The organism is Kitasatospora sp. NPDC088742, from assembly GCF_055584905.1.
On record NZ_JBVJLD010000052.1, the window covers coordinates 15,323 to 66,343 of the forward strand.

Consider the following 51,021-nt stretch of genomic DNA (forward strand, 5'->3'; position numbering starts at 1 on the left):
CCGGCACCGGGGGTCTCCCCCCGTCCATCGCTCCGGGGCATAATTCCTACCCATTCTATTTGTTTTAAACCCCCCCGGCCCCGGCCCCCCCGTGCGGGGCGCCCGGGGCCGGGGATTGACGAGGGGTCAGACCCCGTCGAGGGCCTCGGCCCAGACCTCGGTTCAGGCCTCGACCGGCTCCGGCTCGGCGGGCTGCGCCTTGACGGAGTCCAGCAGCAACTGCGCCACGTCGACCACCTTCAGGTGCTCCTTCGCGGCGCCCTCGTTCTTCTTGCCGTTGACCGAGTCGGAGAGCATCACCAGGCAGAACGGGCAGGCGGTGGAGACGATGTCCGGGTTGAGGGACAGCGCCTCGTCCACGCGCTCGGTGTTGATGCGCTTGCCGATCCGCTCCTCCATCCACATCCGGGCACCACCGGCGCCGCAGCAGAAGCCGCGCTCCTTGTGCCGGTGCATCTCCTGCTGGCGCAGCCCCGGGACCTTGTCCATGATCTCGCGCGGCGGGGTGTAGACCTTGTTGTGCCGGCCCAGGTAGCAGGGGTCGTGATAGGTGATCAGACCCTCGACCGGGTTGACCGGGAGGAGCCTGCCCTCGTCGATCAGGTGCTGCAGCAGCTGGGTGTGGTGGATCACCTCGAAGTGACCGCCGAGCTGCGGGTACTCGTTGGCGATGGTGTTGAAGCAGTGCGGGCAGGTGGCCACGATCCGCTTGGTCGGGGCGTCCTCGAGCGCGGCGTTCAGGGTCTCGACGTTCTGCGCGCCGAGCATCTGGAACAGGAACTCGTTGCCCAGGCGGCGCGGGGAGTCGCCGGAGCAGGTCTCCTCCTTGCCGAGGATCGCGAACTTCACGCCCGCGGTGTGCAGCAGCTCGGCGAAGGCCTTGGTGGTCTTCTTCGCCCGGTCCTCCAGGGCGCCGGCGCAGCCGACCCAGTAGAGGTACTCGACCTCGGCCGGGTCGATGTCCTCACCGATCACCGGCACCTCGATGCCGGTCTCCTTCTTGAGCTCCTTGACCCAGTCCAGGCGCGCCTTGGTGGCCATGCCCCACGGGTTGCCCTTGTTCTCCAGGTTCTTGAGCATCGTCCCGGCCTCGGTCGGGAAGGAGCTCTCGATCATCACCTGGTAGCGGCGCATGTCGACGATGTGGTCGATGTGCTCGATGTCCACCGGGCACTGCTCGACGCAGGCGCCGCAGGTGGTGCAGGACCACAGCACGTCGGGGTCGATGACCCCGTTCTCCTCGGCGGTGCCGATCAGCGGGCGCTCGGCCTCGGCCAGCGCGGCGGCCGGCACGTCCTTCAGCTGCTCGGCGGTGGCCAGCTCGTTGCCCTCGGCGTCCTTGCCCCCGCCGGCCAGCAGGTACGGCGCCTTGGCGAAGGCGTGCTCCCGCAGGCTCATGATCAGCAGCTTCGGCGAGAGCGGCTTGCCGGTGTTCCAGGCCGGGCACTGCGACTGGCAGCGGCCGCACTCGGTGCAGGTGGAGAAGTCGAGGATGCCCTTCCAGGCGAAGTGCTCGACCTGGGAGACGCCGAAGTTCGCGTCCTCGGCCGGGTCCTCGAAGTCGATCGGCTGACCGCCGCTGGTCATCGGACGGAGCGCGCCGAGGGCGACGCCGCCGTCCTCCTCGCGCTTGAAGTAGATGTTGAAGAAGGCCAGGAAGCGGTGCCAGGCCACGCCCATCGAGGGGTTGACGCCGATGGTGGTGGCCCAGGCGAACGAGATGCAGATCTTCAGCATCGCGAACAGGTAGACCAGGTTCTCCAGGGTGCCGGTGGCGACGCCGCGGAAGGCCGCGACGATCGGGTACGAGACCAGGTACGCCGGATCGAAGGAGGCGACGCCTTCGAGGGCGCCCTCCAGACCGCGCAGCATCATGATGCACAGGCCGATGCCGAGGATCGTGTACTCGACGTAGAAGGCCTGCCAGGCGATCGAGCCGGCGAACCGGGACTTGCGGCCGGCCCGGGAGGGCAGGCTGAGCAGCCGGATCACCATCAGGGTGAGGATGCCCAGCGTGGTCAGGGTGCCGATCAGCTCGACGAAGACGTTCCACACCAGCCAGTGGCCGATGACCGGCAGGACGAACTCGGCGTCGAAGAGCTGCCCGAAGGCGTTCACCAGGGTGAGCACCAGCGAGAAGAAGCCGACCGCGACGAACCAGTGGGCGATGCCGACGACACCCCACTGGTTCATCCTGGTGTGGCCGAAGAACTCCTTGGCCACGGTGGCGACGCGCTGGGCGGGTTGCCCGAAGCGGGTGCTGTCGGCGGCGCCGGTGCGCACCACCTTGTAGATGTACAACGCCGCCCGGGCGGCGAGCGCGGTGCCGATCACGAAGGTGACCAGCGAGATGACGATCGCTGCTAGCTGCATCGGCTCTCCGTCTCCAGCGGCTGGAATGTGTGCAGGTTCCCCCTGAGTGTACTCATCAGTAACTTTCAGGGCCGACGGCCCGGAGACTACCGCGCGTTAACACCTGTTCAGAAGACGCACAGGGTATGGCGGCTGTCACTAAGGGCGGACTCACCCGCTCGGCGCAGGGGTCGACATAAGCGCGCAGTAAAGTTGAGCGGCTCGGACTCATGGCAGTTGACTCTCCTCGGCCTGCCGTGCATCCTTGAGCCTGTAAAGCTCAACTTCTCCCTCGGAGGTATTCACGATGGCACGCGCGGTCGGCATCGACCTCGGCACGACGAACTCGGTCGTCAGCGTTCTCGAAGGCGGTGAGCCCACCGTCATCACCAACGCCGAGGGCGCCCGGACCACGCCGTCCGTCGTCGCCTTCGCCAAGAACGGCGAGATCCTGGTCGGCGAGGTGGCGAAGCGTCAGGCGGTCACCAACGTCGACCGCACCATCCGCTCGGTCAAGCGCCACATGGGCACCGGGTGGAAGATCAACCTGGACGGCAAGGACTTCAACCCCCAGCAGATCTCCGCCTTCATCCTGCAGAAGCTGAAGCGGGACGCCGAGTCGTACCTGGGCGAGACGGTCACCGACGCCGTCATCACCGTCCCGGCCTACTTCTCCGACTCCGAGCGCCAGGCCACCAAGGAGGCCGGTGAGATCGCGGGCCTCAACGTCCTGCGCATCGTCAACGAGCCGACCGCGGCCGCCCTGGCCTACGGCCTGGACAAGGACGACCAGACCATCCTGGTCTTCGACCTCGGCGGTGGCACCTTCGACGTCTCCCTGCTGGAGATCGGCGACGGCGTCGTCGAGGTGAAGGCCACCAACGGTGACAACCACCTCGGTGGTGACGACTGGGACCAGAAGGTCGTGGACCACCTGGTCAAGGTCTTCCAGGCCGGCCACGGCGTCGACCTCTCCAAGGACAAGATGGCGCTCCAGCGCCTGCGCGAGGCGGCCGAGAAGGCCAAGATCGAGCTCTCCTCGTCCTCCGAGACCTCGATCAACCTGCCCTACATCACCGCCTCGGCCGAGGGCCCGCTGCACCTGGACGAGAAGCTCACCCGGGCCCAGTTCCAGCAGCTGACCGCGGACCTGCTGGAGCGCTGCAAGACCCCGTTCCAGAACGTCATCAAGGACGCCGGCATCGCGCTGTCCGAGATCGACCACGTGGTCCTGGTCGGCGGCTCCACCCGCATGCCCGCCGTCGCGGAGCTCGTCAAGGAGCTGACCGGCGGTCAGGACGCCAACAAGGGCGTGAACCCGGACGAGGTCGTCGCCATCGGCGCCGCGCTGCAGGCCGGTGTCCTGAAGGGCGAGGTCAAGGACGTCCTGCTGCTCGACGTCACCCCGCTGTCCCTCGGCATCGAGACCAAGGGCGGCATCATGACCAAGCTGATCGAGCGCAACACCACGATCCCGACCAAGCGCTCCGAGATCTTCACCACGGCCGAGGACAACCAGCCGTCGGTCCAGATCCAGGTCTACCAGGGCGAGCGCGAGATCGCGGCGTACAACAAGAAGCTCGGCATGTTCGAGCTGACCGGCCTGCCGCCGGCCCCGCGCGGCCTGCCCCAGATCGAGGTCACCTTCGACATCGACGCCAACGGCATCATGCACGTCGGTGCCAAGGACCTGGGCACCGGCAAGGAGCAGCGGATGACCGTCACCGGTGGCTCCGCGCTGCCGAAGGACGACATCGAGCGGATGATGCGCGAGGCCGAGCAGTACGCGGAGGAGGACACCAAGCGCCGCGAGGCCGTGGAGACGCGGAACCAGGGCGAGCAGCTGGTCTACTCCACCGAGAAGTTCATCGCCGACAACACCGACAAGCTCCCGGCCGACGTCAAGACCGAGGTCGAGACCGCCATCGGCGAGCTCAAGGAGACGCTGAAGGGCGAGGACATCGCGGCCATCCGCGAGGCGACCGAGAAGGTCTCCACCACCGCCCAGAAGCTCGGCGCCGCGCTGTACGCGCAGAACGACGCCGCGGGTGCCGCCCCGGCCGGTGACGCCGCCGCCGGTGCCAAGGACGACGACGTCGTCGACGCCGAGATCGTGGACGACGAGAAGCCCAAGGGCGGTGCGTCGGCATGACGGAGAAGCCGCAGGGCGGCGAGCCCGGCGACGACTCCGCCGAGGAAGCCGTGCTGAAGGCCGCCGAGGAGGCCGTCGCGGGCGGCGACGAGCTGGCCGCCGCCAAGCGGGAGGCGGCCGAGCGCACCGGAGACCTCCAGCGTCTCCAGGCGGAGTACCAGAACTACCGCAAGCGGGTCGAGCGGGACCGTCTGACGGTCCGTGAGATCGCGGTCTCCAACATCCTGGAGGCCCTGATCCCGGTGCTGGACGACATCGGCCGGGCCCGCGAGCACGGCGAGGTCACCGGCGGGTTCAAGTCCGTCTCCGACAACCTGGAGACGGTCGTGGCCAAGCTCGGGCTGCAGCAGTTCGGCAAGGAGGGCGAGCCCTTCGACCCGACCCTGCACGAGGCGCTGATGCACAGCTACTCCTCGGACGTCACCGAGGACACCTGCGTGCAGATCCTCCAGCCCGGCTACCGGATCGGCGAGCGGATCATCCGCCCGGCGATGGTGGCCGTGGCGGAGCCCCAGCCGGGCACCCAGACCACCGCCGCCGCGGATGCCGACTCGTCGGACTCCGACAAGGCCGACGGTGCCTCGGAGAGCTGACACTGCACGCACTGCGGAGTCGTCCGTCGTCCTGGACGACGGGCGGCTCCGCAGTGCCGTGTCCCCTACCGATCACGTACGGAACAGCCCCGGGAGGTGGCGGCAGCCATGAGCGCGAAGGACTACGTGGAGAAGGACTACTACAAGGTCCTCGGCGTGCCCAAGGACGCCACCACCGCAGAGATCAAGAAGACGTACCGCAAGCTCGCCCGCGAGTTCCACCCGGACGCCAACAAGGGTGACGCCAAGGCCGAGGAGAAGTTCAAGGACATCTCCGAGGCGTACGACGTCCTCTCCGACGACAAGCGCCGCAAGGAGTACGACGAGGCCCGCAGCCTCTTCGGCAACGGCGGCTTCCGGGCCGGCGGCCCGCAGGGCGGCGGCTTCGACTTCGGCGACCTGTTCGGCAACGCGGGTGCCGCCGGTGGTGGCGGCGGGGTCGGCGACATCTTCGGCGGCCTGTTCAACCGCGGCCCCCGGCAGCCCCAGCCGCGCCGCGGCGCGGACGTCGAGACCGAGGTGACGCTGGCCTTCGAGGAGGCCGTGGACGGCGCCACCGTCCCGCTCCGGATGACCAGCCAGGCCGCCTGCCGGACCTGCTCCGGCACCGGCGCCAAGGCCGGCACCACCCCCCGGGTCTGCCCGACCTGCGTCGGCGCGGGCACCGTCAGCCGGGGCCAGGGCGCCTTCGCGCTCTCCGAGCCCTGCCGGGACTGCAAGGGCCGCGGCATGCTGGTCGACGACCCCTGCGACGTCTGCCACGGCAGCGGGCGGGCCTCCTCGGCCCGCACCATGCAGGTGCGCATCCCCGCCGGGGTCCAGGACTCGCAGCGGATCAGGCTCAAGGGCAAGGGCGCCCAGGGCGAGCGCGGCGGCCAGCCAGGTGACCTCTACGTCACCGTGCACGTGGACACCCACCCGGTGTTCGGCCGCAAGGCGGACAACCTGACCGTCGTCGTGCCGGTCACCTTCCCCGAAGCCGCGTTGGGCGGCACCATCGAGGTGCCCACCCTGAACGGCCCCTCGGTGAAGCTGAAGCTCCCGGCCGGGAGCGCCAACGGCCTCACCCTGCGAGCCCGCGGCAAGGGCGCCACCCGCAAGGACGGCACCCGCGGCGACCTGCTGGTCACCGTGGAGGTCGTGGTCCCCAAGCACCTGGACGACGAGGCCCTCGCCGCCCTGGAGCAGTACCGCGAGGCCACCGCCTCGGACGACCCGCGAGCCGCCCTGTTCAAGGCGGCAGAGGGAGCGTGATGACCAGATGAGCCCGACTCCCCCCATCGGCCCCGGCCTCGGCGAGGGCCTGCCCGGCGGCGGCGCCCGCCCCCGGGCTCATTACGTCCTGACCGAGGAGACCCCGGTCTACGTGATCTCGGTCGCCGCCGAGCTCTCCGGCCTCCACCCGCAGACCCTCCGCCAGTACGACCGCCTCGGCCTGGTCTGCCCCGACCGCACCGCCGGCCGCGGCCGCCGCTACTCGGCCCGGGACATCCAGCAGCTCCGCGAGGTCCAGCGGCTCTCCCAGGACGAGGGCATCAACCTGGCCGGCATCAAGCGGATCATCGAGCTGGAGAACCAGGTAGCCGCCCTCCAGGCCAAGGTCACCGAGATGGTCGACGCCCTGGAGGGCGCCGCCGCCGCCCTCCAGCAGCGGGAGGCCGCCGTCCACGCCTCCTACCGCCGCGACCTGGTCCCGTACCAGCAGGTCACGCAGTCCAGCGCCCTGGTGGTGTGGCGGCCGAAGCGGTAGCACCGCCCCACGGAGCCGTTGGTACCCCCTCGATCGAGGGGGTACCAACGGCTCCGTCCTGATGGAATAGTGCTCGGTGCCGGTCGCGGGTTCCACCCGGTGGAACGACAACTCCGAAGCGCCCGGCACAGATTAAGATCAAGGGCGGGTAGCGGGTTCCTCTTAATCAGGTACATGCTCGGTCAACGACAAGGAGTCGAAGATGGGCGGACGGGACGAACCCGGACTTTTGCCGGGTACGCCGACCATGCTGTCGGCCGAGGCCCGAAAGCTCTACCTGTCGATCCTGCAGAGTCACGGCCGGCTGGTCCGCGCGGAGCACTCCCCCACGCACGAGGAGTTCATACGCGAGCTGATCGGGATCGGCCTTCTGGTCCCCGACAGCGACGACCGCGACGTTTTGATTGCCGTCGACCCGAAGCAACTCTCCGTCAGCCTGGCCGGGGCCTGGCAGCGGCAGGCCCTCGAACTGATGCTGCGCGCCACCGCGATTCCCAACGACCTCCAGGATCTCGCCGAGGCTTTCCACACTCCGGAACAGGCCGGCGGGACAATCGAGTACGTACGCGGAAAGGCGCTGATTAACCAGCGGCTGCAACATTTGGTCAACGCCGCAGCCGACGAAATCCTCGCCGCCCAGCCCGGTGGCCCCCGCCCTCCCGAGGCGCTGGCCAGCAGCCTCGCCACCGACCTGGAGGATCTCCGGCGGGGCGTCACGGTGCGCACCATCTACCACCCCAGCACCCGCTACCACCCCCCGACCCGCGACTACGTCGCGACGGTGACGGAGGCGGGCGGTCGGTTCAAAACGCTGGACGAGCCCTACACCCGGCTGATCATCGTGGACCACCGGGTGGCCGTGATCCCGGTGGCCGACGATTTGAACCTCGCCGCATTCATCCACGACCAGGCGGTCGTCAACTATCTCGTGGACGAAGTCTTCGAGCGGAATTGGCACCGCGCCCTCGACTTCGACGGCGGCCGGTCCGTGCCGCAGCAAGTCGTCTCCAGCCTCCGGCAGACCATCATCGACCTGCTTCTCAAAGGGACGAACCACCGGGTCATCGCCCGCCGCCTCGGAATCAGCGAGCGGACCCTCGCCCGGCACATCGCGGAACTGCGCGAGGAGCACAACGTCGAGTCGCTGTTCCAGCTCGGTTACGTACTCGGCAGGGCGATCTCGGAACCACCGGGCAACGTCTCCGACTGAAATCGCCGGCCCGGGCCCGCACGCGTTCGCAGGTGACAGAGCCCCCCGTCGCCGATGCCCCATCCCTACGAGGAAGGGCCGGCGCCGCTCTGTCCCGGTCTGACGATCACGTGGTCCGCCCGGACGGATGCCCGCCTCAGGTCCAGTTGTGCTCTTCGAGCGCGGCGGCTGCCACAACCTGCGTGGGCGCTAGGTTGGCATGCCCATCTCCGCTAATCTCTCCGGTGGCACCCCCCGCAATCCCGACCACCACCGCAACTCCGAACAGCACCGGTACCAGGGCGACTCGGAGGAACCGGCGTACGCGCGTCATGGGCCACCTACTTTCAAGATCCGGCATCAGCGAACTGATGAGCGATCAGTCTGACAATCGGTCCGATGATGCCCTATCTCCCGTCATGCTGTCACTAAGCAGCCTCTGATCACGGGGGTGTCATCTCTCTGCCAGGCGTCCACATGCCACCTCGTTCCTGTGGACGTCCTGACCCTGCCCGTTGGACGATCAGTCACGCCTTGGCAGCACGGCGACACCACCCCGGCATTGATGTTTTCTTGTCAACTAGCAGAAGTCAGGATTCATCAGAATTTCGGTGTACACGCCGAGTCCAGCGGAAACCACCACCACATGGTTCGGGCCCCATGAGTCCGGACCGACCTCCCCCGGAGTCGACATGACCGAGCCCTACCTGCGCAACCGCGCCGCCCAGACCCCCGAGGGTCGGCGCGCCCGGGTGTTCCTGGCCGCGCCGCTCATGCGGCTGACCGGCCCGGCGGACAGCGTGGTGACGCTGGCCAGCCGCACCCGGCTGACCACCCTGCGCTCGACCCTGCTGAAGAGCGGCGCCGCCGTCTACAGCGCGCACCACAGCGACGCCTGGACGGTGAACGGGCGCGCCCCCGAGCCCCGTGTCCCGTCCGACTTCCGCGCGCTGCAGACCGCCGACCTGGTCTTCGCCTACGTCGGTGCCCCGCTCTCGGCCGGCGTCGCGCTGGAGCTCGGCTGGGCCTCCTCGCTGCGCAAGCCGATCGTGCTGCTGGTGGACGAGGCGATCACCCACAACCCGCTGATAGCCACCATCGAGCAGGTCGCCCCCGTGCTGCCGCTGGTCTTCGACGACACCTGGTCGCAGGAGGCCCTGCACCACACCGTGGAGACCGCCCTCGACTGGGCCGGCATGGCGCTCTCGCTCCGCGAGGGCTTCTGGACCGCCCCGACCGAGGCCTTCCCGACGCCCCGTCAGGAGACCTCCGGCTACGGCTACTGGAGCGACTGGGGCGGCGTCGCCACCGGCTGACCCCGTCCGCTTCCGGACGCGCGGGGTCGGTCACTCACCTGACGTCCCCTCCGCCCCGCGCATCTGCCGGCCCACCCGGAACGGCGGGTCCGCGCCGTAGGCCCCGAGGTCAGCCCTCGCCGTCCCGGCCGCCCCGCATCTGCCAGCCGAGCTGGAACAGCGTCTCCGCGTCGTAGAGCTCCCGCAGCCGCGCGATGTGCCCGGCCACCGTCCGCTCGCTCAGGCCGAGCCGGGAGGCCACCGCCTTGTGGGTGAGCCCCTGGGCGAGCAGCCGGCCGACCTGCTCGTGCACCGGCGACTTCCCGCTCACCTGGGCGAGTTCACTCCAGGGCACGCGCTCGGCCCGCTCCCAGTCCCGCTCCCAGATGCCGAGCAGGACGTTGACCACGGCCGGGTCCTCGACGAAGGCCGCCGCGGTGTTGTCGGCCCTGGCCGGGACCACCGCCACCTGACGGTCGAACACCAGCATCCGGGTGAAAGGCTCGTCCAGGACGCGGGTCTGCTGGCCCCACGAACTGACCAGGGCCGCGTACTCGACGGTGGGACCGTCCGCCCGGGCCCCCGGCTGGTACAGCGTCGACTTGCGGCCGCCGGCCTCCAGGTACTCGCGGTCCCGGCCCAGCGCCTGGGCCAGGAACTCCGCCGGGCGGGCACCGCCGGGCTGGGCGGCCAGCACCTCCTCGCGGCGCTCCGCCTCGATCTGGACGATCCGCGAGCGGATCTCCTCCATGTCGCTGACGATCCGCACCACGCCCGAGCGGTCCGAGCGGCGCGGCGCGGCGTCGTACGCCCGGGCCAGCTCCTCCAGCGGGGTCGGCACCTTCTCCGCCCGGCTCAGCAACTCCTGTCCGGCCGACCGCAGTTCGGCCGCCTGCCGGTCGGCCACCGAGCGCGGGTTGACCGCCGTCAGGGTGCCGTCCTCGGTGTGGTGCACCAGCAGGCCGCTCGCCAGCAGGCGCAGCACCGCCGGGGCGTCCTCGGGAGTCACGTCCCGGAACCAGACCCGGCCGCCCTCGGCCAGCACGGCCGCGTAGACGGTCCGTTCGGCCTGTCCGAGCGGCTGACTGTCACTCATGCCCGCACCGGCGCCGCAGCCGCCAGCCGAGCTGGAAGAGCGTGCTCGCCCCGTGCCGTTCGCGCAGCCGGGAGATGTGGCCGGCCACCGTCCGTTCGCTCAGGCCGAGCCGGGAGGCGACCGCCTTCTGGGTGAGGCCAGCCGCCAGCAGGCGGCTGATCCGGTCCTGGGTGAGGTCGGCCGGGGACTCAGCGGCCCGGCAGGACCAGTCGACCTGGTCGGCCCTGGCCCAGTCGCGTTCGTGGACGGAGGCCAGCAGGGAGACCGTCACCGGGTCGGAGATGAAGGCCGCTCGGGAGAGGTCCTCGGCGGCCGACACCACCGCGACTCGGCGGTCGATGATCAGCATGCGGCGGAACGGCTCGTCCAGCAGCCGGAGTTCGGCCCCCTCGGCAGTGAGGATGGCTGCGTACTCGACGGTGGCGGGCTCGCCGAGCGCCAGGGGCTGGTAGAGGGTGCGGACCCGGACGCCGCGTCGGCGCAGCGCGGTGTCCTGGCGGACCACCATTCGCAGGCCCTCGGGCGGGCGCGGGCCGGGCTGGGCGGTGAGGAGTTCGTGCTCGCACTCGGAGAGCAGTTCGGCGAGCCGCTGGCGGATGCCCACCAGGCCGTCCACCAGGACCGCCTGGTCGCTCTCGCCGCCCTGCCGGGGCACCGAGTCGTAGGCCCGGGTCAGACCGTCCAGAGCGACCGGCAGTTCGCCGACCCGCTGGAGCAACTGGGCGGCGGCGGAGCAGAGTTCGGCACTGATCCGCTCGCTCACCAGCCGCGGGCTCTGGACCACGTAGCGGGCGCCCGGCCCGTCGGCCCGCACCAGGCCGGTCTCCAACAGCCGTGCCAGCGCCGGGCCCTGGGGCACGACGGAGACCGGCAGCCAGCCACCCTCGGCGAGTACCGCCAGGTAGAGCTCCCGGGCCTCCTCGTCTAGCAGCCCGACCTCGTCGGCCGGCGTCACCGTGGCCATGACCGTGCTCCTCCTCGCCCGTTCCCGTACCGCTCCGGCCATGATCCCAGCGCGGTCCGGCCCGACGCGCCTCCCGGAGCACTCGACTCCGGGAGACCCGCCGACATCGCACCAGGCCGGACGACTTCCGGCGGGACGGAGCAGCATCGTCCCGCAGCGCTTCACGAGGGCCGTTCACCACAAGCGGCACCCCGGCTGCGGCCCGCCCGTTCGAGACCGGTACGTGGGGCACCGGTACACCCCCGGGGGCGGGCCAAGTCGTCACCGCCGGGCTGTGTCGGCCCGGTCGGCCTTGGCATGTACCACCCTCACAGCTGCCGGTACACCGGGCAAGACCTGCACGCATGCAGTTTCCCGCAAGTGCAGGAACCGGCAGGCCGGCGGCTCGGGTCAGGCCGGCCCGGAGCCGTCCCGCATCCGCCAGCCGAGTTGGAAGAGGGTCTCGGCCCCGTGCAGTTCGCGCAGCCGGGCCAGGTGGCCCGCCACCGTGCGCTCGCTCAGGCCGAGGCGCAGGGCGATGGTGCGCTGGGTGAGGCCGGCCGCCAGCAGGCGGCCGATCTGCTCCTCCACTGGACGCTCCGGCTCGGCCCCCGGGTCACCGGCCCACGCCACCTTCTCGGCGCGCTGCCAGTCCCGCTCGAAGCCGCCGACCAGGAAGGCCACCACCGCCGGGTCCTCGATGAAGGCGGCACTACTCTGGTCGGCGGCCGCCGAGACCACCGCCACGGTGCGGTCGAACACCGTGACCCGCTTGAACGGCTCCCCCAACACCCGTACCGCGATGCCGAGTTCGGTGAGCGAACGGGCATAGGCGACGGTGGCCGGGTCGGTCCGGGCGGCCGGCTCGTAGAGCACCCGGGCGACACCGCCCCGGGCGGCGAACGTCCGGGCCCGGGCGGTGGAGTCGGCCAGCTGCCGCGGTGCCAGCGGGGCACCGGACTGCGCGGTCAGGATCTCCGTCGCCGAGGCCTCCAACTGCCGTGCCTGATCGAGCGCCTGCTGTACCTCGTGGACGTGCCGGACCACCCCGGAGCGGACCGAACGGCGCGGTGCGGCATCGAAGGCGGCGGTGAACTCCTCGAGCTCCTCGCCGAGTTGCTCGGCCTCCAGCAGCTTCCGGGTACCGGCCGACCGCAGCCCGGCACTGATCCGGGCACTCACCGTCCGCGGGTCCACCGCCGTCCAGCCCGTCCCGTCGGCGCTGCCCACCAGCAGTCCGCCGGTCAGCAGCCGCCGCAGCGCGCCCTGGTCCGCCTCGCCGAAGGCGGTCAGCGGCACCCGCCCACCCCGGGCCAGCACCTCCAGGTAGAGCTCGCGCTCGGCCTTGTCGGGCAGCTGCGGCCCGCCGAGCGGCCCCGTGTGCGGCCCCGCATGCGGCCCCGTGAGCGGACCGGACTCCCCCGCCGGGTCCGGGAGTTCAGTCATCACGCTCTCCCCGCATCCGCCAGCCGAGCTGGAACAGCGTCTGCGCGCCGTACTGCTCGCGGAGGCGGGAGATGTGCCCGGCCACAGTGCGCTCGCTCAGGCCGAGGCGGGTGGCGACGGCCTTCTGGGTGAGGCCGGTGGCCAGCAGGCGGCCGACCCGGCGGGCGGCGGCCCGGGTGGGCGGGGCGGCGCCGAGGCCGACCCAGTCGAAGGTCTCGGCGCGGGCCCAGTCCCGCTCGTAGACCGCGGTCAGGAAGGCGACCGCCGCCGGGTCGGTGATGAAGACGGCGCGGCTGTAGTCGTCCTCGGCGGGGACCACGGCCACCTTGTGGTCGATGATCAGCATCCGCTGGTACGGCTCGTCCAGCAGCCGGACCTGGCCGCCCTCGGCGGCCACCGCGGTGGCGTACTCGACCGCGGCCGGTTCGTTGACCGTCATCGGCTGGTAGAGGGTGCGCAGCCGGGCGCCCCGGCGCAGCAGGGCGAGGTCCTGGACGCGGGCGACCGCCAGGCCTTCGGGGCTGCGCGGGCCCGGCTGGGCGGTCAGCACCTCCTGGGTGCTCTCGGAGACCAGCTCGGCGATCCGGTGGCGGATCCGGTCCTGGCCGACCACGACGGCCGGCTGGGCCGGTTCGGCGGCGGCGCGCGGGACGGCGTCGTAGGCGCGGGTGAGGCCGCCGAGGCTGTCCGGGAGCCGTTCGGCCTGGAGCAGGAGTCTGGTGGCACCGGCCCGCAGTTCGCTGCTCATCCGCTCGCCGACCGAGCGGGGGCTGACCGCGACGTAGGCCCGGTCGATGACGTTCGGGATCACCAGGCCGGTGCGCAGCAGCTGGTCCAGCGCTCCCCGACCGGCCTCGGGCACGTCGGCGAAGGGAACCCGTCCGCCCTCGGCCAGGATGTTCAGGTAGAGCCTGCGGGCCGCCTCGTCCGGGAACTCGGCCCCGGCCGTCTCCGCAGCCATCCGGTACCTCCTCGCCGATCGCCGCAGGCCGTCATGGCCATGATCTCAGCGGCGTCGGCCGACGCGTCCCCCGGGATGCCACGTCCCGGGGAACCCGTCGATCTCGCGCCAGGGCCCGACGACCCCGGCGAGGCGGAGCAGCAGCGCCTCGCCGGCACCGGTTCCGGGGCCATCACCACACATGGCGTCCCGGCCGGGGACCCACCTCGTCACATCGGCGCGCGAACGCACCGGATGTCCCCCGTGGTGGGACCGGTCGACTCTCCCGGGCTGCGGTTGCCCGGACGACCTTGGCGTGTCCCCAACCTTCACAGCAGGGGGGGCCGCGAACAAGGGGCGCCCGGCTGCAGGTTCCCGCAAGTGCAGGAACCTGCAGTCGGAGCCCCGCCCGGCGCCCTCCGACGGTCCGTCAGGTGGACTGGACCGGCCCGAGCAGCCGGCCGTCCCGCAGCCCCGCCACGGTCCGCACCGCGGCCACCGCCCAGGCCGAGACGAGCAGCAGGTAGAGCGCCGCCGCGAGGGCGGTGAAGCCGTCGAAACCGGTGTGCCGGGCCAGGCCCGCGGCGCCGGTGACCAGGGTGCCGACCGGGAAGGTGAAGGCCCACCAGGTCATCGCGAAGGGCATCTCGGCCCGCAGCGCCCGCAGGTTGGCGGCCAGCGCCACGGCCAGCCAGAGCATCGCGAAGCCGATCGCGGAGACCCCGTAGAGGACCGCGAAGCCGGTCGCGAAGGAGGACAGCTCGGGGGCCACGCCCTTTGCCGCGTCGGCCAGCTGGTTGACCGCGGTGGCGGACTGGCCGAGCGGGCCGAGCACCAGGAAGAGCGAGGGGGTCAGCACCAGCGCGGGCAGCTTGCTGTGCACCAGCCCGGCGAACACCACCGGCAGCAGCACCAGGGTGGCCAGCAGGCTGGCCCCGAACAGCGCGTAGCAGCCGTACAGCATGGCGGGGCGCAGCCCCTCCGGCAGGTGCGGCACCAGCACCGGGCCGAGCGCGGCGGAGACCATCGGCGCCACCACCGGCAGCAGCCAGGTGGGGTTGGCCTCCAGCGGCGAGAGCCGGTGCCGGGTGATCATCAGGTAGGGGATGCCGAAGGCCACCACCACCGCGTACACGGTGCCCAGCGACCAGAGCACCAGGTCGGCGGCGAGGGCGGCCTGACTGCCGATCAGCCGGGAGCCGAGCACCTCGGTGCCGTAGCCGACCGCCAGCAGCGCCATCGGGGGGCAGCCGTAGAAGACGGCCGTGGCCGGGTTGTCCAGCAGCTGCTCGCGGGCCGCCTCGCGGTGCTTGGTGAAGTGCACCAGTCGCCCCGCCACCAGCACCACCAGGGCCACCGCGGCGAGCGCCCAGACCGCCTCGCCGAAGCCGAGCAGGCCGGGCACGGTCAGCGGCAGCGCGGCCGCCCCGTTGGCGACGATGGCCGTGCCCATCACGGCGGCGTACCAGTTGGGGCCGAGCCGGGAGAGGTCGAGGCCGTAGGCGGCGAGGGTGCGGGGTGCGGTGATCGTGGCCATGACTCCACGGTGCGCCCCGGGCGCCGCGGCCGGTAGCGCGGCCGGACCGATGGCGGCATAGCCTGCCCTTATGGCCCTCTCTCCCCGTGTCCCCGAACTCGGCGCCCTGGAACTCCTGCTCGCGGTGGCGAGACTCGGCAGCGTCGGACGGGCCGCCGCCGAACTGGGGGTCAGTCAGCCCGCCGCCAGCGCCCGGATCAAGGGCATGGAGCAGCAGATCGGCGTCCCGCTGCTGGACCGCTCGCCGCGCGGCTCCCGGCCCACCGAGGCCGGCCGGCTGGTGGTCGAGTGGGCCCGCAACGTGGTGGAGGCCGCCGAGGCCCTGGACGCCGGGATCGACGCCCTGCGCGGCCGCCGCGACACCCGGCTCACCGTGGTCGCCAGCCTCACCGTCGCCGAGTACCTGATGCCCGGCTGGCTGCTCGCCCTCCACCGGATCAGCCCCGACACCGCCGTCACCCTGCGCACCGCCAACTCCGCCGACGTCGCCGCCCACGTCCTCGGCGGCGACGCCGACCTCGGCTTCGTCGAGGGCCCGACCACCCCGCCCGGCCTGCACGGCGCGGTGGTCGCCGCCGACCGGCTGGTGGTCGTGGTCGCCCCCTCCCACCCCTGGGCCCGCCGCCGCAGCCCGCTCACGGGCACCGAACTGGCCACCACCCCGCTGGTCCTGCGCGAACCCGGCTCGGGCACCCGGGAGGTCCTGGAACTGGCCCTCGCCCCCTACGGCGGCACCGTCGCGCCCCGACTGGAGCTGGCCTCCTCCACCGCTCTCAAGGCCGCCGCGATGACCGGCGCCGGGCCGGTCTGCCTGAGCGAACTCGCCGTCACCGAGGAACTCGCCACCGGCCGCCTGGTCGCCGTCCCGGTCGACGGCGTCGACCTCCACCGCCCCCTCCGCGCCGTCTGGCCCGCCGGCCACCGCCCCGCCGGACCGGCCCGGGAACTCCTGGGGCTCACCCGCAAGAGGTGACGCAACCTTCGGCAGGGCAGCGCCCCAGGAGCGCGAGCAACTGCGCGAATTCGGAAGGCGGACCAGCGCTGGATCGGGGCAGGCGAGCCAGTTGCACGTGCTGCCGTTCCCTGAGCCCCTGGCTCAATCAAGGTTGAGCGCGCTAGACTCAACTTGTCGAACACCACCCCAGTCAAAGAGGAGACCGCACGTAGTGGACGCCAGCAGGTTCACCAGCAAGACCCAGGACGCCCTGTCCGCCGCGATCCGCCAGGCCAGCGCCGCAGGCAACCCGGACGTCAAGCCGGTGCACATCCTGCTCGCGCTGCTGGAGCAGCCGGACGGCATCGCCCGCCCCCTGCTCGAAGCGGTCGGCGCGGACGTCACCGCCGTCACCACCGCCGCCAGGCGGCAGGCCACCGCGCTCCCCAGCGCCCAGGGCTCCACCGTGGCCGCCCCGCAGCTGGCCCGCGACACCCTCGCGGTGCTCGCCGAGGCGGGCAGGCGCGCCGAGGACCTGGACGACCAGTACCTCTCCACCGAGCACCTGCTGGTCGGCCTGGCCGCCGAGGGCGGGCCGGTGGCCGAGCTGCTGAAGGACCACGGCGCCACCGCGAAGGCGCTGCTGGCCGCGTTCAAGGACGTCCGCGGGTCGTCCAAGGTCACCTCCGCCGACCCGGAGGGCACCTACAAGGCGCTGGAGAAGTACGGCACCGACCTCACCCAGGCGGCCCGGGACGGCAAGCTGGACCCGGTGATCGGCCGGGACCAGGAGATCCGCCGGGTGATCCAGGTGCTCTCCCGCCGGACCAAGAACAACCCGGTGCTGATCGGTGACCCGGGCGTCGGCAAGACCGCCGTGGTCGAGGGCCTGGCCCAGCGGATCGTGGCGGGCGACGTGCCCGAGTCGCTGCGCGGCAAGCGGCTGGTCTCCCTCGACCTGAGCGCGATGGTGGCCGGGGCCAAGTACCGGGGCGAGTTCGAGGAGCGGCTGAAGGCCGTCCTGAACGACATCAAGGCCAGCGACGGACAGGTCGTCACCTTCATCGACGAGCTGCACACCATGGTCGGCGCGGGCGCCGGCGGCGACTCCGCGATGGACGCGGGGAACATGCTCAAGCCGATGCTGGCCCGCGGCGAGCTGCGGATGGTCGGCGCCACCACGCTGGACGAGTACCGCGAGCGGATCGAGAAGGACCCGGCGCTGGAGCGCCGCTTCCAGCAGGTGCTGGTCGGCGAGCCGAGCGTCGAGGACACCATCGCCATCCTGCGCGGCCTGAAGGGCCGGTACGAGGCGCACCACAAGGTGCAGATCGCCGACTCGGCCCTGGTGGCCGCCGCCACCCTGTCCAACCGCTACATCACCGCCCGGTTCCTGCCGGACAAGGCCATCGACCTGGTGGACGAGGCCGCCTCCCGGCTCCGGATGGAGATCGACTCCTCCCCGGTCGAGATCGACCAGCTGCAGCGCTCCGTCGACCGGTTGCGGATGGAGGAGCTGGCGCTGGAGAAGGAGTCCGACCCGGCCTCGGTGGACCGGCTGGAGCGGCTGCGCCGCGATCTGGCCGACAAGCAGGAGCAGTTGAGCGCGCTCACCGCCCGGTGGGAGCAGGAGAAGAAGTCGCTCAACCGGGTCGGCGAGCTCAAGGAGCGCCTGGACGACCTGCACGGAGCGCTCGAACGCGCCCAGCGGGACGGCGACTTCGAGCGCGCCTCCAAGCTGATGTACGCCGAGGTGCCGGCCGCCGAGCGCGAGCTGGCCGAGGCCCAGCAGTACGCCCGGGACGAGGACGCCTCCGACTCGATGGTCAAGGAGGAGGTCGGCCCGGATGACGTGGCCGACGTGGTGGCCTCCTGGACGGGCATCCCGGCCGGCCGCCTGCTGGAGGGCGAGAGCGCCAAACTCCTGCGCATGGAGGAGGAGTTGGGCCGTCGCCTGATCGGCCAGACGGAGGCCGTGGCGGCCGTCTCGGACGCCGTCCGGCGGACCCGCTCCGGCATCGCCGACCCGGACCGCCCGACCGGCTCGTTCCTCTTCCTCGGCCCGACCGGCGTCGGCAAGACCGAACTCGCCAAGGCCCTCGCTGACTTCCTCTTCGACGACGAGCGCGCCATGGTCCGGATCGACATGAGCGAGTACGGCGAGAAGCACTCCGTCTCCCGCCTGGTCGGCGCCCCGCCCGGGTACGTCGGCTACGAGGAGGGCGGCCAGCTCACCGAGGCGGTCCGCCGCCGCCCGTACAGCGTGGTGCTGCTGGACGAGGTGGAGAAGGCCCACCCCGAGGTCTTCGACGTCCTGCTCCAGGTCCTCGACGACGGCCGGCTGACGGACGGTCAGGGCCGGACGGTGGACTTCCGCAACGCCATCCTGATCCTCACCTCCAACCTGGGCTCCCAGTACCTGGTCGACCCGGCCACCCCGGAGGACCGGAAGAAGCAGCTGGTGCTGGACACCGTCCGCTCCGCCTTCAAGCCCGAGTTCCTCAACCGGCTCGACGACATCGTGGTCTTCGACCCGCTGGGCACCGCCGAGCTCAGCCGGATCGTCGACCTCCAGATCGCCGCGCTCGGCTCCCGGCTGCGCGACCGCCGGCTCACCCTGGAGGTCACCCCGGCCGCCCGCGACTGGCTGGCGATCACCGGCTACGACCCCGCCTACGGGGCCCGGCCGCTGCGCCGCCTGGTGCAGTCCGCGATCGGCGACCAGCTGGCCCGCGCCATCCTCTCCGGCCAGGTGCACGACGGCGACACCGTGGTGGTCGAGCAGGACGAGGCCGGCGACCGCCTGACGGTCCGGGCCGAAGCACCCGGGACCGGCCTGCGGAAGTGACGGCGGAAGTGGCCCCGGAGCTGGCCCCGGAGCTGATCCGGAGCTGATCCGGGGCGCCGCCGGAGCACGTTCGCCCAGGGAGTAGTGGAGTTCGCCGCCCGGGCCGGGTAGGCCCTGTGTCCGGGGCCTCGAATGAGGCAGGATGGGTCCCGGAAGGGCGGCCCCTCACTGTTCGCCACCTCCTCGTGCACTGAGAAAAGGACCCCCGATGAGCATCGACCCGTCGTCCATCCCCTCCTTCGGCGCCCCGCAGGGTGGCGGCCAGCCGACCCCGCAGGGCCCGCCGCCGGTCGTCGTGCCCGACCAGGCCCTGGTCGGCCAGCTGCTCGACCAGATGCAGCTCAAGCACGTGGTGGACGAGGAGGGCGACCTCACCGCTCCTTGGGAGGGCTTCCGGGTCTACTACATGTTCCGCGGCGAGCAGAAGGAGCTCTTCGCGGTCCGTGCCTTCTACGACCGCGCCTACCCGCTCGAGGACAAGGGCGAGATCCTCGACCTCATCGACGAGTGGAACCGCGAGACCCTCTGGCCCAAGGTCTACACGCACACCCACGAGGACGGCGTGGTCCGCCTGATCGGCGAGTCCCAGATGATCGTCGGCACCGGCGTGAACCTGGAGTACTTCGTCACCACCACCGCCAACTGGACCCAGGCCGCGGTCGGCTTCGAGCAGTGGATCGTCGAGCGCCTCGGCCTCCAGAAGGAGATCGAGGAGGGCGAGGGCGGCGACGCCGCCGCCCCCTCCGACGAGAACTGACGACACGTCCGCGAGGCCCGCTTCCCCTGGGAGGCGGGCCTTTCGCGTGCCCCCGGGGCTCCGCCCGGCCCTCCTTCCCTCACCTCGCCCACCCCCGGGGCGTCCCCTTGCCCTCTACCTCCCCCACGGCGAGGATGGCCCCGATTTCCACGAGCCGTGAGGAGCACCTGATGGGTACGAGGCCGCTGCTGAACCGCAGTCTGGCGGGCATGGGAACGACGATCTTCGCGGAGATGTCCGCCCTCGCCGTCTCCACCGGTTCGATCAACCTCGGGCAGGGCTTCCCCGACACCGACGGCCCCGCCGAGATCGCCCGGGCCGCGGCCGACGCCGTGCTCACCGGCAAGGGCAACCAGTACCCGCCCGGCCCCGGCATCCCCGAGCTGCGCCAGGCGATCGCCGAGCACCAGCAGCGCCGCTACGGCCTGTCCTACGACCCCGACCGCGAAGTGCTGGTCACGGCCGGCGCCACCGAGGCCATCGCCGCCTCGCTGCTCGCCCTGCTGGAGCCGGGGGACGAGGTGATCGCGATGGAGCCGTTCTACGACTCGTACGCCGCCTGCATCGCGATGGCGGGTGCCACCCGGGTCCCGCTCACCCTCCGCGCGCCGCACTTCCGCCCGGACCTGGACGAGCTCCGCGCCAAGGTGACCCCGCGCACCCGCCTGCTGCTGATCAACACCCCGCACAACCCGACCGGCACCGTCCTGACCCCCGAGGAGCTCCGCTCCATCGCCGAACTGGCCGTCGAGCACGACCTCCTGGTGGTCACCGACGAGGTGTACGAGCACCTGGTGTTCGGCCCTGCCGCCCACCACCCGATCGCCGCACTGCCCGGCATGCGCGAGCGCACCGTCTCGATCTCCTCGGCCGGCAAGACCTTCTCCTTCACCGGCTGGAAGGTCGGCTGGGTGACCGGCTCCCCCGAGCTGGTGGCGGCCGTGCGGACCGCCAAGCAGTACCTGACTTTCGTCAGCGCCGGCCCGTTCCAGTACGCGGTGGCCGACGCCCTCCGCCTCCCCGACACCTACTTCGACGGCTTCCGGGCCGACCTGCTCCGCAAGCGCGACCTGCTGGCGGACGGCCTGGCCGCCGCCGGCTTCGAGGTCTACCGCCCGCAGGGCACCTACTTCATCACCACCGACATCACCCCGCTCGGCGAGACCGACGGCCTGGAATTCTGCCGCAAGCTCCCCGAACGCTGCGGCGTGGTGGCGATCCCGAACGTGGTGTTCTACGACGACACCGAAGCCGGCCGGAGCCAGGTGCGGTGGGCCTTCTGCAAGAAGGACGAAGTCCTGGAGGAGGCCGTCACCCGCCTCCGCAGGCTCTGACGGCTCCTCACCGTGCGCCCCGGCGCACGGTGGTGGTGAACGGCGCGCGCTCCGGTGGTAGGGGCGCGCGCCGTTCATTGTCGTGCACCGGGTTGATCACACCAGGGTAGAGGGTGTAGCCAGAACGGTGAATGCCGGGCAAAGCTGGGTAAATCCCTGACGGACCCGGAGAATTCGTGCTTCTCTGCTGCTGAATCTCCAGCCGGAATCCTTCCTTCCACGGTCGGCCGCGCCACGGACCGCACAGCTTCGAACAACCCCGACGCCAACGCCGGGCCGGAGGCTGACGGCGGGCGCGCACGGAGCTGAAACGCGGAGCCCAGCATGCTCACCACACTGCAGACCTCCTACACGGATACCCGAGCCGGTGACCTGGCCTGGTGCCTGGGCGGCAGCCCGCTCCCCGCGCTCGCCGTGCGGGACCTGAGACTCGACCGCATCGGCAGCACGCCGCCCGGCCGGCTCGCCGGCGGCACCCTGCAACTCAGGCTGCTCGGGGCCTCCCATCAGGTGATCCTGGCGGCCGGCCCGGGCGAGTGCCTGGAGACGGTGGCCTGCCTGCCGGGCCGTCAGACCCCGCTGCCCGCCCGGGTGGCCAAGCAGGTCGGCGGGTGGGAGTACGAGTTCGCGGCCCGGATCGAGGAGCTCTCCCCGCACGTCTTCGCGGCCCGGGCGCAGGAGCTGCTCGCCCTGGTGGAGGGCCACCCGTACGCGCTGGCCGGGGTCTTCCCGGGGGATCCGAGCGCCTTCACCGCACTGGTCGCGCACGGGGACGACCAGCGGGTGCTCTGGCGGACCTGGCACGCCTACCCGCAGGAGGGCCGGCTGGTCTGCACCCGGTCCTCGTTGACGGTCTTCGCAAGCGCGTCCGACCCGGACCGCCCCGAAGGTAGCCCATGGTGATGAAACGTCAATTCACTGCACCGTCAAGTCCGTCGAATGGGTGCAGCGGCCGGCCGCCCACCTCGCCTAGCGTTTGTTCGTGATCAACCATCCACCGGGCCCGCCCCTCCGTCCGCGCCCCGCACCCGACGACCCGGCCGGCCTGGCCGTGATCGGGGCGAGCGCGGTCCGGGCCCGGGACGCCGCCCACCCGGCACCGCTGCGCGGCCGGGCCCGGGCGGCCCGGCTGCTGGTGCTGCTCGCGGCCTTCGTCTGCGCCGCCTGCGGCCTGGTGTACGAGCTGGAGCTGGTCGCCCTCGGCGGCCAGCTGCTCGGCGACGCCACCACCCAGACCTCGGTGGTGCTCTCCGTGATGGTCTTCGCGATGGGCGTCGGCTCGCTGCTCGCCAAACGGCTCACCCGCCGCCCGGCCGCCTCCTTCGCCCTGGTCGAGTGCGCGCTCGCCCTCACCGGCGGCACCTCCGTCCTGCTCCTCTACTGGGCCTGGGCCCGGCTGGACCACCACGGGGCCACCCTCGCCGGGGTGGTCACCGCCACCTTCCTGATCGGCGTGCTGATCGGCGCCGAGATCCCGCTGCTGATGACCCTGATCCAGCGCATCCGCCGGGAGGACGCCGGCCGCGCCGCCGCCGACCTGTTCGCCGCCGACTACGTCGGCGCCCTGGTCGGCGGGCTGGCCTTCCCCTTCCTGCTGCTGCCCCAGTTCGGCCAGAGCACCGGCGCCCTGCTCACCGGCGCGGTCAACGCCGTCGCCGGGGCGGCCGTGGTGCTCCGGCTGTTCCGTGACGAGGTGTCACCCCGCACCCGGGTCCTGCTCTGGACCGGCTGCGGCCTGGTCCTGCTCGCCCTCGCCGTCGCCGCCGCCTGCACCGACGCCATCGAACGCGCCGCCCGCCAGGCCCTCTACGGCGCCCAGGTCCGGCTCGCCCTGCACAGCCGGCTCCAGGAGATCGTCCTCACCGGCGACACCGGCCCGGCAACCGCCTCCGCCCGGGTGCCCCCGCAGCGCGCCCCGCTGGCGCTCTACCTCGACGGACGGCTCGCCGTCTGCGGCCCCGACGAGTACCGGGAGCACGAGGCCCTCGCCCACCCCGCCCTCGGCGGCGGCCCCGCCGGGCGGGTCCTGCTGCTCGGCGGCGGCGACGGGCTCGCGCTGCGCGAGGTGCTCCGGCACCCGACGGTCCGGGCCGTGGTGGTGGTCGAACCCGACCCCGCCCTGGCCGACCTCGCCCGCCGCGACCCGGCCCTCGCCGCCCTCGGCGAGCACTCGCTGGCCGACCCCCGGGTCCGGCTGGTGACGGGCGATCCGCTGCGGTGGCTGCGCGAGGCCGACGGGTCGTACGACGTGGTCCTCAGCGAGCTGCGCGGGCGGCCGTACGACACCCAGGAGTTCTACGGGCTGGCCGCGCGCCTGCTCGCCCCCGGCGGGCGGCTGGCCGTCCGGGCCGAGCAGCTCTGGCCGGCCGAGGCCACCCTCCGCGCGGCCGGACTGCGGACCGCCCCCTACCCCGCCGCCGACGGCCCCCGCCACTGCCCGCGCGGCCCCGGCACCCCCGCCACCTTCGTCCTCGCCGCCCGCACCCCGCCCGCCCTCACCCTCACCACCCCCACCCGCTCGCTCACCCCCGACCGCCTCCGCACCGCCGCCGCCACCCTCGCCGCAACCCGCCCCGACCCCCTCCCGGCACCCCGGACGCTGCTGGGCTGAGAGTGGTTACGCCGCTGGGGGCGCGAGGCTCTGCCGATCTGCGGCTCCGCCGCGGGGCGCGAAGCGGAAGGCGGCCCAGCGTGAGATCGGGGCAGCTGAGCCAGTTGCACGTGCTGCCGTGTCCGGGAGCCCCAACCACTTGCCGGGCACGGCCTCTGCTCGACGGCCACCCCGGGTGGGTAGGCTCGGCGGCATGGAGCATGAGGTTGTCGTCCAGCTGCCCGCCGCCACCGTCCAGGAGGCCCTGCGGGACCAGGAGCTGGTGTCCCGCTGCGTTCCCGGGCTGACCACCGACGAGGAGCCCGGCGGCGTGGCGCGGCTGCGTCTGCGGATCGGCGGCTCGACCATCACCTACCGCGGCGAGCTCTCGCTGATCGAGGGCCGCGAGGGCGTGCTGACCGTCCTGGCGGAGGGTCAGGAGGCGCGCGGCAGCGGCGAGGTGACCGCCACCGTCCGCCTCTCCGTGCAGCCCGACGCCGACGACGAGGCGTCCTGCACCCTCCGTTTCACCGGCGACCTGTCCGCGACCGGCCGCCTCACCGAGTTCGACGCCGCCACCCTGGGCTCCACCGGCCGCCGGCTGCTGGACCGCTTCGCGGCCGACCTCGCGGCCGAGCTGAGCGGGGCCGAGCCCCCGGAGGCCACCGTGGTCTACCTGGAGGACCACGCGTCCGGCTTCGGCAACGACCTGGACGACGACCTCTCCGACCTGATCGCGTTCTCCGACGACCTTCCCGCGGACCCGGCCGACCCCGTGCTCCCCGTGCTCCCCGTGCTCCCCGTGCTCCCCGAACCGTCCGAGCCGGCCGGGCAGCCGGAGCCGCGGCCCGCGCCGGAGCCCGCCTTCGAGTACCTGACCGACCCGGCCGCCGCCTCCGGCCCGGTCCGCCGCAGCATCGTCGGCCGTTCGGCCGAGGAGGTGGACCACGCCCCGCCGCGCGGCCGCTACGCTCCGGCCCTGCCGGCCCGCAGCGCGCGGGCCCGGGCGGCCAGCCGCTGGGGCGGCCCGGAGGCGGTGGCCGCGAACGACCGGAGCCCGCTGCCCTGGGTGATCGGCGGCGGCGCGGTGCTGCTCGGCGGCGCGGTGGTCCTGGTCCGTGCCCTCCGCAAGCGCTGACCCGCACGGGCGCTGAGCTCCCGGCCCGCGGTGCGCCCGTAGACTGAGTGCCCATGAGCAACGACCGCGACGCCCTGCTGGCGCAGATCAAGGACAAGGCCGTCGTGCACGGCAAGGTCACCCTCTCCTCCGGCAAGGAGGCCGACTACTACGTCGACCTCCGCCGGATCACCCTGGACGCCGAGGCCGCCCCGCTGGTCGGCACGGTCATGCTGGACGCCTCCGCGCACCTGGAGTACGACGCCGTCGGCGGCCTGACCCTGGGCGCCGACCCGGTGGCCGCCGCCATGCTGCACGCCGCCGCCGCGCGCGGCCGCAAGCTGGACGCCTTCGTGGTCCGCAAGGCGGGCAAGGCGCACGGCCTGCAGCGCCGGATCGAGGGCCCGGACGTCAAGGGCCGCCGGGTGCTGGCGGTCGAGGACACCTCCACCACCGGCGGCTCGGTGCTGACCGCCGTCGAGGCGCTCCGCGAGGCGGGCGCCGAGGTGGTCGGCGTCGCGGTGATCGTCGAGCGCGGCGCGGCCCCGGCCATCGCCGAGGCGGGCCTGGAGTACGTCACCGCCTACGACCTGGACGACCTGGGCCTCTGAGGTCTCTGAGGCCTCTGATCGGGCGGCCGAACGACGGTGGCCCGCCGCTCCACGTGTTTCACGTGAAACGGCGGGCCACTCGCATGTGACGGGGGATCAGGGGCTCAGCCCTTGCGGTGCCGCCCGTTGCCGCCGGCCTCGACCGGGGTCTGCTCGGCCGCGCCGCCGGCCTTCCGCTTCTTGCGCTCGCGCCAGATCTCGATGAAGACCGGGGAGAGCGAGACCAGGATGATCAGCAGCATCGCCGGGATCAGGTACTTGTCGATCACGGGCGCCAGCTGGTCACCGGTGAAGTAGCCGATCAGCAGCATGGACTCGGTCCACAGCAGACCGCCGATCGCGTTCCAGACGAAGAAGGTCTTGGCCGGCATCTCCAGCACGCCCGCGACCGGGTTGAGGAAGGTCCGCACGATCGGGATGAAGCGGGCCAGCACCACGGCCTTGGCCGGGCCGAACTTGTCGAAGTACTCCTCGGCCTTCACCACGAACTCGCGGCGGAAGATCTTCGAGTCGGGCTTGTCGAACATCTTGGGGCCGACCTTGACCCCGAACAGGTGGCCCAGCTGCGCCCCGGCGATGGCGCAGAGCGGAGCGCCGATCAGCAGGGCCGCGATCGACATCTGCGCCCCCTCCCCGAGCACCTTCTCGGCGGCGCTGGAGGCGGCCACTCCGGCCAGGATGAGCAGCGAGTCACCCGGGAAGAAGAACCCGACCAGCAGGCCGGTCTCGGCGAAGATGATCGCCAGGATGCCGATCACACCGACCGATGCGACGAGCGATTTGGCGTCGAGCAGATTGACGGCCATCTGGTTGTAGTCCACGGGCGCAGGATAGCGCCCCGCCCTTACGGGGAGCTGAAGGTCCCTGCCGCCACCGGGCCCTCCGGCCCCTCTCCCGACACCTTCCGTCCCAACCAGCGGGCCGCTGGGTGTTCCCGGGGGCCGAGTCTGGGAAGATGGCACAGGTGTCCGGCCCGCGGTCACACCCACCCTCAGTGCACACCGCGGCGGACTCCGCCGAACCGGGGTACCGGAGCCGCACCGCAGAGCCGCGACGGCAGCCGGCACCGCGCGTCGTACCGAAGGCGTACCGAGCGTCGGACAGGTCGTCCGTACGCCGAGCACCGACAGGAGCGAATTCGCATGCCCATCGCAACTCCCGAGGTCTACAACGAGATGCTCGACCGGGCCAAGGCGGGCAAGTTCGCCTACCCGGCCATCAACGTCACCTCGTCGCAGACCCTGCACGCCGCCCTGCGCGGCTTCGCCGAGGCCGAGAGCGACGGCATCGTCCAGATCTCGACCGGTGGCGCGGAGTTCCTCGGCGGCCAGCACAGCAAGGACATGGTCACCGGCGCGGTCGCGCTGGCCGAGTTCGCCCACATCGTGGCGGCCAAGTACGACATCACCGTCGCGCTGCACACCGACCACTGCCCCAAGGACAAGCTGGACGCCTACGTCCGCCCGCTGATCGCGGTCTCCGCCGAGCGCGTGGCCCAGGGCCGCAACCCGCTGTTCCAGTCCCACATGTGGGACGGCTCGGCCGAGACCCTGGCCGACAACCTGGCCATCGGCCAGGAGCTGCTGGCCCAGGCCGCCGCCGCGAAGATCATCCTCGAGGTCGAGATCACCCCGACCGGTGGCGAGGAGGACGGCGTCACCCACGAGATCAACGACGAGCTCTACACCACGGTGAACGACGCCGTCCGCACCGCCGAGGCGCTCGGCCTGGGCGAGAAGGGCCGCTACCTGCTGGCCGCCTCGTTCGGCAACGTGCACGGCGTCTACAAGCCGGGCAACGTCGTGCTCAAGCCGGAGCTGCTCCGCGACCTGCAGGACGAGATCGGCAAGCAGTACGGCAAGCAGGACCCGTTCGACTTCGTCTTCCACGGCGGCTCGGGCTCCACCGCCGAGGAGATCGCCACCGCGCTGGAGAACGGCGTCGTGAAGATGAACCTCGACACCGACACCCAGTACGCCTTCACCCGCCCGGTGGTGGCGCACATGTTCAGCAACTACGACGGTGTGCTGAAGGTCGACGGCGAGGTCGGCAAGAAGAACACCTACGACCCGCGCACCTGGGGCAAGCTGGCCGAGGCCGGCATGGCCGCCCGCGTGCTGGAGGCCGCGCAGCAGCTGCGCTCGGCCGGCAAGCGCATCAAGTAAGGCCCAGCCACGCGACGGAGCCCCGGCCCACCAAGGGCCGGGGCTCCTCCGCGTCCTGCGACGGCTCCTACTGCTTCAGCTCGGCGTAGGCCTCGGCGCTGCTGTCCTTGAGGAACTGCCAGCAGCGCTCGGCCTCCTCGGTCTCCTTGATCGAATCGGCGGCCCGGGCCAGCGCCGCCAGGCAGCGCAGGAAGCCCCGGTTGCCCCGGTGCTCCCACGGCACCGGGCCGTGACCCTTCCAGCCCGCCCGCCGCAGCGAGTCCAGCCCGCGGTGGTAGCCGGTCCGGGCGTAGGCGTAGGACTCGACCACCCGGCCGGCGTCGAACGCGTCGTCGGCCAGCATCGCCCAGGCCAGCGAGAAGGTCGGGAACGCGGCGGCCACCTGGGTCGGCGAGGCCGACTCCTCTCCCAGCATCCGGTAGGGCTGCTCGTCCTCGGTCAGCCTGGTCGGTTCGGGGCCCCCGAGGAGGTTCTGGTGAATACTCATGCCTGCCAGTCTGCCCGTTCGGCGGTACGGCTGTCGCCTCCCTCCCGGCATCCCCACGAGTTCTGTCCGAGGCGCTGCCGCCCGACTCCCGGTCGGCAGTCCGGGCTCGGGGAACCGCTCCCGCGCCGGGTATCGTCCTGAACGACAGTGCGACGAGTCCTGCCCGCGACCAGAGAGCATCCGTAGTGCGAGCCAACCCCAGGAGCACCCCGGCCCCCCGCGCACGGCGCGCGGGTGCCCCCGAGCCGAGCCGACGGCGGGCCGCCGCCGCGCGGCGCCGGCAGCAGGCGGCCCGCAGACGGCTGGTGCTGCTGGTGGGACTGACCGGGGCGCTGTCCGTGCTCGGGGTCACCGCGTTCAACCTCTACGGCTCCGACGGCGAGCCGGCCGCCCCCGCCACCACCCAGGCCCGGGCCGTCCCGGCGGGCGAGAGCCCCGCCCCGGCCCAGCCGCCCGCCCCCGCGCCCTCCCCGCCGCCCAGCCCCACCCCGGCCCCGGTGGTCGAGAAGGGCAAGGGCACCTTCAGCACGGTACGGGCCAACGGCCCCGTGGTCGGCAAGGGCGCCACCCTGCGCAAGTACAAGGTGGAGGTCGAGGACGGCATCGGCATCGACGCCGCCACCGCCACCGACCAGGTGCAGAAGATCCTCGCCGACAAGCGCGGCTGGACCGCCGACGGCAAGCACTCCTTCCAACTGGTCGCCTCCGGCCCGTCCGACTTCGCGGTGCGGATCGCCTCCCCCGGCACCGTGGACGCGGTCTGCGCCAAGGCCGGCCTCGACACCGGCGGCGAGGTGAACTGCAACGTCGGCGAGGCCGTGATGGTCAACACCAAGCGCTGGACGGTCGGCTCCCCGCAGTTCAGCGGCCCGATCGGGGAGTACCGCGCCCTGATCGTCAACCACGAGGTCGGCCACTTCATCGGCCACGGCCACGAGGGCTGCGGCGGCGCCGGCAAGCCCGCCCCGGCGATGATGCAGCAGATCTACGGCCTGGAGGGCTGCGTCTCCAACGCCTGGCCGTACGGGGCCGACGGCAAGTACATCTCCGGCCCGCCCCGCAAGTGACCTGACGCCGCCTCAGCCCCGTACCGCTCCGCCTCAGCCCAGCACGGGGAGGTACGCCGAGAGGTCGCTGCGCTCGCCGCTGGCGCGGACCTCGGCGGTGTCGACGGCGGTGGTCCAGCCGGTCCGGCCGGTGGCGAGGCGGATCCAGGTGAGCGGGTCGGTCTCGACCACGTTGGGCGGGGTGCCGCGGGTGTGGCGGGGGCCCTCGACGGCCTGGACGACGGCGTACGGGGGGATCCGCAGCTCGACCGTGCCGCCGGGGACCCGGTGGGCGAAGGCGTCGGCCAGCAGGCGGGTGACGGCGGCCAGGGCCTGGCGGTCGTGCGGGAAGGCGGGCAGCTCCAGGGCGGCGGCCAGGTCGTCGGCGTGCACCACGGTCTCGACCAGCCGGGTGACCAGGAAGTCGGCCAGCAGGATCGGACCGAAGCGGATCACGAAGCGCCGGGCCGGGTCGGCCGCCTCGGGCCGTTCCAGGGTGGCGAGCAGCAGGTCGCAGGCGGCGTCGAACTCCTTGGCCACCTCGGCCGGGGAGCCGGCGAAGGCGCCCTCGGCGTGCTCGATCACGGCGGCCGAGATGGCCTCGGCGGCGGTCCTGGTCAGGCCCGGCCACTCGATCAGCGGGATCGCCGCCCCGGCGGGCACCGGCTCGTCCAGGTGGCGGGGCAGCCAGTCCAGGCAGAAGCCCAGATGGGCCACGAGCTGACGGACGTTCCACTCCCCCAGCCTGGTCGGCCGGGCCAGCAGCTGCTCGGCGTCCTGACGGGCACACAGCTCGCGGACGGCGGCCCGCAGCGCCTCGGTCTGCCCGGCCAGTGCGGCGCGCACCTTGACGGGGTCGTAACTACGGGCCTTCTTCGCGGAGTTCGCCATTCCGGGAGCCTACAGCGAAGGGGCGGCCCGACCGGGCCGCCCCTTCACCAGCTGAGACGCCGTCAGGCGAGCAGCGCCTCGATCACGCCGGTGTGCGCGTCCTTGAGCTCGCTCAGCGAGACCGAGAACTGGCCCTGGACGTCGAGCGAGTCGCCGTCCACCACGCCGATCCGGGTGGCGGGCAGGCCACGGGCGCCGCACATGTCGTTGAAGCGGAGCTCCTCGCTGCGCGGCACGGCCACGACGGCGCGGCCGGCCGACTCGGAGAACAGGAACACGAACGGGTCCATGCCCTCGGGGACCACGACGCGTGCGCCGTTGCCGCCCTTGAGGCAGCTCTCCACCAGGGCCTGGCCGAGGCCGCCGTCGGAGAGGTCGTGGGCCGCGTCGACCATGCCGTCCCGGGAGGCGGCGATCAGGATGTCGCCGAGCAGGCGCTCGCGCTCCAGGTCCAGCTTGGGCGGCAGGCCGCCGAGGTGGCCGTGCACGACCTCGGTCCACGCCGAGCCGCCGAGCTCGTCCTCGGTGTCGCCGAGCAGGTAGAGCAGCTGGCCCTGCTCGCCGAAGCCGAGCGGCGTGCGGCGGGTGACGTCGTCGATGACGCCGAGCACCGCGACCACGGGGGTCGGGTGGATGGCGACCTCGCCGGTCTGGTTGTACAGCGAGACGTTGCCGCCGGTGACCGGGGTGCCGAGCACCAGGCAGGCGTCGGCCAGGCCGCGGGTCGCCTCGGCGAACTGCCACATCACGTCCGGGTCCTCGGGGGAGCCGAAGTTGAGGCAGTCGGAGACGGCGAGCGGCTTGGCACCGCCGGCCGCGACGTTGCGGTACGCCTCGGCCAGGGCCAACTGGGCGCCGGTGTACGGGTCCAGCTTGGCGAACCGGCCGTTGCCGTCGGTGGCCACCGAGACGCCGAGGTTGGTCTCGTCGTCGATCCGGATCATGCCGGAGTCCTCACCGTGCGAGAGCACGGTGTTGCCGAGCACGTAGCGGTCGTACTGGTCGGTGATCCAGGACTTGGAGGCCTGGTTCGGCGAGCTCGCGACGGCCAGCAGGGCCGCCTTGAGCTCCTCGCCGTTGGCCGGACGGGCCAGCCGCTCGGCGGTCGGCGCGTCGGCCTGCAGCGCGTCCTGCCAACTCGGCCGCGCGAACGGCCGGTTGTAGGTCGGGCCGTCGTGCGCGACGGAGCGCGGCGGCACGTCGACGACCTGCTCGCCGTGCCAGAAGATCTCCAGGCGCTCGCCCTCGGTCACCTCACCGATGACGGTGGCGATGACGTCCCACTTCTCGCAGATCTCCAGGAAGCGGTCGACCTTGTCGGGCTCGACGATGGCGCACATGCGCTCCTGCGACTCGCTCATGAGGATCTCCTCCGGCGAGAGCGTGTTGTCGCGCAGCGGCACGGTGTCCAGCTCGATCCGCATGCCGCCGGAGCCGGCCGAGGCCAACTCCGAGGTGGCGCAGGAGAGTCCGGCGCCGCCGAGGTCCTGGATGCCGAGCACCAGCTTCTCGGAGAAGATCTCCAGGGTGCACTCGATGAGGAGCTTCTCCTGGAACGGGTCACCGACCTGGACGGCGGGCCGCTTGGTGGGCTTGCTGTCGTCGAAGGTCTCCGAGGCGAGCACCGAGACGCCGCCGATGCCGTCGCCACCGGTGCGGGCTCCGTACAGGATGACCTTGTTACCGGTGCCGCTGGCCTGCGCGAGGTGGATGTCCTCGTGCTTCATGACGCCCACGCAGAGCGCGTTGACGAGCGGGTTGCCCTGGTAGCAGGAGTCGAAGACGACCTCGCCGCCGATGTTCGGCAGGCCCAGGCAGTTGCCGTAGCCGCCGATGCCCGCGACGATCCCGGGCAGCACGCGCCGGGTGTCCGGGTGGTCGGCCGCACCGAAGCGCAGCGGGTCCATCACGGCGACCGGGCGGGCGCCCATCGCCAGGATGTCGCGGACGATGCCGCCGATGCCGGTGGCCGCGCCCTGGTAGGGCTCGATGTACGAGGGGTGGTTGTGCGACTCGACCTTGAAGGTCACCGCGTAGCCCTGGCCCACGTCGACCACACCGGCGTTCTCGCCGATGCCGACCAGCATCGCGTCGCTGTCCGGCTTCTTGTCGCCGAACTGCTTGAGGTGCACCTTGGAGCTCTTGTAGGAGCAGTGCTCGGACCACATGACCGAGTACATCGCCAGCTCGGCGCCGGTGGGACGGCGGCCGAGGATCTCGCGGATCTTGGCGTACTCGTCTTCCTTGAGCCCGAGTTCGGCCCAGGGCTGCGCGGAGTCCGGGGTCTGCTCGGCGTTCTTGACGGTGTCGAGAGACATCAGGCGTTCACCAGCTGCTTCAGTACGGAGGTGAAGAAGCCGAGGCCCTCGGTGGTCGGGCCCGTGAGCGGCTCCACGGCGTGCTCGGGGTGCGGCATCAGACCGACGACATTGCCTGCCGCGTTGGTGATGCCGGCGATGTCGCGGTACGAACCGTTCGGGTTCAGGTCCAAGTACCGTGCCACGATGCGGCCTTCGCCCTCCAGCTGGTCCAGTACGCGCTCCTCGGCGACGAACCGGCCCTCACCGTTCTTGAGCGGCACGACGATTTCCTGGCCCACGGAGTAATCCTTGGTCCAGGCCGTCTCGGCGTTCTCGATCCGGAGCTTCTGGTCGCGGCAGATGAAGTGCAGCGAGTCGTTCCGGGTGAGCGCGCCGGGCAGCAGGTGCGATTCGCAGAGCACCTGGAAGCCGTTGCAGATACCGAGGACCGGCATTCCCAGCTTGGCCTGCTCGATGATGGTGTCCATCACCGGGGAGAAGCGGGAGATGGCCCCGCAGCGCAGATAGTCACCGTAGGAGAATCCGCCGGGCAGGACGACGGCGTCGACCTGGTGGAGATCCTTGTCACGGTGCCAGAGGGCGACCGGCTCGGCGCCGGCCAAGCGGACCGCGCGCTGCGCGTCGCGGTCGTCGAGCGAGCCGGGGAAAGTGACGACGCCAACGCGGGTGGTCACAGCGAGCCCCCGACGGAGGAGGGGCGGTCAGAAAGCGACGTCTCCTCCTCGATCCGGACGGTGAAGTCCTCGATCACGGTGTTCGCGAGGAAGGTCTCGGCGGCTTCGCGGATCCTGGCGAGCGCGGCCTCGTCGACCGGACCCTCCACCTCCAGTTCGAAACGCTTGCCCTGGCGGACATCGGCGATCCCGGCGAATCCGAGGCGGGGCAGTGCGCGCTGCACCGCCTGGCCCTGGGGGTCGAGGATCTCGGGCTTGAGCATGACGTCGACTACGACGCGAGCCACTGGCACTCCCGTTGGTGTGGTGCGTGAGGCGGGGGGACCTCCAGACTACCGGGGCATTCGGGCGCCTTTGCGGGCCGGTCGGGGCGACGCGCGTAGACTTACGCCCCTTACGCCACAAGGGTTCCACGGCACTCAGCCGCCACCACCCTGTCCCTTTTCAGCCGTTATCGCGTCCCCTTGCGGACCGCCCGAATACCGGCACTACGGGACAGAACGGCCAGCGCGATCCCCCGCTATCCCGGTCCGACGAAGTCTCGTGAATATCCGGAAAAAGAATGCGCATCCCTTCGATTTCTCTCCCCTTTGGGTGCAGAATAGGGCCCACCGGTGACGGCGGGCGCTGCACATCAGCGCGGGTTCCTGCCTGCCCGGACGCGCTCGCGAATTGCCCGAGAGGATTGACACCCATGGCTCAGCGTGTAGTCGTCACGCTCTCCGACGACCTTGACGGCGGTGCCGCCGCGGAGACCGTCCACTTCGGTGTCGACGGGAAGTCGTACGAGATCGACCTGTCGCAGGACAACGCGGAGAAGCTCCGCGAGGCGCTCGCCCCGTTCGTCGCGGCCGGCCGTCGCCAGAGCCGCGCCGGAAAGTCCTTCCGCCGCACCGCTCTCACCCCGGACCCGGCCGCCGTCCGCGCCTGGGCGCAGTCCCGCGGAATGGAGCTTCCGGCCCGCGGCCGCATCCCCAAGCACGTCTACGAGCAGTTCGCCGAGGCCAACTGACCTGGCCCGCAGGCCTTGTTGTCCCACCCGGACCGCCACCGCGGAAAGGGTGGGGCGACCACTCCTTGCGATGGGGTAGAGTTCTTCCTGTCGCCGCAACCGGAGTGATCCGGAGGGGCAACTGGTGGTCCTGACGGACACCATGCGGACGTAGCTCAGTTGGTAGAGCATCACCTTGCCAAGGTGAGGGTCGCGAGTTCGAATCTCGTCGTCCGCTCGTAGTAAGCAGCAGTACCGTAGTACAACCGAAGATCGTGCGGACGTAGCTCAGTTGGTAGAGCATCACCTTGCCAAGGTGAGGGTCGCGAGTTCGAATCTCGTCGTCCGCTCAGTGTGAAGGGGCCCCTCGGAAGAGGGGCCCCTTCGTCGTTCCCGCGCCAACTTCCCCCCGGGCGATGACATTTGTCATCGCCGACCCGTGCGAACGCGGCACCGACCGGTGATGCCGCGCACTGCCCGCGGGCCCCGGCCGACTGGAGGCTCGAGGGCATGGACAACAGCCACCGCGAGCCGCCCGCCATCGAGGCCACCGGCCTGCACCGCCACTACGGACCCGCCGGGGCCGCCGGCTTCGACGCCGTCCGGGGCCTGGACCTGACCGTCCGCCGGGGCGAGGTGTTCGCGCTGCTCGGGACCAACGGCGCGGGCAAGACCTCCACCATGGAGCTGCTCGAAGGACTGGCCGCCCCGACGGAGGGTCAGGTCCGGGTGCTGGGCCACGACCCGTACCGGGAACGGGCGGTGGTGCGGCCGCGGATCGGCATCATGCTCCAGGAGGGCGGCTTCCCGTCCGAGCTCACGGTGGCCGAGACCGGCCGGGCCTGGGCCGGGATGACCAGCGGGGCCCGGCCGGTGGACGAGGTGCTGGAGCTGGTCGGGCTGGTCCACCGGCGCACCGTGCGGGTCAAGCAGCTCTCCGGCGGCGAGCGCCGTCGGCTCGACCTCGCGCTGGCCCTGCTCGGCCGCCCCGAGGTGCTCTTCCTGGACGAGCCCAGCACCGGCCTGGACCCGGAGGCCCGGGCCGGCGTCTGGCGGCTGGTCCGCGAACTGCGGGCGCTGGGCACCACGGTGCTGCTCACCACGCACTACCTGGAGGAGGCCGAGGAGTTGGCCGACCGGCTGGCCGTCATGCACGCCGGACGGATCGTCACCCGGGGCACCGTGGCCGAGGTGATCGCCGGACGGCCGTCCCGGATCTCCTTCGAACTGCCGGAGCGCGAGGGCCGGTTCGAGGGGCTGACGCTGCCTCAGCTGGCCGCCGCCGAGCTGCGGACCGAGGGCCGCCGGATCACCGTGCAGACCCCGGACCTCCAGGCCACCCTGACCGAACTGCTCGGCTGGGCCGCCCGGCACGAGGTCCCGCTGGCCGGGCTGGACGCCCGCAGCGCCTCGCTGGAGGAGGCCTTCCTGGCCATCGCCTCCGGCGCCACCGCCGCCGACTCCCCCGCCCCGGCCGCCGGGACCGCCCGGACCACCGAGACCGTCACCACCGGAGCCACCCGATGAGCGCCGTCACCGCCGCCACCGCGCGCACCACCGCCGCCACCCGGATGCTGGCCCTCGGCCGGGCCGAGACCACCCTGCTGCTGCGCAACCGCACCGCGCTGTTCACCGCGCTGGCGCTGCCGCCGCTGATGACCCTCGCGCTCAGCGAGCCGATGAAGGAGCAGGGCGACCACTTCCCCGGCGTCCCCGCCGCGGCCCTGGTGGTCACCGGGCTGCTCGGGATCGTCCCGCTGTTCGTCGTCTACTACAACCTGACCTCGGCCTACGTGGCCCGGCGCGGCGAGCTGGTGCTCAAGCGGATGCGCACCGGTGAGGCCCGGGACGCGGAGATCCTCGGCGGCACCGCGCTGCCCTCGGTGCTGCTCGCGCTGACGCTCAGTCTGGTGCTGTGCGCGGCCGGTGCGGTGATGCTGGACCTGTCCGCGCCAGCCGATCCGGTGCGGGTGGTGCTCGGGGTGCTGCTCGGCCTGGTGCTGCTGGTGCCGCTGGCGGCGCTGTCGAGCGTGATCACCAAGACCGTGGAGAGCGCCGGGCTGACCACCCTGCCGCTGCTGCTGCTCAGCCAGTTCGGCTCCGGCATGATCATCCCACTGGACTCGATGCCCGGCCCGATGGCCACCGTCTGCCGGCTGCTGCCCACCACCCCGGCCTTCCAGCTGGTCCGGGACGGCTGGACCGGCACCACCGGCTGGGGCGAGGCCCTGCCCCAGCTCGCCCTCGCGCTGGCCTGGACAGCGGCCACCGGCTGGGCCGCGCTGCGCTGGTTCCGCTGGGAGCCCCGGCGCTGACGCCTGATAGGAATTCCGTACCGAACGCACCGGAGGAGGGACCGTGGAGCTGCGCCGACCGCTGCGCCGCTGGCGCGCGCTGGGGAAGCCGCAGCGCACCGAGCTGTACGTCCGCTGGTCCTGCTACTTCGCGCTCTCGGCCCAGCCGTTCGCGGTGCTCGGCGCACTGGGCAGCGGGGCCGAGGGGATGCCGGTGCTGACGCTCCGTCTGCTGCTGGTGGCGATGCTCGCCGGGACGGTCCTCTCCGTCCTACTGTTCCGCACCGGGCTGGCCCACTACCTGGGCCGCCGGGGCCTGCCGACCGGCCTGCTGACCGTCGCCACCGCGCTGACCGCGGTCATGGTCTGGCTGCTCGCCCTCACCGCCGGTCCGGCGCCGGACGCGGCGGCCGGGCTCGGCCCGGTGCTGGTGATGTTCTGGTACGCGCCGGTGTCGGTGACCCTGCCCGTCCGCCGGGGCGCCGCGCTCTGCGGGGCGATGCTGCTGAGCGTGCTGGCCGCGCTGCTGGCCTCCGGGGCGCCGCTCGGCACCGGGCTCGGCGTCTGCACGGTGGTGCTGCTCGGCTGCGTGTTCTTCGGCATGACCTGCCGCTCCTCGGCCTGGCTGGCCGGGGTGGTCTGGGAGTTGGACGCGGCCCGGGAGACCCAGGCCCGGCTGGCGGTGGCCGAGGAGCGGCTGCGGTTCTCCCGGGACCTGCACGACGTGCTCGGCCGCAACCTCACCACCATCGCGCTGAAGAGCGAGCTGGCCTCCCGACTCGCCCGCCGGGGGCGGCCGGAGGCGGCCGACCAGATGACCGAGGTGCAGCGGATCGCCCAGGAGTCCCAGCGCGAGGTGCGCGAGGTGGTCCGGGCCTACCGGAGCGCCGACCTGCACGCCGAGCTGACCGGGGCCCGCTCGGTGCTCCGGGCCGCCGACGTGGACTGCGAGGTGGACCTGGCCGGGGCGGACCAACTCCCGGTCACCGCCCAGTCGGTGCTCGGCTGGGTGGTCCGCGAGGGGACCACCAACGTGCTCCGGCACAGCGAGGCCACCCGCTGCCGGATCCGGCTGCGGGCCGGCGGCGGCCAGGCCCTGCTGGAGATGACCAACGACGGGGTGCCCGAGCACCCCGCCACCGCCCCCGGCACCGGCCTCACCGGGCTGCGCGAGCGGCTCGCCGTGTACGGCGGGCAGCTGGCCACCCCGCCGGCCGAACCGGGCTGGTTCCGCCTCACCGTGGACCTGCCGCTGACCGCACCCGCCCTCTCGCTGGAGACCACCGGATGACCGCGCCCGTACGACTCCTGCCCGTACGACTCCTGCTGGCCGACGACGAGCACCTGATCCGCGGCGCGCTGGCCGCCCTGCTGGCGCTGGAGGAGGACCTCACCGTGGTGGCCGAGGCCGCCTCCGGCCCGGAGGCGCTGGCGATGGCCAAGGCGCACCGGCCGGACGTCGCGGTGCTGGACCTGCAGATGCCCGGGATGGACGGGATCGAGGTGGCCACCGAGCTGCGCCGGGTGCTGCCGGAGTGCCGGACGATGATCGTCACCGGCCACGGCCGGCCCGGCTACCTGAAGCGGGCCCTGGAGGTCGGGGTGCGCGGCTTCCTGCCGAAGACCGTCTCGGCGGCCGACCTGGCCGGGATCATCCGCACCGTGGTGGCGGGCGGCCGCTACGTGGACCCGGAGCTGGCGGCGGACGCCATCGCGGCCGGGGAGAGCCCGCTCACCCCGCGCGAGACGGACGTGCTGGAGCTGGCCGCGCACGGCACCTCGGTCGCCGAGATCGCCGAGCGGGCCTCCCTGTCGGCCGGCACGGTGCGCAACTACCTCTCCTCGGCGGCCGGGAAGCTGGGCGCCGAGAACCGGCACGCGGCGGTCCGGATCGCCCGCGAGCACGGCTGGATCTGAGGAGCCGTCAGGAACGGCCGGGGCCCTCGGTGGGGCCCCGGCCGTCGTCGCGTCACTGCCAGGTGTTGCCGGTCAGGCGCTCGTACGCCTCGACGTACTTGGCCCGGGTGGTGGCCACGATCTCGGCGGGCAGCGCCGGCGGCGGCTGCTCGCTCTTCCGGTCCCAGCCGGAGGCCGGGGAGTCCAGCCAGTCCCGGATGAACTGCTTGTCGAAGGAGGGCTGGGCGCGGCCCGGCTGCCAGAGGTCGGCCGGCCAGTAGCGGGAGGAGTCCGGGGTGAGCACCTCGTCGCCGATCACCAGCTCGCCGTCCAGCAGGCCGAACTCGAACTTGGTGTCGGCCAGGATCAGACCGCGCTCGCGGGCGATGTCCCGGGCCCGGGAGTAGACGGCCAGGGTGGTCTGACGGAGCGTCGCCGCCAGGTCCGCGCCGATCCGGCGGGCGGTCTCCTCGTAGGAGACGTTCTCGTCGTGCTCGCCGACCTCGGCCTTGAGGGCGGGCGTGTAGATCGGGGCGGGCAGCTCGGAGCCGTCCTCCAGGCCCGCCGGCAGGGCGATGCCGCAGACCGTGCGGTCCTGGCGGTACTCGACCAGGCCGGAGCCGGTCAGGTAGCCGCGGGCCACGCACTCCACCGGGGCCATCTCCAGCGCCTTGCAGATCAGCGTGCGGCCCTTCCAGTCGGCGGGGGCGCCGGCCGGGAGCTCGGTGGAGATCACGTGGTTGGGCACGATGTCGGCGATCCGCTCGAACCACCAGAGCGAGAGCTGGGTGAGGACCCGGCCCTTGTCCGGGATCTCGTTGGGCAGCACCCAGTCGAAGGCGGAGGTCCGGTCGCTGGCCACCATCACCAGGTCGCCGTTGGCGGCCCGGTAGAGGTCGCGCACCTTGCCGGTGTGCAGGTGTTCCAGACCAGGTACCTGGACCGGCTCGGGCTTGGTGACAAATCCGCTCAAGGTCGTCTCAGTCCTCGGGTGGAAGGGGTGCGGGGGCTCCGAGTCTTTCACGTACGCCGGTGCCCCCGGGCTCCGGCTACTGCGGACCGGCCTTGCAGAGCCGGTCCAGCAGGTTGGCGGTGGCCCGCTGGATCCGCTCGTCGGTGTGGCCCGGGCGGTCCAGCGCGGGCGACCAGGCGAAGGTGCCGGAGGCGAAGACGTAGGCGCCGCTGGGCGCCCGGTAGAGCGAGCTCTCCTGGTACCGGACCTTGCCCTCGGCGTCCCGGTACGGCGAGTGCGCCAGCAGCACCCGCTCGGTGTGCTCGGGCAGCGCCACCCTCGGGAAGTAACGGTCCGCCTCACCCGCCACCAGGCCCGGCAGTTCCTCCCCCTCGCGCAGGCCGGTGCCCTCCCAGAGCCAGTGGCCGGTGTGCCGGGCCACCAGCGGGACGGGCGTCGGCACCCGGCCCGCGTACTGGACGCCGAGCAGCCGCTGCTCCGGCTCGCCGGCGTCCCGCCAGAGCGCGCTGCGGGCGCCCGGCACCCCGGCGGCCGGGTGGTCGGCCGGGACGCGCTGGCGCTTGCGGCAGTTGAGCAGCCGGTGCGGTTCGCCGGACGGGCCCGGCGTCAGCTCGACCCGCCAGTACAGCGAGTTCGCGGAGAGGAAGACCAGCGAGGTGCCGCCGTCCCTGGCCCCCTCGACGGCGCGGCGCATCGGCTCGGACCAGTACTCGTCGTGGCCGGGGAAGACCATCGCCTTGTACCTGGCCGGGTCGACGTGCCCGGCGTGCAGGTCGGTGGCGGTGGCGTAGGCCAGGTCGTAGCCGTAGCGCTCGGCCCAGCGGATGAAGTCGTAGGCGTGGCCGACGTGCAGCGGCAGCCCGGCGCCGGCGTGCGGGCGGTCGAAGGAGACCGTGACGGCGGCGTCCGCCTCGCCGAGCAGGCCGCCGGTCTCGTCCCAGGCGTGGTAGAGGCTGGCGCCGTGCAGGCCGTCCTCGGGGAAAAGGTTGTAGGCCTGCCAGGTGACGTCCGGGAGCACCAGCAGCAGGTCGGCCGCCTGCTCGAAGTCCCGTACGGTGAACGGGATGTGACTGCGGTGCAGGTTGTCGGCGGTGGTCAGCACCGCGACGTAGGCGCCCGGTCTCCAGTGCAGCGGGACCTGCAGCCGCCAGGACTGCCACCAGTGGTGGCAGGAGACGGTGCGGCCGACCACCAGCGGGGCTGGCTGGGCCAGGCCGGAGATCAGCGGACTGGCCGTCATGTGGTGGGCGCCGTCACCTCCGTAGTGGCCGATCCGGTAGACGTCCACGGTGAAGCCGCGGGGCGGGTTCACCGTGACCCGCAGGTCCACCGAGCCTCCGGGGCGGACCACCCCGGCCGAGGCGAAGCCCTTGATCTGCTGCACCACGTCGTCGGCGTTGGCCGGGGTGCCGACCGGGGGCTTGGGGCGCGGGGCGGCCTGCGGCCGCTGGCCCGGGGCGTCCAGGCTGACGTACCAGGGCACCGCACCCTCGATGCCGGCCACGTAGTGGTCCGGACTGCGCAGCCAGGGCAGCGGGCCCTGGCCGAACGGGTCCGAGACCCCGTGCTTGAGCGTCCCCGACTCCCAGCGGCGGTTGAGTTCCGTCCCCACGCGCGCCCCTCCCCCTCGCACCGGCCCGGCTCGGCCCCCGGTGGCATGTGCCACGTGGATGTGCGTGCGGACCAGCACACCACAGTGCTGGCGCTGCGTCACCCCACCGTAGCAACAAGTGTTGTTGAAAATTGGTTCGTGCCGAACCGATTGCCTGACCGGGGCATGACGGCTCGTCAGAGCCTCACCGAGCCCGCCGTCCTGAGCCCGGCCGACTCCAGCCAGGCCCGCAGCGGGGCGTCCTCGCCCTGCTCCACCGCCTCGACCACCAGGGCAGCCAACTCGGGCCTGCGGGCGCCCGCCAGCAGCAGCACCGGGCCGTCCAGCCAGTCCAGACCGGGGCGGCCGGACCCGGCCTCCAGCGCCGTCAGGCAGACCAGCGCGGTGACGTGGTCGGCCAGCAGGTCCCGGCCGGTGCGCACGACCTGCAGCGGGGGCGCGACCTGCCCGTTGCGCGCCACGTGCGCGGCGAGTGCTGCCGCGAGGGGCTCGCCGCCGCCCTCCGCGAGCCGGGTCAGCACCAGGTGCAGCGCCGGGCCGGGCTCCTCGGGCGCCCGCTCGCCGAGCACCGCGCGCAGCGCGGCGGCCTGGCCGCGCCAGCCCTCCTCGACCACCTCGGCCGGGTAGTCGGCCCAGGCCAGCTCGCGCCAGCCCGTCCCGACCGTGCCCACCGGCTCGCCGAACAGCACCTCGGCGGCCAGCAGCGAGACCGCCGCGTCCACCCGGCCCGGCTCCTCCAGCAGGTCGCAGGCGGGCCGGTCGCCCAGCCGGGAGCCGTAGCCGTCGGCCAGCCGGTCCCGGCGGGACAGCTCGGTGAGCGCGGAGACCACGCCCGCGTTCAGGTGGGCCGGGTGGCGGCCGAGCCGCCAGGCCGGGAGGGCGACCCGGGTGAGCAGCCTGTCCCAGCCCGCGTAGGCCAGGCCGACCTGCTCCTGGGCGGCGATCCGCAGCCCGTAGTCCACCGACTTGGCCTGCTCGGAGGCGGCGGCAGCGACCGCCCGCTCCAGCTCGGCCGCATGCTCCCGGCAGGCCGAGAGCAGCAGCCGGGTGAGCCGGTCCAGCAGCGCCCCCGGCAGCGCCCGGGGGCCGCCCCGCTCGCCGAGCGAGGCGTCCAGACCGCGCAGGAAGCGCCGGGCGGCGGCGATCTCCGGATCGGCCGAGGCCGCCGTCCCCGCCACCACCGGGGCCAGCAGCGCGCGCAGCTCCCCGGCCCGCATCCACCAGAGGAACGGGGAGCCGATCACCAGCACCGGGGCGGCCGCCCGCCCGTCCCGGCCGGCCCGCAGCTCGTCGCCGGCCGGGACGGACGGGCCGTCAACCCCCTTGCGGCGGCGGCCGGAGGGCTCCTCCAGCCAGCTGTCGCAGTCCGGGGTGAGCGCGATCGCGGAGGGTGCCGGGACCTCGAGGCGCTCGGCCAGGTCGCGGATCTGGCGGTACAGCTCCGGGGCCTCCCCCTCGGCCAGCGGCACCGCGGGGGTGCGCGGCGGCACCGCCCTGGCGTAGGCCCGGGCGGCCAGGCCGGCCGCCAGCAGCACCAGCGCGGCGACCGCGCAGACCACCCAGCGGACGGCGTCCCAGACCCCCGCGTCGGCCGAGCCGGGCGCGCCGATCCGGCCGGTGAACCGGCCGGCCAGCAGCACCACGGCGACGGCGACGGGCAGCGCGGCGGCGCCCAGCGCCAGCCCGCGGACCCTCAGCACGGCCTGGGCACGTGCGCGGGCTGCGTCGACAGCGGCCATGTGGCGCGGCACCCCCTTCGGGGCCCGGGCGGACCGCACCGCCCTCGGGGAGGGAAGCGGCGATCCGGACACCGGGCCGACTCGAAATGATCAGTATCCGACCGGGAGGCGACGGAGGCCGCCCCCGGTTGTGCATCGTGCGTGGCGCTTCTGACAGTTTTGACGCCCGTCCACGGGTGGGTGTTCCGGATCGCTACCGTTTCCACCCGTCCTGGTGACAACCACCACCCAGGACGCCACCGCCAGCTTCCCCCCGGCCGGGCCCGGACACCCGGCGGAGACCGCAGCGGCCGAGGGCCGCCCACGCGATCCAGCGCACCCTACGACCCGGGACACGGCCACGTCAGCCGGATGGTCACGGGATCACCCGAAGGGCTGGAATCCTGCCGCCGAGCGGTGCGGCGGCTCGACCTCCGGTCGAACGCGGGAACGGACCGCCGAACGACGGAGGGCGCTGCGTCCGGCGGGTGATCCGCCGGGCGCAGCGCCCTCCTCCTTCGGCCGGCCGGGGCTACTGCCCGGCGGCCTTCAACGCGATGCCGTCAGTGCGATGCCTTCAACGCGATGTCGGTGCGGTGCTGCCCGCCCTTGAGCGAGATCCGCGCGACGCCCCGGTAGGCCAGCTCGCGGGCCGCGGCCAGGTCGGCCCCGGTCGCGGTGACCGAGAGCACCCGGCCACCGGCGCTCAGCACGGACCCGTCCGGGCCCGCCGCGGTGCCGGCGTGCAGCACGAACGCGCCCTCGGCCTCGGCCTCGGCCAGCCCCTCGATCGGGTCGCCGGTGCGCGGCGCGGCCGGGTAGCCCTCGGAGGCCACCACCACGGTGACCGCGGCGCCCTCGTCCCAGCGCAGCGGCTCCAGCCCGCCCAGCGTGCCGTCGGCCGCGGCCAGCAGCACGCCCGCCAGCGGGGTGCGCAGCCGGGCCAGCACGACCTGGGTCTCCGGGTCGCCGAAGCGGGCGTTGAACTCGATCACCCGGGTGCCGCGCGAGGTCAGCGCCAGACCCGCGTAGAGCAGGCCGGAGAACGGGGTGCCCCGCCGGCGCAGCTCGTCCACGGTCGGCTGCAGCACCGTCTCCAGCACCTCGTCGACCAGGCCCTCGGGGGCCCAGGGCAGCGGGGAGTACGCGCCCATGCCACCGGTGTTCGGGCCCTGGTCGTCGTCCAGCGCGCGCTTGAAGTCCTGCGCCGGGACCAGCGGCAGCACGGTGGTGCCGTCGGTGATGGCGAACAGCGAGACCTCGGGACCGTCCAGGTACTCCTCGATCACCACCTGCTCGCAGGAGGCCGCGTGGGCCAGCGCCTCGGCCAGGTCGGAGGTGACCACCACGCCCTTGCCGGCCGCCAGGCCGTCGTCCTTCACCACGTACGGGGCACCGAATGCGTCCAGCGCCTCGGCGGCCTCCTCCGGGGTGCGGCAGACGTAGGAGCGCGCGGTGGGCACGTTGGCCCCGGCCATCACGTCCTTGGCGAAGGCCTTGGAGCCCTCCAGCTGGGCGGCCTCCCCGGACGGGCCGAAGACCGGGATGCCGGCCGCCCGGACGGCGTCCGAGACACCGGCCACCAGCGGGGCCTCCGGGCCGACCACGACCAGTTCGGCGCCGAGCTCGCGGGCCAGCGCGGTCACGGCCGCACCGTCCAGCTGGTCGACGGGGTGGACCGTCGCCACCTGCGCGATCCCGGCGTTGCCCGGGGCACAGTGCAGCGCGGTCACGGCAGGATCTTGGGACAGTGAGCGGCACAGGGCGTGTTCGCGGGCGCCGCCGCCGATGACGAGGACCTTCACGCCTGGAAGCGTAGTCGGTGGCCGTCCCGGCCCGGGGTGCGGGCCCCGTGGCAAGCTCCAGGCGGGGGCCGGTACAGGGCCCCGGAGACTGGAGGAAGCTCCAGCGGGTGCCTGCCCCGGGAAGCGGCAGGGTGGCCGGAGTCAGGGCCGTAGGACCGGACGGGCTCGCTCGGACGGGTGAAATCCGATCGGCCGCCGCAACTCTCCCACCTCGGGTCGATGGGGTGAATTCCGATAACGATCGCGGCCGAAGCGGCCACACGGTCAGCCATTCGGCGGTAAGAAGGTCTGTCGTACGGCCCCCGGCCACGGCCGGGGCACGGCACCATGGGGCAACCCGCACCCGCCCCTGGCGCCGCCGTCCGACACGGTGTCAGATCCGGCCGCCATCCCCCGATTCCGGCCGCCCGACACCCGACGCACCGTCAGGCCCGGCACCCCGCCAGGGCCTTCGCAGTCCGCCCGCCACAGGGAGCCCCACAGGTGAGCCAGCCGGAAATGCAGCCCGAGGAGAGCCCCTGGGGCAAGGACGTCGGTGAGGAGGACCAGCCCGTGGCCACCTCCGTCCCGGCCCCGACCCGCCGCCGCACCGACCTGAGTGCCCGCCAGTTCCCGCTCGGGGACTGGGGCGAGCCGGCCGAGCGGCTGGAGGAGCTCTACCGCTGGTCCGAGGAGCGTGCGGTCGAGGCCATCGACTGGTACCGCCGGGACCGGGTCTGGAAGCGGCGCTGGGCCCGCCTGCTGCGGTTCGGCGCCGCCGGCTTCGCGGTGGCCGGGGTGACGGCACCGCTGCTCTCGCTGACCGGCGCCTTCTCCTTCCACGCCTCCTGGGGCTACGTCGGGCTGACGCTCTCCGCCGCCTGCTTCGGCCTGGACCGGGTCTTCGGGCTCACCTCCGGCTGGATGCGGGACGTCTCCACCGCCCAGGCCCTGCAGCGCCGGCTGGAGACCTTCCAGTTCGACTGGGCCTCGGAGTGCGTGCGGGAGGTGCTCGGACCGACCGAGGGCACGGCCGGGGAGGCGGCGGAGCGGTGCCTCGGGGTGCTGCGGCGCTTCTGCGAGGACGTCTCCGACGTGGTCCGGAGCGAGACCTCGGAGTGGATGCTCGAGTTCCGGGCCGGCATGACCCAGCTGCCCACCCAGTCGCCCGGACCCTGGGGTGGCCGCACCGAACCCGGCACCGGAGCCCAGGTCCGGGTCCTCCCCCCGCCCGGCACCCGCCCCACCATGCCCCGCCAACGCCCCCCGGAGGGCCCGCTCCGCTGAGGGTGCCTCCGGCGGGCCGGGGGCGCGGGGAACTGCGCGAGACGGAAGAAAGCGACCCGTGTGCCGGGTACGGACCTTCACTTGCAAGTGGCTGTCCGTACCCGGCAGACGGGTCAGTGTCTTCCGCAGCGCGCAGTTCCCCGCGCCCCTGTCGGCGCAGCCGATTCCGCCTACGCGAAGACGATCATCGAGCCCTGGGTGACGCTGCGGGTGGCGGCGGCGTAGAGGCCGGCCCAGGCGTGGCGTTCGCGGGCGTAGGGGTGGAGGTCGTCGATCGGGGGCTCGAAGGGCTGCTCCAGCTCGGTGGGGGCGAGCGGGCGGGTGGGAGCCGGCGGGTCGAGCGGGTCGATGCCCAACACCGGTGCCACCGCCTGGAGTTCGCGCAGCAGCCCGTACGAGGACCCGAGCGGCCCGCCCTCGGCGAGCAACTCGTCGGCGACCAGCGGCAGTTGGAAGTCGATCGGGACGTACGCCCCGGCGTGGTCGAAGTGCCAGACCAGGTGCGACTGCTCGGCCGTGGACTCGAACATCTCCAGCAGCTGCTCGTAATCGCTGCCGAGCGCGTCCACCGGGGTGATCTGGAACCCGGTCAGCCCCAACAGGTAGGCGCGGCGCAGGAAGTGGAGCGAGTCGTAGTCGAAGGCGGCTATCGGCTCGACCGAGCCGCTCAGCTCCGCCGAGTACTGGTAGACCGGCACCGGCGGCAGCCCGTGCGCGGCGAGCGCAGCGTCGTAGCGCGCCAGGTCGTCCCGGAACGGGTTGTCGGAGCTGTACGTCAGGACGTCCACCAGCGGGACGAGCCAGAGGTCGCAGGCCATGGGCCGGCTCTTCCTCTCAGGGGGCGGGGCAACGGAGAGCCCAACCCTACTGCCCGGGCCGGGCCTCCCGGCGCGCGGCGGCCTCCTCGGCCGGCTTCCCGGAACGGGGGGCGGACGGGCGGCCGAAACGGCCCGGCGGGACGGCCCGCGGGAGCGGCACCAGCCCGTGGCCGACCTCCGGCCCGGCGGGTTCCTCGGCCGTCGGCGGCGCCGGGTGGCCGCCGCCCGGGACGGGCCCGCGCAGCAGGGGGAGCACGGCCACCGACTCCAGCGGGTGGCCGCCCAGTCTGGCCAGCAGCTCGACGGTGAACAGGTTGTACTGGTTCACGATCCGGTGCGCACCGGCGATGTCGCGGGCCTCGATCCGGTCCACCAGCTCGGGGTGGCGGTCCCAGCAGACGCCCTCCATGGAGTCGGCGGCGCGCAGGTAGGGGGCGGCGTACATCCAGGACTGGACGCGCAGCCAGCCGAGGTAGCCGGCGATCCGGCTGTTGTCGAGCAGCACCGCGGCCTCGTGCCAGAACCGCAGGTCGCAGCCGACCAGGACGTCCAACTGACCGGCGCGGGAGGCCCGTTGGGCCGCCTCGGCGCGGCGGCGCAGGGACGGGAGACGGTGCCAGTCGTAGCGGCTGACCCGGTCGTGGAGCTGCCGCAGGGCGGAGTCGGTGAGCAGGGTGCGGGCCTCGAAGATCTCCAGGAAGTCCGTCCAGGAGAACTCCGGGACGGTGAAGCCCCGGTGGTGCTCGGCCCGGAGCAGGCCCTGCGCGGCCAGGTCGACCAGCGCCTCGCGCGCGGGGGTGGCGGAGACCCCGTAGAGCTCGGCGATCTCCTTGACCGTGAAGTTGCGGCCCGCCTCCAGGCGGCCGGCCATCATCTCCTCACGGAGCGCGGCGGCGATCTGCTCGCGCAGACTGTTGCGCTGGATCGCCGGACGGCCGTCACCGGGGAGTCCCAGGATGCTGGACATGCGGTCGTGGGGCTCCTCTCCGGCTCTGCGCTGACCCTCGGCCGGCCCGGACGGGAACACGACCAAGGCTCATCTTCTCAAATGCGACCAGCTGGTGCGCAAGAGCCTCACCGCCTCCATATCCGGACATTCGACCGTGTCCGCAGGTCAGCGCTGTTCCCGGCCGCTGCCACCGGGCCCGGGCCACCGCTCGGGGCGGCCCGGTGGCCGTGCGTGACGGCCGCCCGGGACGAGGTCAGCGCTGGACCGGGGCCGGAATGCCCAGCAGGCGGTCCCGGAGCACCGGGAACTCGGCCCGCGCCTTGGCCGCCCCGGCGGCGTCGAACTCCACCGTGAGCACCTCCTCGCCGGCGCCGGCCTCGGCCAGCACCTTGCCCCACGGGTCCACCACGATGGAGTGGCCGCCCTGCTCCACGCCGGCGTGCGTCCCGGCGGTGTTGCAGGCCAGCACGTACGCCTGCTCCTCCACCGCCCGGGCCCGGGCCAGCAGGGTCCAGTGCTCGCGCCGCCGCTCCGGCCAGGCCGCCGGGACCACCAGCAGCTCCGCCCCCGCGTCCAGCAGCGCCCGGAACAGCTCCGGGAAGCGCAGGTCGTAACAGGTCGCCAGGCCGAGGGTGCCCAGCTCGGTGGTGGCGGTGACGATCTCCTGCCCCGCCCCCATCGCGACCGCCTCACCGCTGTCGAAGCCGAAGCGGTGGATCTTGCGGTACGTCGCGGCCAGCTCGCCGTCCGGGGCGAACAGCAGCGAGGTGTTGTAGATCGGGCCGTCCGGATCGCGCTCCACGATCGAACCGGCGTGCAGCCACACCCCGGTCGCCCGGGCGGCCGCCGACATCGCCTCGGCGGTCGGGCCGTCCAAGGGCTCCGCCCCGTCCGACCAGGCCTCGTACGCGAACCCGCCGAGCGGCCACAGCTCGGGCAGCACCACCAGGTCAGCGCCCTCCTGGGCGCGGACCAACGCGGCTGCCCTGGCCCGGCGTTCGGCCACCGGCTCGGCGTCGGACACGGCGAGTTGGATCAATGAGGCGCGCACACTACCACCGTCCATGGGACCAGTCCTACGATCGTCACCCGAAAGCGCTGCCCTGCTGTCACCCGGCAGCGTAACGTGCGGGTAGCGCCCGCGCGGGGAAGCCCCGATCTTGGCGCGGAGGTACGGAACTGACGGAGGGCCGGAGAATCCCGTGACCGACAACGAGACGACCGTGCAGAGCTGCATCGACGCCTGGACACAGTCGATCGAAGCGATATCCGAACTCGTCGCCGGACTTCCCGGTGACGCCTGGAACCGCCCCACCGAGTGCCCCGGCTGGTCCGTCCGCGACATCGTCTCGCACATCATCGCGCTGGAGTCCGAGCTCCTCGGCGACCCGCGTCCGATCCACTCCCTCCCCTCCGACCTCCGGCACGTCACCGGCGACTTCGCCCGGTACATGGAGCTCCCGGTCGACAAGCGGCGCTGCCACACCTCGCCCGAGCTCACCAGCGAGCTGGAGTACACGATCATCCGGCGCTCGCGCGCCCTGCGGGACTCCCGCCACCAGCCCGAGGACCTGGTCCGCTGGCCGGCCGGCCCGCTCTCCCGGGACGTCCCCTACCTCACCCTGCTCCGGCTGCGCGTCTTCGACGTCTGGGTGCACGAGCAGGACCTCCGCCGCGCCCTCGCCCTCCCCGGCAACCTCGACACCGCCGCTGCCCGGATCGCCCGCGACCAGCTGCTCAGCGGCCTCCCGCGCACCGTCGCCAAGTCCGCCGGCGCCCCCGCCGGCACCACCGTCGCCCTCGACGTCACCGGCCCGCTGGAGTTCTTCCGCACCGTCCGGGTCGACCAGGACGGCCGCGCCACCATCGACGAGACCGTCACCCTCGCCCCCACCGTCTCCCTCGCCATGGAATGGGAGACCTTCCTCCGCCTCTCCTGCGGCCGCGGCAAGCGGGGCCCCGTCACGGTCGACGGCGACCACGAACTCGCCGACCGCATCCTCGGCCACTTCGCCGTCACCCCCTGAGGCGCGCCCCGGCGGCGCACGCGGGGTGGCGCACCTCGCGCTTCCGTGCGGCCGGGGCGGGCCAGTACATCACCCGTTCGGCCTTGTTGTGCCAGACAGCCCATACCTCCGAACAGAATTGAGGGGCTGTCACATGAACGAGTCGATGGAACTGGTCCGCACCAGCTTCCCCGTCACCGGCCAGCCGATCCGGGTGGTGATGATCGACGGCGAGCCGTGGTTCGTCACGGCCGACGTCTGCGCGGTGCTCCAACGGACCAACCCCAGCTGGGCCAGCCGCATCCTGTCGCCGGAGGACACGCGCACCGTCGACATGCGCACCGTATGCCTCACTTCAAGTGAGGCATACGACGTTCCCGCAGGTCAGAAAGCCTCCGTGCGGGGGAATCCCTACCTCAACGTGATCAGCGAGGCGGGTCTCTACCTGCTGATCATGCGATCGAGGAAGCCCTCCGCGCGTGGGTTCCAGGCCTGGGTCACCGCCGAGCTGCTGCCGTCGATCCGGCGGGGCGACACCGACGTGCCGCACCAGCAGCAGCGGATGGCGGAGACCCTCGCGGAGGCGATCGGGCAGCAGGTGCACATCGTGGCCGAGGTCCAGCAGGACGAGGGCCCCGACTTCCACGTCCGCTCGGACGGGACGGTGCACTGCCGCCACGGCGAGATGGAGTTCCGGGTGCCGAGCCGTCAGGAGGACAGCGGGCCGCCCTTCGGCGGGTACTTCCAGTGCCTCAGCTACGAGCGGGTCGGCATCCGCGGCGGCAAGGCGATCCCGCGCTGCGAGAAGCTCAAGCTGGTCGACCTGGTCCGGCGCCTCAACGCCCGGCCTCCCGCGCCCGAGCCCTCCCTCGGCGGAACGGTGCACGGCAAAGTCGGCCCGTTCCGGTTCACCACCGGGCCGGACGAGTTCGTCGACCTGATGCGGCGCAGCGGTCTGCTGTAGCGGAGCAACACGCCTTCACCCTCAGAAGTCCTGAGGGTGAAGGCGTTTCCATACCCTCGGACCGTCCTACGGTTTCGTCGTTCTCGCAGGTCGGAAACCCTACGCGACCTTCCGTCGGAGGTGCAGGATCATCCCCGTCCCGAAGGCGAGCGGCACGTACAGCCAGCACAGCGCCCAGCGGTACGCCTCCGCCGTGTGCGCCGCCCCCGCCGGGGTGAGGGTGTCGAGGAGGAGGCCGACGCCGAGGAGGGTGGTGACGATGCCGAGGAAGCCGCCCATGTTGGCGATGCCGGTGGCGGTGCCGAGGCGGGTCGGGGGGTTGTGGGCGCGGGCGTAGTCGAGGCCGACCAGGGAGGCGGGGCCGTTGGCGCCCATCACCACCAGGAGGGTGACGAGGAGCCAGGTGGGCGGGGTGGCGCCGGGCCAGGCGAGGACGGCGGCCCAGGTGAGGGCGGTGGTGGCGATGACGGTGAGGGTGATGGGCATCCGGGCCCGGACGGTGCGGAGCAGGATCCGTCCGAGCAGGAGGGCGAAGACCATGTTGGAGAAGACCAGCAGGGTGAGCAGGCCGCCGGCCTCGCCGCGCGAGAGGCCCTGACCCTCCACCAGGTACGGCATCCCCCAGAGGAGTCCGAAGGCGCCCGCCGGGAACGCGGTGGTG

General features: G+C 72.6%; 44 protein-coding genes and 2 tRNA genes. 26 read left to right on the forward strand and 20 right to left on the reverse strand.

The window, feature by feature from the left end:
• Positions 1 to 162: 162 nt before the first annotated feature.
• The gene (locus tag ACZ6ZR_RS31225) at positions 163 to 2,373 is read right to left on the reverse strand and encodes a (Fe-S)-binding protein (RefSeq protein ID WP_465648076.1); all 2,211 of its coding nucleotides are present in this window, start codon (positions 2,371 to 2,373) and stop codon (positions 163 to 165) included.
• Positions 2,374 to 2,659: 286 nt separating this feature from the next.
• On the opposite strand from ACZ6ZR_RS31225, the gene dnaK reads away from it, so the two are divergent.
• From dnaK to ACZ6ZR_RS31255, 6 genes are all read left to right on the forward strand, one after another.
• Positions 2,660 to 4,504: a molecular chaperone DnaK gene (gene dnaK, locus ACZ6ZR_RS31230; RefSeq protein WP_465648078.1), complete on the forward strand. Its 1,845-nt coding sequence runs from the start codon at positions 2,660 to 2,662 to the stop codon at positions 4,502 to 4,504.
• Complete coding sequence (gene grpE, locus ACZ6ZR_RS31235) at positions 4,501 to 5,097, forward strand: nucleotide exchange factor GrpE (protein WP_465648080.1); 597 nt, start codon at positions 4,501 to 4,503, stop codon at positions 5,095 to 5,097. The genes dnaK and grpE overlap by 4 nt, the downstream gene beginning before the upstream one ends.
• 108 nt (positions 5,098 to 5,205) lie before the next feature.
• Positions 5,206 to 6,351, forward strand: coding sequence for a molecular chaperone DnaJ (gene dnaJ / locus ACZ6ZR_RS31240; protein WP_465648082.1), 1,146 nt, complete (start codon positions 5,206 to 5,208; stop codon positions 6,349 to 6,351).
• Between the two features lie 7 nt (positions 6,352 to 6,358).
• Entirely contained in the window at positions 6,359 to 6,847 is a 489-nt protein-coding gene (locus tag ACZ6ZR_RS31245) for a heat shock protein transcriptional repressor HspR (protein WP_465648084.1), read from the forward strand.
• A gap of 202 nt (positions 6,848 to 7,049) precedes the next feature.
• Entirely contained in the window at positions 7,050 to 8,057 is a 1,008-nt protein-coding gene (locus ACZ6ZR_RS31250; RefSeq protein ID WP_465648086.1) for a helix-turn-helix domain-containing protein, read from the forward strand.
• Positions 8,058 to 8,728: 671 nt separating this feature from the next.
• Positions 8,729 to 9,352 carry a hypothetical protein gene (locus ACZ6ZR_RS31255; protein WP_465648088.1) on the forward strand — a complete coding sequence of 208 codons (624 nt, stop codon included), beginning with the start codon at positions 8,729 to 8,731 and terminating at the stop codon, positions 9,350 to 9,352.
• 109 nt (positions 9,353 to 9,461) lie between these two features.
• Here ACZ6ZR_RS31255 and ACZ6ZR_RS31260 read toward each other — a convergent pair whose 3' ends face one another.
• The 5 genes from ACZ6ZR_RS31260 to ACZ6ZR_RS31280 all read right to left on the reverse strand — a co-directional run bounded on the left by ACZ6ZR_RS31260 (position 9,462) and on the right by ACZ6ZR_RS31280 (position 15,293).
• Positions 9,462 to 10,427, reverse strand: coding sequence for a helix-turn-helix transcriptional regulator (locus ACZ6ZR_RS31260; protein ID WP_465648090.1), 966 nt, complete (start codon positions 10,425 to 10,427; stop codon positions 9,462 to 9,464).
• Complete coding sequence (locus tag ACZ6ZR_RS31265) at positions 10,420 to 11,391, reverse strand: LuxR C-terminal-related transcriptional regulator (protein ID WP_465648092.1); 972 nt, start codon at positions 11,389 to 11,391, stop codon at positions 10,420 to 10,422. The genes ACZ6ZR_RS31260 and ACZ6ZR_RS31265 overlap by 8 nt, the downstream gene beginning before the upstream one ends.
• Before the next feature lie 390 nt (positions 11,392 to 11,781).
• Positions 11,782 to 12,816 (reverse strand): LuxR C-terminal-related transcriptional regulator, encoded by a 1,035-nt coding sequence (locus ACZ6ZR_RS31270; RefSeq protein WP_465648094.1) that lies wholly within the window; start codon positions 12,814 to 12,816, stop codon positions 11,782 to 11,784.
• Positions 12,809 to 13,777 carry a LuxR C-terminal-related transcriptional regulator gene (locus ACZ6ZR_RS31275; RefSeq protein ID WP_465648096.1) on the reverse strand — a complete coding sequence of 323 codons (969 nt, stop codon included), beginning with the start codon at positions 13,775 to 13,777 and terminating at the stop codon, positions 12,809 to 12,811. The genes ACZ6ZR_RS31270 and ACZ6ZR_RS31275 overlap by 8 nt, the downstream gene beginning before the upstream one ends.
• Before the next feature lie 409 nt (positions 13,778 to 14,186).
• Positions 14,187 to 15,293, reverse strand: a complete 1,107-nt coding sequence (locus ACZ6ZR_RS31280; protein WP_465648098.1) for a TDT family transporter — start codon at positions 15,291 to 15,293, stop codon at positions 14,187 to 14,189.
• A gap of 70 nt (positions 15,294 to 15,363) precedes the next feature.
• On the opposite strand from ACZ6ZR_RS31280, the gene ACZ6ZR_RS31285 reads away from it, so the two are divergent.
• The 8 genes from ACZ6ZR_RS31285 (at position 15,364) to pyrE (ending at position 25,484) form a co-directional block, all read left to right on the forward strand.
• Positions 15,364 to 16,266 (forward strand): LysR family transcriptional regulator, encoded by a 903-nt coding sequence (locus ACZ6ZR_RS31285; RefSeq protein ID WP_465648100.1) that lies wholly within the window; start codon positions 15,364 to 15,366, stop codon positions 16,264 to 16,266.
• A gap of 193 nt (positions 16,267 to 16,459) precedes the next feature.
• Complete coding sequence (gene clpB, locus ACZ6ZR_RS31290; RefSeq protein ID WP_465648102.1) at positions 16,460 to 19,075, forward strand: ATP-dependent chaperone ClpB; 2,616 nt, start codon at positions 16,460 to 16,462, stop codon at positions 19,073 to 19,075.
• 208 nt (positions 19,076 to 19,283) lie between these two features.
• Complete coding sequence (locus tag ACZ6ZR_RS31295) at positions 19,284 to 19,832, forward strand: type III secretion system chaperone family protein (protein WP_465648104.1); 549 nt, start codon at positions 19,284 to 19,286, stop codon at positions 19,830 to 19,832.
• A gap of 170 nt (positions 19,833 to 20,002) precedes the next feature.
• Complete coding sequence (locus tag ACZ6ZR_RS31300) at positions 20,003 to 21,166, forward strand: pyridoxal phosphate-dependent aminotransferase (protein WP_465648106.1); 1,164 nt, start codon at positions 20,003 to 20,005, stop codon at positions 21,164 to 21,166.
• A 324-nt stretch (positions 21,167 to 21,490) separates the two neighbouring features.
• Positions 21,491 to 22,069 (forward strand): DUF2617 family protein, encoded by a 579-nt coding sequence (locus tag ACZ6ZR_RS31305; protein ID WP_465648107.1) that lies wholly within the window; start codon positions 21,491 to 21,493, stop codon positions 22,067 to 22,069.
• Between the two features lie 79 nt (positions 22,070 to 22,148).
• Positions 22,149 to 23,777 carry a spermine/spermidine synthase domain-containing protein gene (locus ACZ6ZR_RS31310; RefSeq protein ID WP_465648109.1) on the forward strand — a complete coding sequence of 543 codons (1,629 nt, stop codon included), beginning with the start codon at positions 22,149 to 22,151 and terminating at the stop codon, positions 23,775 to 23,777.
• Between the two features lie 193 nt (positions 23,778 to 23,970).
• Positions 23,971 to 24,894, forward strand: coding sequence for an SRPBCC domain-containing protein (locus ACZ6ZR_RS31315; protein WP_465648111.1), 924 nt, complete (start codon positions 23,971 to 23,973; stop codon positions 24,892 to 24,894).
• Between the two features lie 53 nt (positions 24,895 to 24,947).
• Positions 24,948 to 25,484, forward strand: a complete 537-nt coding sequence (gene pyrE / locus ACZ6ZR_RS31320) for an orotate phosphoribosyltransferase (protein ID WP_465648113.1) — start codon at positions 24,948 to 24,950, stop codon at positions 25,482 to 25,484.
• Between the two features lie 104 nt (positions 25,485 to 25,588).
• On the opposite strand, the gene ACZ6ZR_RS31325 is transcribed toward pyrE, so the two are convergent.
• Entirely contained in the window at positions 25,589 to 26,305 is a 717-nt protein-coding gene (locus ACZ6ZR_RS31325) for a DedA family protein (RefSeq protein WP_465648114.1), read from the reverse strand.
• 321 nt (positions 26,306 to 26,626) lie between these two features.
• Between ACZ6ZR_RS31325 and fbaA the strand changes: the two genes are divergently transcribed.
• Positions 26,627 to 27,649 (forward strand): class II fructose-bisphosphate aldolase, encoded by a 1,023-nt coding sequence (gene fbaA / locus ACZ6ZR_RS31330; RefSeq protein WP_465648116.1) that lies wholly within the window; start codon positions 26,627 to 26,629, stop codon positions 27,647 to 27,649.
• Between the two features lie 67 nt (positions 27,650 to 27,716).
• On the opposite strand, the gene ACZ6ZR_RS31335 is transcribed toward fbaA, so the two are convergent.
• Entirely contained in the window at positions 27,717 to 28,136 is a 420-nt protein-coding gene (locus ACZ6ZR_RS31335; RefSeq protein ID WP_465648118.1) for a DUF3151 domain-containing protein, read from the reverse strand.
• 185 nt (positions 28,137 to 28,321) lie between these two features.
• Between ACZ6ZR_RS31335 and ACZ6ZR_RS31340 the strand changes: the two genes are divergently transcribed.
• Positions 28,322 to 29,203: a DUF3152 domain-containing protein gene (locus ACZ6ZR_RS31340; RefSeq protein ID WP_465648120.1), complete on the forward strand. Its 882-nt coding sequence runs from the start codon at positions 28,322 to 28,324 to the stop codon at positions 29,201 to 29,203.
• A gap of 33 nt (positions 29,204 to 29,236) precedes the next feature.
• Here the strand turns inward: ACZ6ZR_RS31340 and ACZ6ZR_RS31345 are convergent, their stop codons facing one another.
• From ACZ6ZR_RS31345 to purS, 4 genes are all read right to left on the reverse strand, one after another.
• The gene (locus ACZ6ZR_RS31345; protein ID WP_465648122.1) at positions 29,237 to 30,073 is read right to left on the reverse strand and encodes a maleylpyruvate isomerase family mycothiol-dependent enzyme; all 837 of its coding nucleotides are present in this window, start codon (positions 30,071 to 30,073) and stop codon (positions 29,237 to 29,239) included.
• Between the two features lie 62 nt (positions 30,074 to 30,135).
• Positions 30,136 to 32,391, reverse strand: a complete 2,256-nt coding sequence (gene purL, locus ACZ6ZR_RS31350; RefSeq protein WP_465648124.1) for a phosphoribosylformylglycinamidine synthase subunit PurL — start codon at positions 32,389 to 32,391, stop codon at positions 30,136 to 30,138.
• Positions 32,391 to 33,068, reverse strand: coding sequence for a phosphoribosylformylglycinamidine synthase subunit PurQ (purQ, locus tag ACZ6ZR_RS31355; protein WP_465648126.1), 678 nt, complete (start codon positions 33,066 to 33,068; stop codon positions 32,391 to 32,393). The genes purL and purQ overlap by 1 nt, the downstream gene beginning before the upstream one ends.
• A complete protein-coding gene (gene purS, locus ACZ6ZR_RS31360) occupies positions 33,065 to 33,355 on the reverse strand; it encodes a phosphoribosylformylglycinamidine synthase subunit PurS (RefSeq protein ID WP_465648128.1) in 291 nt (96 codons plus the stop codon). The genes purQ and purS overlap by 4 nt, the downstream gene beginning before the upstream one ends.
• Positions 33,356 to 33,762: 407 nt before the next feature.
• Between purS and ACZ6ZR_RS31365 the strand changes: the two genes are divergently transcribed.
• The 7 genes from ACZ6ZR_RS31365 to ACZ6ZR_RS31395 all read left to right on the forward strand — a co-directional run bounded on the left by ACZ6ZR_RS31365 (position 33,763) and on the right by ACZ6ZR_RS31395 (position 38,270).
• Entirely contained in the window at positions 33,763 to 34,080 is a 318-nt protein-coding gene (locus ACZ6ZR_RS31365) for a histone-like nucleoid-structuring protein Lsr2 (protein ID WP_396293113.1), read from the forward strand.
• Between the two features lie 144 nt (positions 34,081 to 34,224).
• Positions 34,225 to 34,297 (forward strand) — tRNA-Gly (locus ACZ6ZR_RS31370).
• A 39-nt stretch (positions 34,298 to 34,336) separates the two neighbouring features.
• A tRNA-Gly gene (locus ACZ6ZR_RS31375) sits at positions 34,337 to 34,409 on the forward strand.
• A gap of 160 nt (positions 34,410 to 34,569) precedes the next feature.
• A complete protein-coding gene (locus ACZ6ZR_RS31380) occupies positions 34,570 to 35,586 on the forward strand; it encodes an ABC transporter ATP-binding protein (protein WP_465648130.1) in 1,017 nt (338 codons plus the stop codon).
• A complete protein-coding gene (locus tag ACZ6ZR_RS31385) occupies positions 35,583 to 36,374 on the forward strand; it encodes an ABC transporter permease (RefSeq protein WP_465648132.1) in 792 nt (263 codons plus the stop codon). The genes ACZ6ZR_RS31380 and ACZ6ZR_RS31385 overlap by 4 nt, the downstream gene beginning before the upstream one ends.
• Positions 36,375 to 36,417: 43 nt before the next feature.
• Positions 36,418 to 37,644, forward strand: a complete 1,227-nt coding sequence (locus tag ACZ6ZR_RS31390) for a sensor histidine kinase (protein WP_465648134.1) — start codon at positions 36,418 to 36,420, stop codon at positions 37,642 to 37,644.
• On the forward strand, positions 37,641 to 38,270 hold the full coding sequence (locus ACZ6ZR_RS31395) for a response regulator (RefSeq protein ID WP_465648136.1): 630 nt from the start codon (positions 37,641 to 37,643) through the stop codon (positions 38,268 to 38,270). Before ACZ6ZR_RS31390 ends, ACZ6ZR_RS31395 begins: the two co-directional genes overlap by 4 nt.
• A gap of 52 nt (positions 38,271 to 38,322) precedes the next feature.
• Here the strand turns inward: ACZ6ZR_RS31395 and ACZ6ZR_RS31400 are convergent, their stop codons facing one another.
• The 4 genes from ACZ6ZR_RS31400 to purD form a co-directional block, all read right to left on the reverse strand.
• Positions 38,323 to 39,222 carry a phosphoribosylaminoimidazolesuccinocarboxamide synthase gene (locus ACZ6ZR_RS31400; protein ID WP_465648138.1) on the reverse strand — a complete coding sequence of 300 codons (900 nt, stop codon included), beginning with the start codon at positions 39,220 to 39,222 and terminating at the stop codon, positions 38,323 to 38,325.
• A 76-nt stretch (positions 39,223 to 39,298) separates the two neighbouring features.
• Positions 39,299 to 40,834 (reverse strand): N,N-dimethylformamidase beta subunit family domain-containing protein, encoded by a 1,536-nt coding sequence (locus ACZ6ZR_RS31405; RefSeq protein WP_465648140.1) that lies wholly within the window; start codon positions 40,832 to 40,834, stop codon positions 39,299 to 39,301.
• Positions 40,835 to 41,010: 176 nt separating this feature from the next.
• Positions 41,011 to 42,573: a hypothetical protein gene (locus ACZ6ZR_RS31410; protein ID WP_465648142.1), complete on the reverse strand. Its 1,563-nt coding sequence runs from the start codon at positions 42,571 to 42,573 to the stop codon at positions 41,011 to 41,013.
• 542 nt (positions 42,574 to 43,115) lie between these two features.
• Positions 43,116 to 44,357 carry a phosphoribosylamine--glycine ligase gene (purD, locus tag ACZ6ZR_RS31415; protein WP_465648144.1) on the reverse strand — a complete coding sequence of 414 codons (1,242 nt, stop codon included), beginning with the start codon at positions 44,355 to 44,357 and terminating at the stop codon, positions 43,116 to 43,118.
• A 483-nt stretch (positions 44,358 to 44,840) separates the two neighbouring features.
• Between purD and ACZ6ZR_RS31420 the strand changes: the two genes are divergently transcribed.
• Positions 44,841 to 45,623, forward strand: coding sequence for an SLATT domain-containing protein (locus ACZ6ZR_RS31420; RefSeq protein WP_465648146.1), 783 nt, complete (start codon positions 44,841 to 44,843; stop codon positions 45,621 to 45,623).
• A 170-nt stretch (positions 45,624 to 45,793) separates the two neighbouring features.
• Here the strand turns inward: ACZ6ZR_RS31420 and ACZ6ZR_RS31425 are convergent, their stop codons facing one another.
• The 3 genes from ACZ6ZR_RS31425 to ACZ6ZR_RS31435 all read right to left on the reverse strand — a co-directional run bounded on the left by ACZ6ZR_RS31425 (position 45,794) and on the right by ACZ6ZR_RS31435 (position 48,441).
• Positions 45,794 to 46,441 carry a hypothetical protein gene (locus ACZ6ZR_RS31425; protein ID WP_465648148.1) on the reverse strand — a complete coding sequence of 216 codons (648 nt, stop codon included), beginning with the start codon at positions 46,439 to 46,441 and terminating at the stop codon, positions 45,794 to 45,796.
• Between the two features lie 46 nt (positions 46,442 to 46,487).
• Positions 46,488 to 47,408, reverse strand: coding sequence for a GntR family transcriptional regulator (locus tag ACZ6ZR_RS31430; RefSeq protein ID WP_465648150.1), 921 nt, complete (start codon positions 47,406 to 47,408; stop codon positions 46,488 to 46,490).
• Between the two features lie 235 nt (positions 47,409 to 47,643).
• Positions 47,644 to 48,441: a carbon-nitrogen family hydrolase gene (locus ACZ6ZR_RS31435; RefSeq protein WP_465648160.1), complete on the reverse strand. Its 798-nt coding sequence runs from the start codon at positions 48,439 to 48,441 to the stop codon at positions 47,644 to 47,646.
• Positions 48,442 to 48,592: 151 nt separating this feature from the next.
• Here ACZ6ZR_RS31435 and ACZ6ZR_RS31440 point away from each other — a divergent pair, with 151 nt between their 5' ends.
• Both ACZ6ZR_RS31440 and ACZ6ZR_RS31445 read left to right on the forward strand, forming a co-directional pair.
• Positions 48,593 to 49,417, forward strand: coding sequence for a maleylpyruvate isomerase family mycothiol-dependent enzyme (locus ACZ6ZR_RS31440; protein WP_465648152.1), 825 nt, complete (start codon positions 48,593 to 48,595; stop codon positions 49,415 to 49,417).
• A 133-nt stretch (positions 49,418 to 49,550) separates the two neighbouring features.
• Positions 49,551 to 50,360 (forward strand): BRO-N domain-containing protein, encoded by an 810-nt coding sequence (locus ACZ6ZR_RS31445; protein ID WP_465648154.1) that lies wholly within the window; start codon positions 49,551 to 49,553, stop codon positions 50,358 to 50,360.
• Positions 50,361 to 50,459: 99 nt separating this feature from the next.
• Here ACZ6ZR_RS31445 and ACZ6ZR_RS31450 read toward each other — a convergent pair.
• Positions 50,460 to 51,021, reverse strand: a 562-nt coding sequence (locus tag ACZ6ZR_RS31450) for an MFS transporter (RefSeq protein WP_465648156.1), incomplete at its 5' end; no start/stop codon positions are given.

Bases quoted from the DNA above. Each gene is read 5' to 3' on its own strand.
- ACZ6ZR_RS31225 (WP_465648076.1), bottom strand. From the start codon at position 2,373: ATGCAGCTAGCAGCGATCGTCATCTCGCTGGTCACCTTCGTGATCGGC.
- dnaK (WP_465648078.1), top strand. From the start codon at position 2,660: ATGGCACGCGCGGTCGGCATCGACCTCGGCACGACGAACTCGGTCGTC.
- grpE (WP_465648080.1), top strand. From the start codon at position 4,501: ATGACGGAGAAGCCGCAGGGCGGCGAGCCCGGCGACGACTCCGCCGAG.
- dnaJ (WP_465648082.1), top strand. From the start codon at position 5,206: ATGAGCGCGAAGGACTACGTGGAGAAGGACTACTACAAGGTCCTCGGC.
- ACZ6ZR_RS31245 (WP_465648084.1), top strand. From the start codon at position 6,359: ATGAGCCCGACTCCCCCCATCGGCCCCGGCCTCGGCGAGGGCCTGCCC.
- ACZ6ZR_RS31250 (WP_465648086.1), top strand. From the start codon at position 7,050: ATGGGCGGACGGGACGAACCCGGACTTTTGCCGGGTACGCCGACCATG.
- ACZ6ZR_RS31255 (WP_465648088.1), top strand. From the start codon at position 8,729: ATGACCGAGCCCTACCTGCGCAACCGCGCCGCCCAGACCCCCGAGGGT.
- ACZ6ZR_RS31260 (WP_465648090.1), bottom strand. From the start codon at position 10,427: ATGAGTGACAGTCAGCCGCTCGGACAGGCCGAACGGACCGTCTACGCG.
- ACZ6ZR_RS31265 (WP_465648092.1), bottom strand. From the start codon at position 11,391: ATGGCCACGGTGACGCCGGCCGACGAGGTCGGGCTGCTAGACGAGGAG.
- ACZ6ZR_RS31270 (WP_465648094.1), bottom strand. From the start codon at position 12,816: ATGACTGAACTCCCGGACCCGGCGGGGGAGTCCGGTCCGCTCACGGGG.
- ACZ6ZR_RS31275 (WP_465648096.1), bottom strand. From the start codon at position 13,777: ATGGCTGCGGAGACGGCCGGGGCCGAGTTCCCGGACGAGGCGGCCCGC.
- ACZ6ZR_RS31280 (WP_465648098.1), bottom strand. From the start codon at position 15,293: ATGGCCACGATCACCGCACCCCGCACCCTCGCCGCCTACGGCCTCGAC.
- ACZ6ZR_RS31285 (WP_465648100.1), top strand. From the start codon at position 15,364: ATGGCCCTCTCTCCCCGTGTCCCCGAACTCGGCGCCCTGGAACTCCTG.
- ACZ6ZR_RS31295 (WP_465648104.1), top strand. From the start codon at position 19,284: ATGAGCATCGACCCGTCGTCCATCCCCTCCTTCGGCGCCCCGCAGGGT.
- ACZ6ZR_RS31300 (WP_465648106.1), top strand. From the start codon at position 20,003: ATGGGTACGAGGCCGCTGCTGAACCGCAGTCTGGCGGGCATGGGAACG.
- ACZ6ZR_RS31305 (WP_465648107.1), top strand. From the start codon at position 21,491: ATGCTCACCACACTGCAGACCTCCTACACGGATACCCGAGCCGGTGAC.
- ACZ6ZR_RS31315 (WP_465648111.1), top strand. From the start codon at position 23,971: ATGGAGCATGAGGTTGTCGTCCAGCTGCCCGCCGCCACCGTCCAGGAG.
- pyrE (WP_465648113.1), top strand. From the start codon at position 24,948: ATGAGCAACGACCGCGACGCCCTGCTGGCGCAGATCAAGGACAAGGCC.
- fbaA (WP_465648116.1), top strand. From the start codon at position 26,627: ATGCCCATCGCAACTCCCGAGGTCTACAACGAGATGCTCGACCGGGCC.
- ACZ6ZR_RS31335 (WP_465648118.1), bottom strand. From the start codon at position 28,136: ATGAGTATTCACCAGAACCTCCTCGGGGGCCCCGAACCGACCAGGCTG.
- ACZ6ZR_RS31345 (WP_465648122.1), bottom strand. From the start codon at position 30,073: ATGGCGAACTCCGCGAAGAAGGCCCGTAGTTACGACCCCGTCAAGGTG.
- purL (WP_465648124.1), bottom strand. From the start codon at position 32,391: ATGTCTCTCGACACCGTCAAGAACGCCGAGCAGACCCCGGACTCCGCG.
- ACZ6ZR_RS31365 (WP_396293113.1), top strand. From the start codon at position 33,763: ATGGCTCAGCGTGTAGTCGTCACGCTCTCCGACGACCTTGACGGCGGT.
- ACZ6ZR_RS31380 (WP_465648130.1), top strand. From the start codon at position 34,570: ATGGACAACAGCCACCGCGAGCCGCCCGCCATCGAGGCCACCGGCCTG.
- ACZ6ZR_RS31385 (WP_465648132.1), top strand. From the start codon at position 35,583: ATGAGCGCCGTCACCGCCGCCACCGCGCGCACCACCGCCGCCACCCGG.
- ACZ6ZR_RS31395 (WP_465648136.1), top strand. From the start codon at position 37,641: ATGACCGCGCCCGTACGACTCCTGCCCGTACGACTCCTGCTGGCCGAC.
- ACZ6ZR_RS31410 (WP_465648142.1), bottom strand. From the start codon at position 42,573: ATGGCCGCTGTCGACGCAGCCCGCGCACGTGCCCAGGCCGTGCTGAGG.
- ACZ6ZR_RS31425 (WP_465648148.1), bottom strand. From the start codon at position 46,441: ATGGCCTGCGACCTCTGGCTCGTCCCGCTGGTGGACGTCCTGACGTAC.
- ACZ6ZR_RS31430 (WP_465648150.1), bottom strand. From the start codon at position 47,408: ATGTCCAGCATCCTGGGACTCCCCGGTGACGGCCGTCCGGCGATCCAG.
- ACZ6ZR_RS31445 (WP_465648154.1), top strand. From the start codon at position 49,551: ATGAACGAGTCGATGGAACTGGTCCGCACCAGCTTCCCCGTCACCGGC.